Origin of the sequence: Nocardioides sp. NPDC023903, assembly GCF_040639295.1 — a bacterium.
Taxonomy (GTDB): Bacteria; Actinomycetota; Actinomycetes; order Propionibacteriales; family Nocardioidaceae; genus Nocardioides.
Genome location: NZ_JBEZZS010000004.1, coordinates 167068 through 224271 on the forward strand (window position 1 = coordinate 167068; position 57204 = coordinate 224271).

The following is a 57204-nucleotide window of genomic DNA, read 5'->3' on the forward strand; positions in this document are numbered from 1 at the left end:
TAGGCGACCATCGGTGGGTCTCACCTTCATTGGGATCGGCCGGACCACCGTCGTGGGGTGTCGTCCGGGGGGAATCGTGTCCAGGTACATAGGGGAGGCGGGGCTCTGGCGAGCCCCGCCTCCAAGGTCGGGACGGCTCAGAGAGCCGTCCCGACGGTGTTGCGGAGCTGAAGGATCAGTCCTCGACGTCGATGGGCGCCAGGTCCGGGTAGGACGAGGAGGCATCGGTCGTGATGAAGTCCTTCACCTTGGAGCCGTAGACCCAGTTGAAGGTCGCGATCTCCAGCGGGATGTAGGCGACGTCCTCACCCATGACCGCGTCTGCCTCCTGGAGGAACTTGTTCTGCTCCTCGATGGTGGCGGAGTTGGCGGCCTGGTCGAACAGCTTGTCGACCGCAGGGTTCTTGTAGTTGCCGTAGTTCTGACCGTTGGTGGACTTCTCGATCTGACGGCTGTCGAACAGCGCGGCGGTGACGGTCATCGCGGAGCCCCAGTCGGCACCCCAACCGCCCCACATCACGTCGGCCTTGTTGGAAGGCTTCTGGATGTTGGAGTAGTAGACGTCGCCCAGCGGGTCCAGGGTGACCTTGAAGCCGGCGGCCTCCCAGCCCTCGACCAGCGCGGCGGCCTGCTTGTCAGCGGTGTCGCTCTGCGGGTACGAGAAGGTGATCGGGTACGGCGTCTTGACACCGGCGTCGGCCAGGGTCTTCTTCGCCGCGGCCGGGTCGCCCTTGAGGTTGCGGTCCTTGTAGGCCGGGTTGGCGACGTAGCCCGGAACGGCCGGGTTCACGATCGAGTCGGCCGGGGTGTAGGCCTTCTCGCCACCGCCAGCGGCGATCCAGGACTCGACGTCGGTCGCCTGGGCCAGCGCCTTGCGGACGTTCGGGTCCTTCATCTGGTTCTGGTTCGGCACCAGGTAGTCGACGTACGGCGACTGGACCTGGACGTAGCGGTCCTTGACGCCGGCCTCGGTGAGACGCGGGAAGAACTCCGGCGGGACGCGCGAGCCGCTGACGATGGTCGCCTGCGAGTCGGGGCTGTCGGAGAAGAGCTTCTCGTAGATGGTCGACGCCTTCTCACCGAACTTGAAGACGATCTTGTCCGGCTTCGCCTCACGGAGCGACTTGTCGTCGGTCTCCGGGTCGTACTCGTCGTTGCGCACCAGGGTGCCGCCCTTCTGGGCGTTCCAGGTGTCGACCTTGTACGGGCCGTTGGAGAAGATGACGTCGTCGTTCTTGGCGCCCTTGTCCTCGGACTCCTTGTACGGGTCCATCATGTGCAGCGACGAGATCGCCAGCGGGAAGTCCGGCCACGGGGTCTTGAACTTGTAGGTGATGGTCTTGCCATCGCAAGTCACGGCCTGGTCGAAGTCAGCCTGCTGCTCCGGGGTCGCGGCGTAGGGACCGGGGTACTCGCCCTTGAGCGCGAGCTTCGCGGTCAGGTAGAAGCCCGGGCCACCGGTGAGCTCGTCGGCGGCGAAGTTGCGCGAGGCGCCGTAGGCGAAGTCCTCACACGTGATGTCGGAGCCGTCCTGCCACTTCACGCCGTCCTTGATGGTGAACGACCAGGTCTTGGCGCCATCGGCCGAGGTGCCCTCGTCGGTTGCCAGGTCGGGGATCGGCTGCTGCGAGACCTTGGGGTCGGTCGACGCCGGGTTCGAGAGCAGCTTGCGGTAGACCAGACGCGTGGTGTGCGAGATGGTCTCACCGACGTAGATACGCTGCGGGTCCAGGTGGTCGATCGGGTCCTCAGCGACGATGGTCAACGTGTTTGCCGAGCTCGAGCCACCGCCGTCCCCGCCGCCACAGGCAGCCAGGCCCAGCGAAAGACCGAGCACGCCAGCGGCACTGACCGCTACGTACTTAGCTCGCTTCTTGAGCATTCGTTTCTCCTTGGTGTGGTCGCCGTCAGCCTCTGACAACTGACGCCGTATCGGTTTCCCGGGCGGGTCACCTGTGTGTGTTCGGAGCCCCGAGGCTCACCTGTCACCCTTGGGGTCAAGGGCGTCTCGCAACCCATCCCCGAGAAGGTTGAACGAGATCACGATGGTCGCGATCAGGATCGCGGGCATGAAGAAGTAGAACGGGTCGACCTGCGCGTACTTCAAAGAGTCCGCGAGGACGTTTCCGAGCGTGGGCGTCGGCGGCTTGACGCTGACCTGGAGGTAGCTCAACGCTGCCTCGGCCGAGATGTAGGCCGGCATCATCAAGGTGACCAGGACCAGCAGCGGAGCCCACAGGTTCGGGAGGATCTCCTTGAAGTAGATCCGCGGCTTGGAGGCACCCAGGACGATCGCGGCCTCCACGAACTCCCGTTGCTTGATCGAGAGCACCTGTCCCCTGACCACGCGGGCCGTGCTGGTCCAGCCGAAGATGGCCAGCACCACTGTGCAGTAGATCCCCTGCGCGAGTGGCCCGTTGGGCAGCCCGGTCAGCTGTTGCACGAGCTCGAGGCCGAGGGCCGAGAGCGCCAGCAGCATCAGCGTCGAAGGGAAGGAGAGCGTCAGGTCGGTGAAACGGCTCAGGCCCGCGTCCACCCAGCCACCGCTGAAGCCGGCGACGATCCCGACGATCGCACCGATGACCACCGAGAGGATCGCGGCGGTGAGAGCGATGATCAGCGAGAACGTGATGCCGTACCAGAACCGGGACATCGCGTCGCGGCCGGTGCCGGGCTCTACGCCGAGCGGGTGTGCGGCGCTCGCGCCGCTGAACCGGCCCTCGGGGATGGTGTTGGCGTCGAGCAGCTCCTGGTTGTAGCCGAACGGGTCCAGCACGCCCATCTTGACGAGAAGGGGGGCCAGGACGGCAGCCAGCACCACCAGGATGACCACGGTCAGCGACACCATCGTCAGCTTGTCCTTGCGAAGCCGCATCCATGCCAGCTTCATCGGTGACTTGCCGGCGAACTTCTTCGCCTCCTCAGGCGAAGACGAAGGTGTCGATCCACCCGAGAGTTCTTCACCTTCGAACACGGTGGCCGATTCGCTCATGGTTCCTCTGTCTAGTCGTAATTGTGGGTGCCGCCGTCGCACGGCAGCGTCCGACCCACGAGGTCGACGGATGGAACTCTATGTGATCCTTTTGCCGGATTCGCCCCGGACCGGTAACGATCCGATTTCAACCAGTGATACGGCAGATCGGGAGGGATTCTTGCCATTCACCGCTGAACGACGAGAGTCTCCGGGACCGGCGGACCGGTCCCGGAGACTCTGTTGGCTTTGCCAGAAGCGGGCTCAGTTCGCCGATTCGCCCTCGGCGGCCGCCTTGGAAGCCGGCCGTGCGTCGACTCCCGCCTCCTTGCGCTGCTCGGGGGTGATCGGCGCCGGGGCGGCGGTGAGCGGGTCGTAACCGGCACCCGTCTTCGGGAAGGCGATCACGTCGCGGATGGAGTCGGTGCCGGCCAGGAGGGCGACCACGCGGTCCCAGCCGAAGGCGATGCCGCCGTGCGGCGGGGCACCGAACTTGAACGCGTCGAGCAGGAAGCCGAACTTCTCCTCGGCCGCCTCCTCGCCGATCCCCATCAGGTCGAAGACCCGCTTCTGGATGTCCTCGCGGTGGATACGGATCGACCCGCCGCCGATCTCGTTGCCGTTGCAGACGATGTCGTAGGCCCAGGCGAGCGCGTTGCCGGGGTCCTTGTCGAAGCCCTCGACGTCCTGCGGGCTGGTGAAGGCGTGGTGGACCGCGGTCCACTCCCCCGCACCGACCGCGACGTCACCGGACTCGACGGCCTCGGAGGCCGGCTCGAGCAGCGGCGCGTCGACGACCCACAGGAAGCTCCAGTCGCCGTCCTTGCGGAGGTCGAGACGGTTGCCGATCTCCAGGCGGGCGGCACCGAGCAGGGAGCGGCTCGACTTGGGCGCGCCGGCGGCGAAGAAGATGCAGTCGCCGGGGTTGGCGCCGACGTGAGCGGCCAGTCCGGCCGCCTCGGTCTCGGAGAGGTTCTTGGCGACCGGACCGGTCAGCGAGCCGTCCTCCTGGACCAGGACGTACGCAAGGCCCTTGGCGCCACGCTGCTTGGCCCAGTCCTGCCAGCCGTCGAGCTGACGCCGCGGCTGGCTCGCGCCGCCCGGCATCACCACGGCGCCGACGTAGGGCGCCTGGAAGACGCGGAACGTCGTCTCGGAGAAGTAGTCGGTGCACTCGGTGATCTCGATGCCGAAGCGCAGGTCGGGCTTGTCCGAGCCGTACTTGGCCATCGCGTCGGCGTAGGTCATCCTCGGCAGCGGGAGCGGCACGTCGTAGCCGATCAGCTTCCACAGCGCCGCGACGATCTCCTCGCCGAGGGCGATCACGTCGTCCTGCTCGACGAAGCTCATCTCGATGTCGAGCTGGGTGAACTCCGGCTGCCGGTCGGCGCGGAAGTCCTCGTCACGGTAGGCGCGCGCGAGCTGGTAGTAGCGCTCCATGCCGCCGACCATGAGCAGCTGCTTGAACAGCTGCGGGGACTGCGGCAGCGCGTACCAGGAACCCGGCTGCAGGCGGGCCGGGACCAGGAAGTCACGGGCGCCCTCGGGGGTGCTGCGGGTCAGCGTGGGGGTCTCGATCTCGACGAAGTCGTGACCGGCGAGCACGTCGCGGGCGGCCTTGTTGGCCTTCGAGCGCAGCCGGATGGCGTTGCCGGGCGCGGTGCGGCGCAGGTCGAGGTAACGGTGCTTGAAACGTACGTCCTCGCCGACCTCCACGTGGTCGTCGATCGGGAACGGGAGGGCCGCGGCCGCACTGAGGACCTCGAGGTCCTTGGCGACGACCTCGATCTCGCCGGTGGCGAGGTTGGGGTTGCGGTTCTCGTCGGTGCGGGCGACGACCTCGCCGGTGACCTTGATGCAGTATTCGTTGCGGAGCGCGTGGGCGATCTCCTCGTCGCGGACGACGACCTGGACCACACCGCTGGCCTCACGCAGATCGAGGAACGCGACCCCGCCGTGATCGCGTCGGCGGCCTACCCAGCCGGCGAGGGTCACGGTCTGGCCGACGTGCTCGGCACGCAGGGTGCCGGCGTCGTGGGTGCGGATCACTTCTTCTCCTCGTTGTTCGCGACGACCTGGGGCTTCAGGTCGCTCTCGTTCTGCGGCGTCCAGGTGGCCGGATCGGCCGGGACCTGGTCGCCGGTGCGGATGTCCTTGATCTCGTAGCCGCCTTCGGTGGCGAAGAGGACGTACGGGATGCCGCGGCGCTCCGCGAAGCGGATCTGCTTGCCGAACTTGGCGGCGTTGGGCGAGACCTCGCAGGCAACATTGTGGCCGCGCAGCGCCTGGGCCGCCGCATCGGCGTCGGCACGGCTCTCCTCGTCGTTGACCGCGACCAGGACCGTGCTCGGGACCTTGCGGTCGCCGTCGAGCACGCCCTTCTGCACGAGAGGCACCAGGACGCGGCTCACGCCGAGCGAGATGCCGACGCCGGGGTAGGTGGTCTTCCCGTCGCTGGCGAGAGCGTCGTAGCGGCCCCCGGAGCAGATGCTGCCCAGGGACTCGTAGCCGTCGAGGCGGGTTTCGAAGACGGTGCCGGTGTAGTAGTCCAGGCCCCTGGCGATGCTCAGGTCGGCCACGACGCGTACGGAATCGGTGTAGAGGGGCGCGGTGGCGGTGATCAGCGTGGCCAGCTCGGTCAGGCCCTCCTCGAGCAGCTCGCTCTCGACGCCCATGGCGCGGACCTTCTCGACGAAGGAGTCGTCGGTGGCGGTGATCGTGGCGAGCTCGAGGCACTTGGCGGCCTGCTCGTCGGTCAGCCCCGCCTCGGAGACCAGCAGCTTGCCGACCTCCTCTGCAGGCATCTTGTCGAGCTTGTCGATGAGCCGCATGGTCTCCTCGACGTCGGGGGCGCCGAGACCCGCGTAGAAGCCCTGGATCAGCTTGCGGTTGTTGACCTGGAGCGTGAACCCGGGCAGGAAGGTCAGCTTGCCGAGCGCCTCGAGCATGACCCGGGCGACCTCGACGTCGTGGTGGAACGGGAGCGTGTCGCGCCCGACGATGTCGATGTCGGCCTGCGCGAACTCGCGGAAGCGGCCCTCCTGCGGGCGCTCACCACGCCAGACCTTCTGGATCTGGTAGCGACGGAAGGGGAACTCCAGCTTGCCGGCGTTCTCGAGCACGTAGCGGGCGAAGGGGACGGTGAGGTCGAAGTGGAGCCCCATCCCCTTGTCGCGGCTGCTGTCGTCCTCCTGGAGGCGCCGCAGGACGTAGACCTCCTTGGAGGTGTCGCCCTTGCGCAGCAGCTGGTCCATCGGCTCGACGGCGCGGGTCTCGATGTTGCCGAAGCCGTGCAGCTCGAAGGTGCGGCTCAGGGTCGCGATGACCTCGCGCTCGACGGTGCGCTGGCTCGGCAGGAACTCCGGGAAACCGGAGAGCGGTGTTGGCTTGTTCATGGTGTGGTGATCAGGTCCTGAAGAAATGGGTTCGTCGCGCGCTCGCGACCGATGGAGGTCTGTTCGCCGTGTCCGGGGAGCACCACAATGTCGTCGGCGAGGGGCAGCACCTTGGTGGTCAGGGACTGCAGCATCGTGGCGTGGTCACCGCCGGGGAGGTCCGTACGCCCGATGCTGCCCGCGAATAGCAGGTCGCCGGAGAACATCACGTCACTGACCTCGGCGTGGTCGGGGTAGGGGGTCCGGAAGGTGACCGACCCCTCGGTATGCCCGGGCGTATGGTCGATCAGGAAGCTCATCCCGGCCAGGTCGATGGCCTGCCCGTCGGTGAGCTCTCGGACGTCGTCGGGCTCCACGAAGTCGTAGGTGCCCTGCGGCATGCCGAGAAGCATCTGCGCGGACTCCGGCGAGATGCCCTGGAGCGGATCGGCCAGGAGGTGACGGTCGTTGGGGTGGATCCAGGCAGTGGAGTCGTACGTCTTGCTCACCGGCGTCACGGACCACATGTGGTCGACGTGGCCGTGGGTGAGGAGCACGGCGACCGGCTTGAGGCGCTGCTCCCGGACGATCTCCTCGATGCCCTTGGCGGCGTCCTTACCGGGGTCGATCACGACACACTCGGTGCCCGGGCCGGTGGCGGCGACGTAGCAGTTGGTGCCCCACGGACCGGCGGGAAAGCCTGCGATCAACACGAGAAACACCCTATCCAGCGGTACAGTGCAGCGCCGCATCGTGGCGTCTGACTACGATGGGCATCCCGAGGTGTGCCGGGACACCACGGGGACCTGCAAGTTGAGCCGACCGGGACTGTGACGAGCACGGTGTCCGGCGGGGGAGATTTCATAAGAGGTTAGCGCCTCATGCGAAGAGTAGGGACATTGTGACCAGCGAGCAGTGGGGTCGGGTCGAGGAAGACGGAACGGTCTACGTGAAGACCGCAGAGGGCGAACGTTCCGTGGGGCAATACCCGGAAGGCACGCCGGAGGAGGCGCTTGCCTTCTTCACCAACCGGTTCGACCAGCTCGCCTTCGAGGTCGAGCAGCTCGAGCGGCGCGTGCATGCGGGTAAGACGTCGCCCGACGAGGCGACCGCGGCGGTCAAGACCGTCGTCGAGAAGGTGACCGATGCCAACGCGGTCGGTGACCTGGCCTCGCTGGTGGCGCGGCTGGACGCTCTGGCGCCGGTCATCGCCACCCAGCGCGAGGCCCGCAAGGCCGAGCGGGCCGCCAAGGCGGCCGAGGCGAAGGTCGCCAAGGAGGCTCTCGTCGACGAGGCCGAGAAGCTGGCCCAGAGCAACGACTGGCGCAACGGTGCCAACCGGCTACGTGAGCTGCTCGACCAGTGGAAGGCGCTCCCCCGCATCGACCGCGGTTCCGACGACGCGCTGTGGCGACGCTTCTCGACCGCACGCACGGCCTACACGCGTCGCCGCAAGGCCCACTTCGCCGAGCTCAACGCCCGGCGCGAGGACGCCAAGGTGATCAAGGAGCGGATCATCGTCGAGGCCGAGCAGCTCTCGACCTCCACCGACTGGGGCCCCACCGCCGGGCGCTACCGCGACCTGATGCGCGACTGGAAGGCCGCCGGGCCGGCGCCCAAGGACGTCGACGACAAGCTCTGGAAGCAGTTCCGGGCCGCCCAGGACGTCTTCTTCGGTGCCCGTGACGCCGCCAACGCGGCCCTCGACGCCGAGTTCGCGCAGAACGCCGTGGTCAAGGAAGGTCTGCTCGCCGAGGCGCAGGAGCTTCTCCCGCTGCTGGAGAAGGGCGACGACCTCGACGCCGTCAAGCGTTCCTTCCGCGATATCGCCGACCGCTGGGACGAGGCCGGCAAGGTCCCGCGCGACCGCATCAAGGACCTCGAGGGCGCGATGCGCAAGGTCGAGCAGGCCATCAAGTCCGCCGAGGACGACCAGTGGCGCAAGTCCGACCCGGAGAAGTCCGCTCGTGCCGACGACATGATCGCCAAGCTCGAGGAGGCCATCGCCCAGGTCGAGAGCGACCTCGCGAAGGCCCAGGCTTCGGGTGACGCCCGCAAGATCAAGAGCCTCGAGGAGAACCTCGAGTCGCGTCGTCAGTTCCTGGAGATGGCCAAGCGGGCCTCTGCAGACTTCTCCTGACCCGCACCCCGACTCGGCGCATCTGTCTCGAGCAGAGGCGCCGAGTCGGCGCATCTTGACCCGAAATCTGGCCGAGTCGGCTTGTCATGACGAGCCGACTCGGCGTGCTGTTTCGTCAGCTTGCGCCGACTCGGCGGGGTCACATGCCGGCGCCGCCGTAGTAGTCGCCCCTGGCCGCGTTGTCGCGCTTGATGTTGCGTACGTCCTCGGAGTCGACGCCCTTGGGCGCCATGCCGATGGTGGTCCAGGCCAGGCCCAGGAAGAGAAGTACGCCGCCGATGATGAGGATCCAGGTGAACATGCTGTGCTCCCTCTCTCACGCGCCCGAGTCGGCGCATCTGTTTCACAGATAACGAACGAGTCGGGCTTGATGTCCCATGATTGGGACATCAAGTGGGCGAATGGCTCAGAAGCCGAGGCCGCCAGTGCCGCCGTCGGAGCTGCCATGGTGCTTTGTTCCGTGGTATTCGGCGTTGCCCAGGGCTTGACCTCTGTTCCGGTTCGCCACAGCCTCGTCGACGCCTCGAGATGACTTCCTCACCGCCTGCCACACGACGGCGCCGACGATCACGACGCCTACAGCAATCAAAAACCAGGTGAACGGGTCCATCAGTTACTCACTCTCATTGCGTGACACGGTAGGCGTCGAAGACGCCGGGGACGGTGCGTACCTGCTTCAAGACCGTGTCGAGGTGCTTGGAGTCGGCCATCTCGAAGGAGAAACGGGACTTCGCGACGCGGTCGCGAGTGGTGGTCAGCTGGGCCGAGAGGATGTTCACGTGGGCGTCTGAGAGCGCCATGGTGATGTCGGACAGGAGCCGGGCACGGTCGAGCGCCTCGACCTGGATGTTGACCAGGAAGACCGAGTTGGACGTTGAGCCCCACTCGACCTCGAGCAGGCGCTCGGGATGGGATCGGAGCTCGGTGGCGTTGGTGCAGTCGGTGCGGTGGACGGAGACTCCCCCGCCCTTGGTGACGAAGCCGAGGATGTCGTCGCCGGGCACCGGCGTGCAGCACTTGGCGAGCTTGACCCAGACGTCCGGGGAGCCCTTGACGACCACGCCGGCGTCGGAGTTGGCGGTGGAGACCTTGCCGTGGCGCCTGCGGCCGACGTTGATGGCCTCGGCGAGGTCCTCGGCGGCACCGTCGTCGCCGCCGTGGTCCTCGATGACGCGGCGTACGACCGCCTGCGCGGAGAGGTGGCTCTCGCCGACCGCGGCGTAGAGAGCATCGACGTCGGCGAGGTCGAAGTGGTCGGCGGCGAGCATGAGCGACTCGCGCGACATCAGCCGCTTGAGGGGCAGGCCCTCCTTGCGCATGAGCCGGGCGATCGCGTCCTGGCCCTTCTCGATGGCCTCGTCGCGGCGCTCGCGGGTGTGCCACTGCCGGATCTTCGCCTTGGCCCGGTTGGACTTGACGAACGAGCCCCAGTCCCTCGACGGGCCGGCGTTGGGTGACTTGGAGGTGAAGACCTCGACGACGTCGCCGCTCTCCAGGGTCGACTCCAACGGCACCAGACGGCCGTTGACCCGGGCGCCGATGGTCTTGTTGCCGACCTCGGTGTGGACGGCGTACGCGAAGTCGACCGGGGTCGCGTCGGCAGGTAGCGCGATCACGTCACCCTTGGGCGTGAAGACGTAGACCTCGGTGCGCTTCATCTCGAAGCGCAGCGACTCCAGGAACTCGCCGGGGTCGTTGACCTCCGACTGCCAGTCCATGAGCTGTTTGACCCAGCTCATGTCGTTGTCCATCGGCCGGTCGGTGTCGACACCGGCGCGGCCGTCCTCCTTGTATTTCCAGTGCGCGGCCACACCGAACTCGGCACGGCGGTGCATCGCGAAGGTGCGGATCTGCAGCTCGACCGGCTTGCCCTGCGGGCCGATGACGGTCGTGTGCAGCGACTGGTACATGTTGAACTTCGGCATCGCGATGTAGTCCTTGAAGCGCCCCAGGACGGGGTTCCATCGCGAGTGCAGGATGCCGAGGACGGAGTAGCAGTCGCGCTCGTCCTCGACCAGGATCCGGATGCCGACCAGGTCGTTGATGTCGGAGAAGTCCTTACCGCCGACGATCATCTTCTGGTAGATCGAGTAGTAGTGCTTCGGTCGGCCGGTGACCGTCGCCTTGATCCGGGCCTCGTGCAGGTCGCGCTCGACCTGATCGATGACCTGGGCCAGGAACTTCTCACGCGACGGGTTGCGGTCGGCGACGAGGCGGACGAGCTCGTCGTACATCTTCGGGTAGAGGGTCGCGAAGGCGAGGTCCTCGAGCTCGAACTTGATGGTGTTCATGCCGAGCCGGTGGGCCAGCGGCGCGTAGATGTCGAGGGTCTCGCGGGCGCTGCGCTCCTGGCTCTTCTGCGGGACGTAGCGGAGCGTACGCATGTTGTGCAGGCGGTCGGCGAGCTTGATCACAAGCACCCGGATGTCGCGGGACATCGCCACGACCATCTTGCGGATCGTCTCGGCCTGCGCGGAGTCGCCGTAGGTGACCTTGTCGAGCTTGGTGACGCCGTCTACGAGGTGGGCGACCTCCTCACCGAAGTCGCGGGTGAGCTCCTTGAGCGTGTAGGGCGTGTCCTCGACGGTGTCGTGCAGCAGCGCCGCCACCAGGGTCGGCTCGGTCATACCGAGTTCGGCGAGGATCGTGGTCACCGCGAGCGGGTGGGTGATGTAGGGGTCGCCGCTCTTGCGCATCTGCGTGCCGTGGAGGCGCTCAGCAGTGACGTACGCCCGCTCCAGCAGCGTCAGATCGGCCTTCGGGTGGTTGGACCTCACCGCCCGGAACAGCGGCTCCAGCACAGGATTGCCCGGCGTGCCGCGTCCGCCGATCCGGGCCAGGCGCGCACGGACACTGCGGCCCGACGGGGCCGGGCCACTGCTCTCCCGCGCCTCGATGTTGTGCGCACGAGGCTGCGCGACGATGCGATCCTCTGCCATAGCCAGAGTCTACCGGCCCGACCCGGAGCGTTGGCTAGGACGACACTTGCGGGTTGGACACTAGCGGCTCACCAGCTAGCTGGTGAGCAGTGCGTGCACCGGCGTGTCCGGCAGCTTGCTGCGCGGGTCGAGGAAGCCGAGCTCGAGCAGCACCGAGACGCCCGCGACGACACCGCCGCAGCGCTCGACGAGCTCGATCGTGGCCGCCGCGGTGCCACCGGTCGCGAGGACGTCGTCGATGACCAGTACCCGCTCCCCCGGTGCGACCGCGTCGGTGTGGATCTCCAGAGTGGCCTCGCCGTACTCCAGCGAGTAGGAGACCGCGTGGGTCTCACGGGGCAGCTTGCCGGCCTTGCGTACGGGCACGAAGCCGACGCCGAGGTGCAGGGCCGCAGGGGCGCCGAGGATGAAGCCTCGCGACTCCATGCCGAGCACCTTGGTGACGGTCACGTTGCCGTCCGCGTCGCGCGCCGGAGCGGCGAGCGCCTCGACCACCTGCATGAAGCCCGCGTGGTCGGCCAGCAGCGGGGTGATGTCCTTGAACCCGACGCCCGGCTCCGGGAAGTCGGGAACGTCGGCGACCAGCCGCTCGAGGGTTTCCTCGAGCGACCGGCCACCAGCGGCCGTCTCGGAGACAGTCACTTGCGCTTCGACCTCGACTCGCGCTTCGGCTGCGGCCGCCCGGCGGCGCCGCTGTCGGAGACCTCACGGTGCTGGTCGGGTACGTTGCGGCCCCGGCCGGTCGCGGAGCGGTTGGGGCTGGTGCCCCGGCTCACGCCGGCCTCGTGAAGGTCCTCGGAGGCGCCGTCGCGGAGCTCGTCCGGCTCGTCGTCCTCGGCGACCGGCATGCGCTCGTCGAAGACCGGCACCGCGGCGTACTTGTCGGCTTCCTTCATCCGCGCGGCGGCGCGCTTGTCGGCGTCGACGACGTCCTTCTCCTTCGACTTCAGGTGCACCAGCAGCGGGGTGGCGATGAAGATCGAGGAGTAGGTGCCGACGGCCATACCGACGAAGAGGACCAGGGAGATGTCCTTCAGCGAGGAGGTGCCGAGCTGGACCGCGCTGACGTAGAGGATCGCGACGACCGGCAGCAGACCGATGATCGAGGTGTTCACCGAACGGACCAGGGTCTGGTTGATCGCCAGGTTGGCCGCGGCGGCGTAGGTCTGCTTCTTCTGCGACAGGTTGCGGGTGTTCTCCTTGACCTTGTCGAAGACCACTACGGTGTCGTAGAGCGAGTAGCCGAGAATCGTCAGGAAGCCGGTAACCGTTGCCGGGGTCACCTCGAACCCGATGATCGCGTAGACGCCGACCGTGATGACCACGTCGTGGGCCAGGGCGACGACGGCCGCGACCGACATCTTCCATTCCCTGAAGTAGATCCAGATGAACAGGACCACGCCGACGAGGAAGATGCCCAGCGCGAGGGCCGCCTTCGAGGCGACCCGCTGGCCCCAGCTGGGGCCGATGCCGGTGCGGCTGACGTCGTCCTCGGCCACGTCGGCGGTCTTCGTGATCGCCTCCATGATCGAGTCGTCGGCCTCGGAGTTGTCGGCGATCGCCTTGGTCTCGATGACGACCGACTTGGGGCCGGCGGTGCGCACCGTGGCGCCGTCGGCGGCCTCGACGGCCGTGTCACCGACCGCAGTACGCAGGTCATCGGCGAGCTTCTGGTCGGCCTGGGCGACAGTCACGGTGTAGCGCGTGCCGCCGGTGAAGTCGATGCCGAGGTTGATGCCCTGGAGCGAGACGCCGAGGACGACGGCGACGAGCACGACCGCGGAGACTGCGTACCAGAGCATCCGGCGACCGACGAAGTCGAAGGACTTCTCGCCGGTGTAGAGCTCCTTGCCGAGCCGCGAGATGGAGAACTTGCTCATCAGGCCTTGCCTCCGACCAGAGTGGTGCCCTTGGGGGCGTCGACGGTGCCGATTGCGCGCTGATCCATGCCGGAGAGCACGTGGCCCTTGTTGAAGAAGCCCCAGCCGGCCATCAGCTTGGTCATCGGGTGGGTGAACCAGAAGAACACCAGGACGTCGATGATGGTGGTCAGGCCTAGCATGAACGCGAAGCCCTTGACCTCGTTGGTCGCGAAGACGTAGAGCACGAACGCGGCCAGGAACGAGACGCCGTCGGAGGCCAGACAGGTGTTGCGGGCCCGGACCCAGGCGGTGTCGACGGCCACCCGCATCGAGCGGCCCTCACGCATGTCGTCACGCATCCTCTCGTAGAGGATGATGAAGGAGTCGGCGGTGATGCCGATACCGACGATCAGACCGGCCACGCCCGGAAGGTCCAGGGTGACGCCGGCGGTCTCGCTGAGCAGCAGGATCATCCCGTACGTCAGAGCACCAGCCACGAGCAGCGACCCGATCACCACGATGCTCATCGCGCGGTAGTAGAGGATCGAGAAGATCACCACGAGGATCAGGCCGACCAGGCCGGCCCAGAGTCCGGCGGTGAGCTGGTTGCCGGCCAGCGTCGGGCCGATGACCCGGGTCTGGATGCCGTCCTCGGGGAAGTCGAGCGGCAGCGAGCCGTACTTCAAGTTGTTGGCCAGCGCGGCGGCGGACTCCTGAGTGAAGTCGCCGCTGATCTGGGCGCCTCCGCTGATCCGCGAGTCGGCGGTCGGGGCCGAGATCACCTTGCCGTCCAGGACGATCGCGAACTGCTCGTTGGTGCCGGCAATGGCGCCGGTGGTGTCGGCGAAGACCTTGTTGCCCTCGGACTTGAAGTCCAGGGTCACCACGTAGTTGGCCTGCTGCTGCGGGATGCCGTAGGAGGCCTCGCTGATCTCGGTGCCCTCGATGACCGCCGGGGTCAGCAGGTAGGGGACGCCGTCCTCGTCACAGGTCAGCAGCGGCTTGCCGGGGATGTCCTCGGCCGGCTCGGCGCCTGGTGCGGGGCAGCTGAAGGAGTTGTAGGCGGTGGCCCACTCCTGCGGCGGCTTGCGCATGAACTCGACCGCGTCATCGACCTTGACGACCGCGTTCTCGTTCTGCTTCTCGGGCTTCGCACCGGCCGAGGGGCTGGCGCTCGGGTCGGCGCTCTCGGACGCCTTCTCGGATGCCTTGTCCGAGGCGCTCGCGGTCTCGGAGGCGCTGGCGGTCTCGCCACCGAACGCCGCGCGCGGCGAGGTGCCCGGCACGGTGCCGGTCGAGGGGTCCTGGACCATCGAGCCACTGGGGTCGGCGGCGCCACACGTCTTCTGCGGGCTGCAGGCGACCAGGCGGAAGCGGAGCTTCGCGGTCTGGCGTACGCGCTCGGCGGTCTCCTGCTGCACCTTGCCGGTGCCGGGGATGGAGACCTTGATGACGTCGTTGCCCTCGGTGGTCACTCGGCCGCCGGTGATGCCGGAGCCGTTGACGCGCTGGTCGATGATCGACTTGGCCTCGTCGAGGCTCTCCTTGGGGACCGAGCCGCCTTCGGAGTTCTCCGCGGTCATCGAGATCTCGGTGCCGCCGCGCAGGTCGAGGCCCAGCTCGGGCTTCCAGGTGCCGGCGAACGCGATGCCGCCGAACATGATCGCAATGGCCAAGAAGAGCAGTGCGAGTGTCCGGCCGGGGCGCGCTGTCTTGCGTGCCATGTGTTGGTCAGTCCTTCTTGTCGAGGTCCACGATGACGTTCTCGGCGTCGGCGGAGGTCTTGTCGGCCGCAGCCTCGACCTCGCGCTCCTCGCCGGTCTCGTCGTCGCCGGTCTCCTCTTCGATCTCCTCAGCAGGCGCCTCGGTGACCTTCTGGGCCACGGCCTGGCGCACGACCTGGATGACGACGCCGTCGGCGATCTCGACCTTGATGTTCGTCGTGGTCTCCTCGACCTCCGCCACGGTGCCGTAGAGCCCGGCGGTCAGCATCACCCGGTCACCCGGCTGGAGGTTGAGCTGGAGCTCACGAGCCTGCTTCGCACGCTTCTGCTGCGGCCTGATCAACAGGAAGTAGAACAGGACGATGATGACGATAAAGGGAAGGAATTCCACGGGGGTTCGGCTCCGACAGTCTGAGTGGTCACCGGCAGGCGCACGGCGACGTGCAAGTCTAACCAGGCACCTGGTTGAGACTGTGAATCAGGCCTCATCCCAGAGCGTGTCCACGGACCAAGATGCCGCCTCAGTGTTGGCCGGGACCGGCAGTCCGAGGTGTTGCCAGGCGGCTGGGGTGGCAACACGGCCCCGCGGCGTACGGGCCAGGAAGCCGGAACGCACCAGGAACGGCTCGGCCACCTCCTCGACCGTCTCGCGCTCCTCCCCCACCGCGACGGCGAGGGTGGAGATGCCCACCGGGCCGCCGCCGAACCTGCGGCACAGGGCGTCGAGGACGGCCAGGTCGAGCCGGTCCAGGCCGAGCGGGTCGACCTCGTAGAGGTCGAGCGCCTTCTCGGCGATCTGCTGGGTGACCGTGCCGTCGGCCTTGACCTGGGCATAGTCGCGTACGCGGCGCAGCAGCCGGTTGGCGATCCGTGGCGTGCCTCGGGAGCGGCCGGCGATCTCGGCGGCGCCGTCGTCCTTGAGCGTCACCTCGAGCAGCCCCGCGGAGCGGCGCACGATCAGCTCGAGGTCGGCCGGGTCGTAGAGCTCGAGGTGGCCGGTGAAGCCGAACCTGTCCCGGAGCGGACCCGGGAGGAGCCCGGCGCGCGTGGTCGCGCCGACCAGCGTGAACGGCGGCAGGTCGATCGGGATCGCGGTCGCGCCCGGGCCCTTGCCGATGACCACGTCGACCCGGAAGTCCTCCATCGCCAGGTAGAGCATCTCCTCGGCGGGTCGGCTCATCCGGTGGATCTCGTCGACGAAGAGCACCTCGCCCTCGTTGAGCCCGCTCAGGATCGCGGCCAGGTCGCCAGCGTGGGTGATCGCCGGGCCGCTCGTGATCCGAAGCGGCGCCGACATCTCGGCGGCGATGATCATCGCGAGGGTCGTCTTGCCGAGGCCCGGCGGCCCGGAGAGGAGTACGTGGTCGGGGGCCCGCTCACGCCGCCGCGCCGCCTCGAGGACGAGGCCGAGCTGCTCGCGGACGCGTTGCTGGCCGATCAGCTCGTCGAGGGTCTTCGGGCGCAGCGCGGCCTCGACGGCGCGGTCGTCGCCGTCGGCCTCGGCGATGGTGAGCGAGGAGAAGTAATCCTCCTCGGCCTGGTCCAGGTCGTCCTCGTGCATGGGTCCTTATGCCTTCGAAAGGGTGCGCAGGGCCGCCCGAAGAAGCAGCGAGATGTTGGCCTGGTCGCCGGCCTCGGGCTCGATCGCGGTCACCGCCTTGTCGGCGTCCCGGGCGTTGTAGCCCAGGCCGACGAGGGCCTCGGTGACCTGGTCGCGCCACGGCGCCGCTGTGGTGGCGCGCGCAGGGGCGGAGGCGGTGCCGGTCGGGGCGCCGATCCTGTCCTTGAGCTCCAGGATGATCCGCTGGGCACCCTTCTGCCCGATGCCGGGGACCTTGGTGAGGGTCTTGGCGTCCTCGCCCGCGATGGCCAGCCGGATGCCGTCGGGCGAGAGGACGGCGAGCATGGCCTGGGCGAGCTTCGGGCCGACACCGGAGGCGGTCTGGAGAAGCTCGAAGAGCGTGCGCTCGTCTGTGTCGGTGAAGCCGAAGAGGGTCAGCGAGTCCTCGCGCACGACCAGGCTGGTCGGCAGGTGCGCCTCCTCGCCGGTGCGGAGCGTGGCCAGCGTGTTGGGCGTGCAGAGCAGCTCGATGCCGATCCCGCCGACCTCGACGACGGCGGTGGAGAGACTGACGGCGGCGACCTTGCCGCGTACGGACGCGATCACTTCTTTGTCCTTCCGGCCGCGGCGAGCGCGGCTTCGATGCGGTTCTGGGCGCCTCCGCGCCACTGGTGGGTGATGGCCAGCGCCAGCGCGTCGGCGGCATCGGCGGGCTTGGGCGGGGTCGAGAGCCGCAGGATGCGGGTCACCATGGCGGTCACCTGGGCCTTGTCGGCGCGGCCGTTGCCCGAGACGGCGGCCTTGACCTCCGAGGGCGTGTGCAGGGCGACCGGGAGACCGCGCCGCGCGGCGCAGACCATCGCCAGGCCGCTGGCCTGGGCCGTACCCATGATCGTGGAGACGTTGGACCGCGCGAAGATCCGCTCGATCGCGACCGCGTCGGGCCGGTGCTCCTCGATCCAGGCGTCGATCCCCTTCTCGATGGTCACCAGCCGCTCCCAGACGGGGAGATCGGAGGACGTACGGATCACTCCGACGTCCACCATCGACAGCGGCCTGCCGAGCGAGCCGTCGACCACGCCCATCCCGCACCGGGTCAGGCCGGGGTCGATCCCAAGCACGCGCACTGAAGCACCTCTTCCACAACGACCGGGCCGGCCGGGTGTCGAACGTCTGTTCGTAGACTACCTGCCGGCCGCTGCCTCCGGCGCTACGACACCCTCATTCAGGATGACGCAACGCGCCTCGGAGGTCACCAGTCGCTGTAGAGGCCTCCTGCGCTCACAGGCTGTCGGTCCGCCGCTCCTCGACGGTCTCCGTACCGTCCGCATGCCTCCGCCTCGCGACCGTGCGTGAGCGACCGCCGGTGTTCAGCGTCACAGCGGTCAGGATCAGCACCAACGCTCCGACGGCGGCCAGGATCCAGCCGATCATCGTCAGATCGACCCCGCTGACCGAGACGTGCACAGCCAGCGCCAGGACCAGCCCGACCACGAGCAGAATCGCTCCTACGCCGTATCCCATCGTGTCCTCCTTCCAGCGGGAACGCGCCCTGGTGGCGGTTCGCGACCTTCCGGGTACCCGGCATCCACCCCGGGCATGAGCCGGTTCACAAGGGGACGACAGCGCGCTCGGCGCCGCAGGTCAGGCGTCGACGGTCTCCATGACCTCATCGGGAACGTCGGCGTTGGAGAAGACGTTCTGGACGTCGTCGAGGTCGTCGACGGCGTCGATGAGCTTGAAGACCTTCTCGGCCGCGGAGGCATCGGCGACGGGGATGTCCATGGAGGCCACGAACTGGACCTCGGCGGAGTCGTAGTCGATGCCGGCGTCCTGCAGCGCGGTGCGTACCGCGACGACGTCGGAGGGGTCGGAGACGATCTCGAAGGACTCACCGAGGTCGTTGACGTCCTCGGCACCGGCGTCGAGGGTGGCCTCGAGGAGGTCGTCCTCGGAGATCTCCTTGCCCTCCTGGGCCTTGGCCACGACGACGACGCCCTTGCGGTCGAAGAGCCGCGAGACCGAGCCCGGGTCGGCCATGGTGCCGCCGTTGCGGGTGACCGCGGTGCGCACCTCCATGGCCGCCCGGTTGCGGTTGTCGGTCAGACACTCGATGAGGAGCGCGACGCCCTGGGGGCCGTAGACCTCGTACATGATCGTGTCGTAGCTGACCCCGCCGCCGTCGAGCCCACCGCCGCGCTTGACCGCGCGGTCGATGTTGTCGTTGGGGACCGACTGCTTCTTGGCCTTCTGGATCGCATCGAAGAGGGTCGGGTTGCCCGTCGGGTCAGGACCGCCGGTCTTGGCCGCGATCTCGATCGTCTTGATGAGCTTGGCGAAGAGCTTGCCGCGCTTGGCGTCGATCGCCGCCTTCTTGTGCTTCGTCGTTGCCCACTTGGAGTGGCCGCTCATCTGGAAACCGTCCTTTGCCCCGCGTCGTCGCTGATGCTTGTCGTGCCGCCTCCGCTCTACCCATTTTCGGGGCGCCACATGGCAGCAGACACCCAGTTTAACTACGTGCGGTGCGTCACCGTCAGCAGCAGGTGTCGACGAAGAGCTGATGCAGCCGGTCGTCGGCGTTGACCTCCGGATGGAACGAGGTCGCCATGAGCTGGTTCTGGCGTACGGCGACGGGGTGCTCCCCCACGCTCGCCAGCACCTCCACGCCCGGACCGATCTGCTCGACCCAGGGCGCCCGGATGAAGACGCCGTGGACCGTGTCGTCCAGCCCGGTGACCTCCAGGTCGGTCTCGAACGACTCCGTCTGCCGCCCGAAGGCGTTGCGCCGGACGGTGATGTCGAGCCCGCCGATCGTCTCCTGGCCCTGGGCCGCGTCGAGCAGCCGGTCGGCCAGGAGCACCATGCCGGCGCAGGTGCCGAGCGCCGGCATCCCGCCGCGGACCCTCTCGCGGAGCGGGTCGAGCAGGTCGAACGTACGCGCCAGGCGCCACATCGCCGTCGACTCCCCGCCGGGGATGACGAGAGCGTCGCACGCGTCGAGCTCCTCCCGACGGCGTACGGACGTCGCCTTCACCCCCAGGCGGTCGAGGGCGGCGAGGTGCTCGCGGACGTCGCCCTGGAGGGCGAGTACGCCGACAGTGGTCACCAGCCGCGCTCCGCGAACTGGATCGACCTAGCCGGCTCGTCGACGTTGATGCCGACCATCGCCTCGCCGAGGCCGCGGGAGACCTTGGCGACGACGTCGGGGTCGTCGTGGAAGGTGGTCGCCTTGACGATCGCCTCGGCGCGCTGGGCAGGGTTGCCGGACTTGAAGATGCCGGAGCCGACGAACACGCCCTCGGCGCCGAGCTGCATCATCATCGCGGCGTCGGCCGGGGTCGCGATGCCGCCGGCGGTGAACAGGACGACCGGGAGCTTGCCGTTCTCGGCGACCTCCTTGACCAGCTCGTAGGGAGCCTGGAGCTCCTTGGCGGCCACGTAGAGCTCGTCCTCGGCAAGGGCGCCGAGACGGCGGATCTCGCGGCGGATCGTACGCATGTGGGTCACGGCGTTGGACACGTCGCCGGTGCCGGCCTCGCCCTTGGAGCGGATCATCGCCGCGCCCTCGGTGATGCGGCGCAGGGCCTCGCCGAGGTTGGTCGCGCCGCACACGAACGGCACGGTGAAGGCCCACTTGTCGATGTGGTTCTCGTAGTCGGCCGGGGTCAGCACCTCGGACTCGTCGATGTAGTCGACGCCCAGGGACTGCAGCACCTGGGCCTCGGCGAAGTGGCCGATCCGGGCCTTGGCCATGACCGGGATGGAGACGGCCTCGATGATGCCGTCGATCATGTCAGGGTCGGACATGCGGCTCACGCCGCCCTGGGCACGGATGTCGGCGGGGACGCGCTCGAGCGCCATCACCGCCACCGCCCCGGCGTCCTCGGCGATCTTCGCCTGCTCGGCGGTGACCACGTCCATGATCACGCCGCCCTTGAGCATCTCCGCCATTCCTCGCTTGACCCGCGAGGTTCCCGTCTCATTCATGCTTGTAGCCATGAGGCGATCGTAGGTCGGGACGAGGCGTACGCCCTCCTCGGAAAGCCCTGCTCAGGCCACTGTTCCCAAAGTGGACTGCTCCAAGTGGACTGCTACCCGGCCAACGCCGCGGCGGCCTCGGCCACCGCGGTGGGGGCGCCGGCCAGGGACCAGGTGACACCACCGGCTTCCACCTGGGTCGTGGCTCCGCCGGCCCCCAGGACGAGGGCGGCGCCGGGGAGGCGGTCCCAGTCGGGGACGGAGTGCTGACAGAAGAGGTGGAGCTTTCCCTGTGCGATCGCGGTGAGGTCCATCGAGCCGGAGCCGAGGATCCGGATCGAGGCGGCGTCGCTGGCGACGCGGACGTAGGCCTCGCCGACCGGATGCTTCAGCTTCGAGGGGTGGAGGTAGGTGGTGAGGCAGGCGAGGGCGAGCGGCGTGTCGGGCATCGCGTCGAGCCGGACGCCGTTGCGGGTGGTGGGCAGCTCGGGGCCGCCGACGTAGACCGCGTCCTCCGCCGGTGAGTAGATCGCACCCAGGACGATGCCGTCGCCGTCGGTCAGCGCCAGCGCGGAGCACCACCAGTCGAGGCCACGTACGAAGTTGTAGGTGCCGTCGACCGGGTCGATGGTCCACACCCGGCCGGTGGCCGACTCACGGGCCGAGCCCTCCTCGCCGAGGATGCCGTCGCCGGGGTGCTCGTCCGTCAGGCGTTCGACGATCGCCTTCTCGGCGGCCTTGTCGGCGGCGGTGACCAGGTCGGAGACCGAGGTCTTCGTCTCGATCGAGTCGCCGATGCCCTCGGTGCGCATCTTCGCGGCGAGCGAGCCGGCGCCGCGGACGAGCTCCGCGGCCAGGCGTACGTCTGCCTCCGTCGGCGCGGTCACGAGGCCGCCTCCTCGGCGAGGGCCTGCTTGCGGACGGTCCAGATGCGCTGGCCGACGGTGACGGTCGAGGCGACGGCGAGGATCCACAGCGCGATGTAGATGAGCAGGTCGAGGGAGAAGATGCCGGCGAAGCCGGTCATCACCAGGACCAGGACCAGACGGTCGGCGCGCTCGGCGATGCCGACGTTGGCGGTGAATCCCAGCGACTCGGCGCGGGCGCGGGCGTAGGAGGTGACCGCACCTATGACGAGGCACCACAGGGACAGTGCGAGATAGAGGTCGGAGTCACCCGGGCCGGCGAAGTAGAGCGCCAGGCCACCGAAGACCGCGCCGTCGCCGAACCGGTCGAGGGTGGAGTCCCAGAAGGCACCGAACTTCGACGTACGCCCGACGGCACGCGCCATCGCCCCGTCGATCAGGTCGCTGAACACGAAGCAGGTGATGAAGATCGTGCCGGCCAGCAGCTCGCCGCGCGGGTAGAACGCCAGCGCTCCGACCGCTACTCCGATGGTGCCGACGAGCGTCACGAGGTCCGGGCTGATCTTCAGCGCCACGAACAGCCGGACGATGGGCGCGAGGACGACTCCCTGAACGAAGCCTTTGATGTGATCCAACATGGCGCGGCCACGCTATCGGATCCCACCGACAACTCGATCGACCGAACTGCAAACTCGATCGGTACAACTGACGTCTCGGCCGACGCAAGCGCCGTCTCGGCTAGGTTCCTTCGGTCAGATCGCGGACCTCGGCGTAGCGGGAGCGGACGGCGGGGTCGGGGTCGGCCTCGTACGTCTCGGTGCCGGCGAGCTCCCAGGTCGGGGGCTCCGCGCCGCCGGCGAGGAGCCAGGCGGCCTGGCGGGCGGCGCCGTCGGCGACGTACTCCCCCGGTTCGGGGACGAGTACGGGGTGGCCGAGGACGACGGGGGCGAGACGGCGTACGGCCTCGGATCGGGCGCCACCGCCGACGAGGAGTACGCGGTTGACCGCGACGCCCTGGGACTTCAGCGCGTCGATGCCGTCAGCGAGGCCGCAGAGCAGTCCCTCGACGGCCGCGCGCGCCAGGTAGGCAGGTGCAGCGGTGGCGAGGGTCAGACCGTGGATCACGCCACGAGCCGACGGCCGGTCGGGGGTGCGCTCGCCCTCGAGATAGGGGACGAGGACCAGCCCACCGGAGCCCGAGGGGGCCTCCAGCGCCAGCCGGGAGAGCTCCTCGTGGCTCACCCCGAGCAGCCGGGTGGTGGCGTCGAGTACCCGCGCGGCGTTGAGGGTCGCGACCAGCGGCAGGTAGCGGCCGGTGGCGTCGGCGAAGCCCGCCACGGTGCCGGACGCGTCCGAGGTGGGCGTCTCCGAGACCGCGCAGGCGACGCCGGATGTGCCGATCGAGACGACCACGTCGCCGGGCCGGGCGCCGACACCCAGAGCCGCGCCGGCGTTGTCGCCGCAGCCGGGGCCGAGCAGTGCGCCGGCCGGCGTACGTCCTGCCGAGGCCGCCGGCGCGAGCACCTCCGGCAGCACGACGTCGTCACGCCCGAGGGCGCGTTTGAGCAGGTCGCGACGGTATTCGCCGGTCACCGCCGAGTAGTAGCCGGTGCCGCTGGCATCACTGCGATCCGTACGCAGCGCCTCCAGCCCCGGCGCACCCGCGAGCTTCCAGGTCAGCCAGTCGTGGGGCAGGCACACCGCCGCGACCCGGGCCGCGGCTTCAGGCTCGTGCTCGGCCAGCCAGCGCAGCTTGGTGGCCGTGAAGCTGGCCACCTGCACCGAGCCGACGGCCTCGGCCCAGGCCGCGGCACCCAGCTCAGTGTTGAGCGCGGCGGCCGCGCCGGCCGAGCGGGTGTCGTTCCACAGCAGCGCGGGACGTACGACCTCTCCGGCCTCGTCCAGGCACACCATCCCGTGCTGCTGTCCACCGACGGAGACGGCGGCGACGTCATCGAGCCCGCCGGCCGCCTCGGCGGCCGACTCGAGCGCGGTCAACCACGCCGCCGGGTCCACCTCCGTCCCCTCGGGGTGCGGCGCGGAGCCGGAGCGCACCAGCGCCCCGGTCTCCGCGTCACGGACGACGATCTTGCAGGACTGGGTCGAGGAGTCGACCCCGGCGACGAGCGGCATGCCCTGCAACCTAACGAAGCCCGAGGAGGTGGTCCATGGCCAGCTGGTCGAGGTGCTCGAACGCGTAGCCGTGGTCCAGCTTCTCGATGTCGTAGGTCGCCTTGCGGATGTCCTCGAGCGTCTCGCCCTCGGCCAGGGTAGGCACGGAGAGCTCCTCGACCTGCGAGGCCTCGAGCGCAGCCTTGACCTCCGGGTCCGCCCGGAACGCCTTGGCCCGCTCACGCAGCACGAGGTAGTTGCGCATGCAGCCCGCGGCCGACGCCCACACGCCGTCCTCGTCCTCGGTGCGCGGCGGCTTGAAGTCGAAGTGGCGCGGGCCCTCGTAGCCCTTGGACTCCAGCAGGTCGACCAGGTTGAACGCACCGCGCAGGTTGCCGGCGCCGAAGCGGAGGTCCTGGTCGAAGCGCGGGCCGTGCTGACCGTTGAGGTCGATGTGGAAGAGCTTGCCGTGCCACAGCGCCTGCGCGACACCGGAGGCGAAGTTGAGTCCGGCCATCTCCTCGTGACCGACCTCCGGGTTGAGGCCGACCAGCTCGGGACGGTCGAGGGTGTTGATGAAGGCGAGCGCGTGGCCGATGGTCGGCAGCAGGATGTCGCCGCGGGGCTCGTTGGGCTTCGGCTCGATGGCGAACCGGATGTCGTACCCCTGCTCGGTCACGTAGTCGCCGAGCAGGTTGACCGCCTCGCGGTAGCGGTCCAGCGCGGCCGCGATGTCCTTGGAGGCGTGGGACTCGGCGCCCTCACGGCCACCCCACATGACGTACGTCGTCGCACCGAGCTCCGCGGCGAGGTCGATGTTGCGCGCCACCTTGGCGATCGAGTAGCGGCGCACCTCGCGGTCGTTCGAGGTGAAGCCACCGTCACGGAAGACGGGGTGACCGAAGAGGTTGGTGGTGGCCATCGGCACCTTGAGGCCGGTCTCATCCAGCGCGGCCTTGAGCTTGTCGATCTCCGCCTGGCGCTCGGCGTCGCTCGCGTCGATCGCGAAGACGTCGTTGTCGTGGAAGGTGATGCCGTAGGCGCCGAGCTCGGCCAGCTTGTGCACCGAGTGGGCGACGTCGAGGTGAGGCCGGCTCGCCGATCCGAACACGTCCTGTCCGTTCCAGCCCACGGTCCACAGCCCGAAGGTGAACTTGTCCTCGGCGGTGGGGGTGTAATCCGTCATAGCCTTGCTTCCTCACATTAGTTCATGACTCGGACTATATGACCATCATGAAACGCGACGGCCGTCACATTGTCAACCCTTCTGGCACCCATGAGCGGGTCGCTTGACCCAAAGTTCATAACTTGGTCTAATCCCGTGCATGACCGTCAGAACCGAGCCTGCCCAGCATGCCGGGATGCGGGCGAGCAACCTCGCGCTCGTGCTCGGCGAGGTAGCGCGCACCAGCCCGGTCTCCCGGGCGCAGGTCGCTGCGCGCACCGGCCTGACGAAGTCGTCGGTATCCGGGCTGGTGTCCGATCTCATCTCCGCCGGCCTGATCCAGGAGAGTGCCCCTGCCGCGACCGAGCGTGGTCGGCCCGCCACGGCGCTCAGCCTCGCTCCCGGAGGCATAGCCGGCCTCGGCCTGGAGGTCAACGTCGACTACCTCGCCGCCACGGTGACCGACCTGACCGGCATGCCCCGCTACCACCACGTCGTACGCCGCGACAACCGCGGCCGCGAGGTCGACGAGGTGGTCGCCGACCTCATCGAGGTGGCCCGCACCGCCGCCCGCAGCGCCGCCTCCCAGGGTCTGCCGCTGTCAGGTGCCTGTGTGGCGGTTCCCGGTCTGACCGTCGACGGTGCCGTCGTACGCACGCCCAACCTGGGCTGGGACCGGGTCGATCTCGCCGACGCCGTCCGCGAGGGCACCGGGCTCGAGGTCGACCTGGAGAACGAGGCCAATCTGGCGGCTCTCGGCGAGATGTGGTTCGGCGGTCACGAGCACGACGGCGCTCCCCTGCGCGACTTCGTGCACGTCTCCGGTGAGATCGGCATCGGTGGCGGCATCGTGATCGGAGGCGAGGTCTTCCGCGGCGCGCATGCGGGTGCCGGCGAGCTCGGCCATGTCGTGGTGGCCCCCGGCGGCCCGCGGTGCGGCTGCGGCGGTCACGGCTGCCTGGAGCGGATGGCCGGGCAGCAGGAGATCCTCGCCCGCGCGCAGGTGGCGACGATGGCCGACCTCACCCGGGCCTGCGAGGCGGGAGATCAGGCCGCGCTGGACGCCGTCGCCGGCGCCGGGCGACACCTCGGCGTCGCGCTCGCCTCGGTCATCACCCTCCTCGACCCCACCGCGATCGTGCTCGGTGGCGCCTTCGCCACGCTCGCGCCCTGGCTCTCCGCGGCGACCGCGGCCTCGATCAGCCACCACACCGGTGCCGTCGAACCGCCCCGGCTGCTGGTCTCAGGGCTCGGCAGCGACGCCGCGGTGCGGGGAGCGGCCGGGACCGTCGTACGTCGCGTCATCGCCGATCCCGCTGCCCATCTCGCCCGGCAAGCCGCCCAACCCAGCTAGCGCGAGACCGTCGCCGTCGTGATCCGCCGGTCAGCGGTGCTGACCCGGTGGACGTCACCGGTGACGGTGACCAGCGCCTTGTCGATGCCCGACTCGCCGACGGCAGAGGGCGTCTCGACGTCGGAGATCTCGGCGATGCCCTCCGCGACGGCGGTGGCGACCTTCTCGCCAGCCGAGGCGGCGACCCAGACCTCGACGTCACCGGGCTCGACGACACGGGCGAGGCTCCGGTCCGTGAAGGCAAGCCGGGTCGTGGGCACCTCGAAGCGCACCGTCGCCGACTCGCCCGGCTGTAGCGCGACCCGCTGGTAGCCGAGCAGCTGCGCGATCGGTCGGACCACAGAGGCCTGCAGATCGCGACCGTAGAGCTGGACCACGTCCACACCGGCGACATCACCGAGGTTGGTGACGGTCACCTCCACCTCGAACGTGCCACCGGCCTCGACCGAGCGGTCGGCCGAGAGCCCGATGTGGCCGAAGGTGGTGTAGGAGAGTCCGAAACCGAACGGCCGCACCGGGGTCGAGTCGGCGGAGGTCACCCCGGAGGGCCCACCAAGGATGGGGTGCAGGTAGGTGTAGGGCTGGGCTCCGGCCGAGCGCGGCAGGGTCACCGGCATTCGCCCCGACGGGTTGACGGCACCGGTGAGGACGCGGGCGATCGCGGGTCCGCCCTCCTCGCCCGGGAAGAACGCCTGCAGCACCGCCGCGGGACGGTTGGGGCCATTCTGATCGCCTCGGGCTCCGCTTCGGCCGTCCAGCGCCCAGCCGATGGCGTACGGCCGGCCGGTGACCAGCACCAGGACCGTCGGGGTCCCGGTGGCGACCACGGCCTCGATCAGCTCACGCTGGACGCCGGGCAGATCGAGGGACTCGGTGTCGTTGCCCTCCCCCACGGTGCCCTTGCCGAACAGGCCCGCCTGGTCGCCGGCGACGACCACGGCGACCTCAGCCCTGCTGGCCGCCTCGACGGCAGCCGCGATCCCGGTGGTGTCGGTGCCCTCGATCTCGCAGCCCCGGACGACCTCGATATCGGCGGAACCCAGCTCGGCCCGCAGCGCCTCCGCGATCGTCGGCACCTCGATGCCGAGCGCGACGTCGGGATGGTGGGCGAGGACGTGGTTGGGGAAGGAGTAGCACCCCATCAGCGCCTCGGCACGGTCGGCGTTGGGACCGATCACCGCGAGCCTGGTGGCGGTCCGGGCGAGCGGGAGGGTGCCGTCGTTGGACAGCAGGACCACCGACTCCTCGGCCAGGCGGCGGGCCACGTCCCGGTGGGCCGGGGTGTCCAGGTCGATGTCGGTCGGCGGCTCGGCGGCGAACTCCTCGTCGAGCAGCCCGAGCTCCTCCTTCGCGGCCAGCGCTCGCAGGACGGCACGGTCGATGACCGCCTCGTCCACCTCGCCGGCCCGGACCAGCGCGGCCAGGGGCTCCAGGAACGTGTCGCCGCTGGGCAGCTCGACGTCGATCCCGGCCTCCAGAGCCATCGCGGCGGCATGGCCACGGTCGCCCGCGACCCCGTGCATGAGGGCAAGGAAGGCGACCGAGAAGTAGTCGGACACCACCGTCCCGTCGAAGCCCCACTCCTCGCGCAGCAGCCCGGTGAGCAGCTCGGTGTTAGCGGCCAGCGGAATGCCGTCGACGTCGTTGTAGGCGTTCATCACCGACCGCGCGCCGCCGTCGAGAACGGCCATCTCGAAGGGCGGCAGGAAGACGTCCGCCAGCTCACGCGGTCCCGCGGCGACCGGGGCGTGGTTGCGGCCGGCCCGCGAGCCGGAGTAGCCCACGAAGTGCTTCAAGGTCGCCTGGATGCCGGCGGACTGCAGCCCCCGGACGTACGCGGTGCCGACCGTCCCCACCACGTAGGGGTCCTCGGAGATGGCCTCCTCGGAGCGTCCCCAGCGCGGGTCGCGGATCACGTCGAGCACGGGTGCGAGGCCCTGGTGCACCCCCAACGTACGCATCGAGGAGCCCATCAGCGACGCCATCTCCTCGACGAGATCAGGGTCGAAGGCGGCACCCCAGGCCAGTGGCGTCGGGAAGCAGGCGGCCTTCCAGGCGGCCAGCCCGGTGAGGCACTCCTCGTGGACCAGCGCCGGGATGCCCAGCCTGGTCTCGCGCAGCAGCCGGCGCTGCTCCTCCCACAACCACTGCGCCCGCTCGGCCGGTTCGACCGGACGGGTGCCGTAGACACGGGTGAAGTGGCCGATCCCGTGCTCGGTGACCTCGGCGAGCCGCTCCGGCGCGCCGGCCGTCATCTCGTCGGCCAGCGGCGCGACGACCTCATCACCGTGGTCGATCCAGAAGCCGACGAGCTGCGCCAGCTTCTCCTCGAGCCTCATCCGCGCGTGCAGCTCGTGTACCCGCGTGGATACCTGCGGCCATGCACGGGTCTGGGCTGGTTTCTGAATGTCGGTCATCCCTTCACCGCTCCTTGCAGTCCGGAGACGATCCGGCGCTGCAGTGCCAGGAACAGCACCAGCGCGGGGATCATCGCAATCGTCGTGAACGCCAGGACACCGGCGGTGTCGGCGGAGTGCTCGGTGGAGAAGTCGGCCACCCCGAGCGGCAGCGTGCGCATGTCGTCCTGCAGCAGCAGGAGCGGCAGGATGTACGCGTTCCAGGAGGTCACGAAGGCGAGCACCGCCACCGTGATCACCCCCGGCATCGACAGCGGCAGCATGATCCGCCAGAAGACGCCGATCCGCGAGGCGCCGTCGATCAGCGCCGCCTCCTCCAGCTCGCGCGGCAGCGCCATCAGGAACGGCCGCAGGATCACCACCGTCAGTGGCAGCGCGAAAGCCGCCTGCGGCAGCGCCACTCCCCACCAGGTGTTGCCCATCCCCAGGTCGCGGGTGACCAGGATGAACAGCGGGATCACGGCCACCGCCGCCGGGAAGAGCAGACCCAGCACGAAGACCATGAACAGTGCCTCGCGACCCTTGAACTTGTAGCGCGCCAGCGGGTAGGCAGCCATCACCCCGAAGACCACCGCGACCAGCGTGGTGATGACCGCGATGACGGTCGAGTTGATCGCGTACGTCCAGAACGACCCGCCGCTCAGCACGCTGGAGTAGTTCGATGTGACCCATGGGTCGGGCAGCCCGGTCGGCTTCTCGGCCAGCTGGGCGTTGGTTCGGAAGCCGCCCATCGCGCCGTAGAGCACCGGCCCGACGGTGATCGCCACGACGATCAGCGAGACCAGATAGACGAGCACGTTGTTGCCGCCGCGCTTGCCGCGCGGCGCCAGGTTGGTTGTGACGCTCATGCCGCCGCCTCCTTGGTGTCACGGCGCAGCACGACCAGCTGGTAGACCAGCGCCATCACGAACGCGATCGCGAACAGGACGACCGAGGCCGCCCCGGCGATGCCGTAGTTGTGCCGGTTGGTGCCCTCGTCGATCAGGTACGTCGCCATCGTGGTCGTCGCGTCGGCGGGCCCGCCTCCGGTGAGGACCCAGATCATGTCGAAGCACTGGATCGAGCCGATCATCGACAGGAAGCACCAGGTGCGGATCGTCGGGCCGAGCAGCGGGATGCTGATCCGCCACTGCGTCTGCCACCAGCTGGCACCGTCGAGCTGTGCCGCCTCGTAGAGCTCCTCGGAGACACCTTGCAGGCCCGCGAGGAACAGCAGCACCGCCAGGCCGAGATACTTCCAGGTCAGCACCGCGAGCACGACCCACAGGGCGACTTCGGGAGTGCCGAGCCAGCCCTCCTCGGGCGGGCTGAGGCCGATCCCGTTCATGAGGGCGTCGACCAGGCCGTACTCCGGTTGCAGCAGCTGGAACCAGATGACGCCGGCGATGACCTCGGCCAGGACGTACGGGACGAAGATCAGCGTCCGCAGCACCCCCTGCCCCGCCATCTTGCGGTTGAGCAGCAGCGCGATGGCCACGCCCAGGGGCAGCTGCACGATGATCGAGCCGACCACGATGATCATGTTGTGGGCGACCGCATCCCGGAAGACGCTGTCGGCGAGCACCTCGGCGTAGTTCTCGAGCCCGACGAAGTCGTCGAGCGGGCCGAGGCCCTTCCAGTCGTAGAGGGAGAACCGCGCCGCGGTGATGATCGGCCAGGCGACGAACAGGGCCATCAGCGCCAGGGCCGGGGTCACGAAGAACGCGATCTCCGCCCACTTGCGCCAGCCGTCTCGAGACCGGTGCGGCCGCCCCGAGGCGACCGCACCAATAGTTGCTTCAGAGCTCACGAGGCGACCGTGCCTCCCGAGGGCGTCCTTCGGTCAGCCATGCTCACTTCTCCTTGTCCGCGGCTTCCTGGGTCGCCTTGACGACGTCCTCAGGAGTGGCCTTGCCGGCGAACTGCAGCGCGATCTCGTCGTTCATCGCACCGCCGATCGACTCACCGAAAGCGGTGTCGAAGTAGAGCTGCACGAACGGTGAGTCGTCGCGCACCTTCAGCAGCTCGGCCAGTGCCGGGTCCTTGACCGAGGAGCCGGCCGCCGGGATGGTCGGCAAGCCCATGTCGTTCTCGGCGAAGCCCTTCTGGACCTCGTCGGAGAGCAGGTAGTTCACGAGGTCGACGGCCTTGTCGGGCGCTCCCTCGGAGACCGCCCAGGCGTCACCGCCGCCGAGCTGCGCGGTCGGGTCACCCTCGCCGCCCTCGACGGCCGGGAACGGGAACCAGCCGGTCTTGTCGCCGAGCCCCTTCTTGTCCTCGGTGAGGCCCTGCATCACGCCGGGCTCCCAGTGGCCGGCCAGCTCCATGGCGACCTTTCCGGTGGCCAGCAGGCCGCTGGCGGAGGTCGGCCCGGTCTGCGACGGAGTGGAGAGGAAGCCCTTGTTGAACGGCTTCTGGGCGACGATCTCGTCGACGGTCTCACCCGCCTCGACGAAGCACGGGTCGGAGAAGTCCAGGTCGGCGACCGCGCTCTCGAGCACGTCCTGGGAGCAGGCGCGCAGCGCGGTGTAGTACCAGTAGTGCGCGGCCGGCCAGCCGTCGCCGGCGCCAAGCGAGACCGGGGTGATGCCGGCCTTGTCGAGCTTGTCGAACGCGGCGTACAGCTCTTCCATGGTCGCCGGGGGCGCGGTGACCCCAGCCTTCTCGAAGAGCTCGGTGTTGTACCAGAACCCGACCACTCCCATGGAGAACGGCAGGGCGTACGTCTTCCCGTCGACCTGCCAGCCGGCGGCGCTGCCGCCGATCTGGTCGATGATGTCCTTGGAGTCCTCGGAGAGGTCGCGGGTGAGCCCGGCCTCGACGTGGTCGGCGAGCTCGCCGCCGCCACGCTCCATGTAGACGTCCGGGACGTCGCCGCTCTGGAAGGCGGCGTCGAGCTTGGTCAGCATGTCCTCGTGGGCGAAGGCCTGGACCTTGACGTCGACGCCGGGGTTGGCCTTCTCGAAGTCCTTCGCAACCTGCTCGTAGTACCCCTTGCCGGGGTCGTTGTTGGAGTTATGCCACCAGGTGATGGTCTTGTCGTCGCCACCGGAGTCGCCCGAGCCGCCACAACCGGTGGCGGCAATCATCAATCCGGCGCACAGCGCGGCGAGCGCTTGTGTCTTCCTCGACATCTTGGGACCTCTTCGTCACAGCTATGGATGTATGGGTATGTGACTGCCGCCACATCGTCGGGGTCGAGCATGGCGCTTGCCAGGTGCTCGTGTCAATCGTTGTCGATAACGTTTTCGTAGATGGTTATCGAACTTGGCCCGAGTGGGCTACTGTCAGGCCATGAGCACGCTCGATCAGCCACGCCCCCGCCGGGTGACCATCACCGACGTGGCCCGGGAGGCCGGCGTCTCGGTGGCAACGGTCTCCAAGGTGATCAACGAGCGCTACGGCGTCAGCGAGGCGACCGCCGAGAAGGTGCTCGCGGTCATCGACGAGCTCGGCTATCAGTCGTCCCTGATCGCCTCGAGCCTGCGCCGCAAGTCCACCGGCGTGATCGGCGTGCTCGTTGCCGAGTTCGAGCCCTACTCCGCCGAGCTCCTCAAGGGCATCTCGGCGGCCTTGGACGGCACCGGCTACGAGCTGTTGGCCCACGCCGGCCGCACCGGCGCCCACAACCACACCGGCTGGGAGCGCCGCTCGCTCTCCCGCCTCGGCCACACCCTGATCGACGGCGCGATCGTGGTCACGCCGTCGATGATCATCACCGACGAGACCACCATCCCGGTCGTCGCGATCGACCCCCACACCGGTCCGGACGGTCCGATGACCGTCGACGCCGACAACATCACCGGCGCCCGGCTCGCCGTCGACCATCTGGTCGGGCTCGGCCACCGGCGCATCGGGTTCCTCGGCGGTCGTCCCGACCTCCGCTCCGCAGGCCTGCGCGAGCAGGGCTACCGCGAGGCTCTCCACGACGCCGGCCTGAGCGTCTCCCCCGATCTGATCCGGGTGGGCGGCTACCACCCCGAGCTCGCCGAGGCACCGGCCCGCGAGCTGCTCTCGCTCCCGGCCGGCGAGCGGCCCACCGCCATCTTCGCCGCCAACGACATCTCCGCGATCAAGGTCATCGAGGTCGCCGGCTCGCTCGGCCTGCGCGTGCCCGAGGACCTCTCGGTGATCGGCTTCGACAACGTACCCGAGGCCCGCGACGCCACTCCCCCGCTCACCACCGTCGCCCAGCCGCTCCACGAGATGGGCCGGGCCGCCCTCGAGCTCCTGCTCGAGCTGCTCGAGGGCAAGCAGACCGAGCGCCACCTGCGGCTGCCAGCCGAGCTGGTCGAGCGCAGCAGCACCGCTCCGCCTGCCTGAGCCTTCATCACGGTATGCAGCGAAAGGCGCACATCCCGTGCGGAGCTCCGCTGGGGATGTGCGCCTTCGCCTGCATACCCTTCGACAAGCTCAGGACATCGCCTTGACGGAGGAACGCGCCCGCTACACGTGCCCTGTCGCCGATGCTCTCCGCCGGGAGAGCGCGTCGACGCTGGCCGCGACCAGGAGGACCAGGCCGGTGACCATCCAGACGGTGCCCTGGGGCTGGTCGAGCAGACCCATCCCGTTGTCGATGACGGCCACGACGGTGCCGCCGATGACGGCGTCGATGACCCGGCCCTTGCCGCCGAAGAGCGAGGTGCCGCCGATGACGGCGGCGCCAACGGCGTACAGCAGGGTCGTCTCGCCGCCCGTGTTCGGGTTCACCGAGTTGGTCCGGCTGGCGATCATGATGCCGGCCACCGCTGCCATGGTGGAGCAGAGGACGAAGCACGACAGGCGCACCCGGAACACGTTGATCCCGGCCCTGCGTGCCGCCTCGGCGTTGCCGCCGACCGCGTAGACGTGCCGGCCCCAGGCGGTGCGGGTCAGCGTGAAGGTGAGCAGGATCAGCAGACCGACGATCACCACCAGCGAGACCGGCACCCCCTTGAGCGAGGTCAGCGCCGGGTTGCGGCTGCGCTCGACCGAGAGGTAGCCGACCACGGCGAGCACCACGACCGTCAGCAGCCCGGACTTCAGCGCCCACAGCAGGATGGGTTGCACGGTGAGGTTCTTGGCACGGCGGCGCGCATCGGTGATGTACGTCAAGGCCGCATAGCCCACGATGCAGACGATGCCGAGCACCCAGCCGAGCCAGACCGGCAGGTTGGCGTTGTTGAGGCCGTTGATGAAGTCGTTGCGGATGGGGATCGTCCCACCCTCACCGATCATCGTCAGGAGTACGCCTTGCAGCCCGAGGAACGCGGCCAGCGTGACCACGAACGACGGGATCCCGAGCCTGGCCACCAGCAGCCCGATGGTCAGCCCGATCAGCGCTCCGGTGAGCAGCGCCGCCAGCAGCGCCGGGATCAGCGGCCACTCCTGCCGGGTCAGGAACACGCCGAGCACCCCGGCGCACGTGCCGCCCGCGAACCCCGCCGACAGGTCGATCTCGCCCAGCAGCAGCACGAAGACCAGGCCCATCGCGAGCACGGTCACACCCGCCGACTGGCCGATCAGGTTGGCGAAGTTGAACGAGTTGGTGAACTGCTCGGGACGCAGCGCCGAGAAGACCACGACCAGCGCGATCAGACCCAGCACCGCCGGCAGCGAGCCGACCTCACCACCCCTGAGCTTGGCCAGGTAGGCCCGGAAGATCCCGCCCAGCGAGTTGTCGGGCTCCGGGTCCGGCGCAGCGGCGATGGTCGGATCATCGGTGTCGATACTCATGCCGCACCTCCCTCAGGAACGACGCCGGTGGTGATCGCCTGCACGACCCGCTCACGCGTCGTGGAGGCGGCCTCGATCTGACCGACCATGCCGCCCAGATACAGGACCGCGATGTCGTCGGCGACCTCGAAGACGTCGTTGAGGTTGTGGCTGATCAGCAGAACGCCAAGGCCCCGGTCGGCCAGGCGCCGGACCAGCCGGAGCACCTGCTCGGTCTGCGCCACGCCGAGAGCCGCGGTCGGCTCGTCGAGGATGACGAGCTTGGAGTTCCACAGCACGGCGCGGGCGATCGCCACGGTCTGGCGCTGGCCACCGGAGAGGGAGGCCACCGGCGTACGCACCGATTTCAGCGTACGCACCGAGAGACCGTCAAGCGTCTCGCGAGCGCGCTGCTCCATGGTGTCCTCGTCGACCAGCCGCAGCCGCTTCATCTCTCGGCCGAGGAACATGTTGTGGACGACGTCGAGGTTGTCGCACAGCGCGAGGTCCTGGTAGACGACCTCGATGCCGAGCGCGGCGGCGTCCTTGGGATTGGTCACCTTCACCGGCTCACCCTCGAAGAGGTAGTCACCGGCGTCGAAGAGATGGATCCCGGCCATCCCCTTGACCAGGGTGCTCTTGCCGGCACCGTTGTCGCCGACGAGCGCGGTGACCCGGCCCGCCTGGACCGAGAGGTCCACTCCGCGCAGGACCTGCACGGCGCCGAAGGACTTCTCGACGCCGTGCAGCTCCAGCAGCGGACTCACTGAGGCACGCCGTTCTCGGTGCACAGGTCGGCGATCGCCCCGGCGCACACCTCGGCGGCGTCGGCCTGACCGTCCTCGATGACCGTACCGACGGTCTCCTTGGTGACCCAGACGGGCTCAGCGAGCACCGACGGCACGTCCTTGCCCGCCTCGGTGTCCTCGACGCTGCCGGTGGCCAGCGCCTCGGCAGCGTCCTCGTCACCCTCGATCAGAGCGATCGCCAGGTCCGCGGCGGCCTTGGCCTCGAGCGCGGTGTTCTTGTAGACCGTGCCGCACTGGAAGCCCTGCAGGATGTTCTGCAGACCCTCGACCGAGGCGTCCTGGCCGGTCACCGGGATCTTGCCCTGCGCGTTGTTGGCCTTCAGCCGGGCGATGATGCCGCCGGCCATGGTGTCGTTGGCCGAGACCACGCCGTCGATCTTTCCGTTGTTGGCGGTGTACATCTGGTCGAAGACCTTCCCGGCCTTGGTGGCGTCCCACTCCCCCGACTGGTCGCCGACGAGCTTGTAGGTGCCGTCGGCGATCTTCGCCTCGAGCGCCTTCTCGTAGCCCGACTTGAACAGGGCCGCGTTGTTGTCGGTGGCCGCGCCGTTGACATAGACGATGTTGCCGCCCTTCTTGCCCGCGGCGGTGATGCACTCGTCGAGGCCGGCGCCCATCAGCTCGCCCACCTTCACGTTGTCGAAGGAGACGTAGTAGGAGGCGCCGCCGTTGAGCGTCAGCCGGTCGTAGTCGATGCTCGTCACGCCCGCGTCGGCGGCCTTCTTCAGGCAGGACGCGCCCGACTCGGAGTCGAGGTTGGTGATGATGATGACCTTGACGTTCTCGTTGATCATGCTGTCGCACAGCTGACCGAACTTGGCGGTGTCGCCCTGCGCGTTCTGGATCGTGGCCTCGAGGCCGGCGTCGGCGAACGCCTTCTCCAGGTTGGGCCGGTCCTGGGACTCCCATCGGGGAGACGTGGTCGCGTCGGGCAGGATCACTCCGACGTCCGTGCCGCCCGAGTCCCCCGAGTCGCCACCGTCATCCGAGCCTCCACATGCCACGAGCGATGCGGTCGACAGGGTCGCCACCGCTGCGACCGCCATCAGGCGGCCGATCTTGTGCGTGTTCATCGTCGAACTCCTCAGTCCTGGGTGTGATCTAAGTCACGTCGGGGTGCAACCTATCTCCTTCAGCGGCGATGTGAAGCGGTTCTGAGGAGATCTCGACAGCGGATTGATAACGGCCGTATGCCTTCAGGTCACCAATGCTCGTTACGGTGCGACGGCTCCCACCCGTCCACGTCCACTAGAACAGCGATCACGTGACCGCCATCTCGGATTTCCGCACGCCCACGACCAGCCGGGCCGACAGCGATCCCAACAGCCCCAAATCTGGGCAAAGCCCCGCCCGACCGAGTTCGGGACACATCAGCGAGATCCACGGCCTGCGCGGCATCGCCCTGGCGCTCGTCGTCGCCTTCCATCTCTTCGGCAACGGCCGGGTCTCGGGCGGGATCGACGTCTTCCTGGTGATCTCCGGCTTCCTCGCCACCCGATCACTGGTGGGCAGGGCCGAGCGCGGCCGCGTGAAGCTGGGCGAGCACTACGGACGTACGTTCGCGCGGCTCGCCGCTCCGGCCCTGATCGTGCTGGCCGCGACGGCCGCGCTGATGGTGGTCTTCATCCCGCAGACGCTGTGGACGCAGACGACCCGCGAGCTCATCGCGGCTGCGACGTACACCCTCAACTGGGAGCTCATCGCCAGCCAGCTCTCCTACGGCGCCGCGGGGCCGTCGTCGACGCCGGTGCAGCACTTCTGGTCGCTTGCGGTGCAGGGGCAGTTCTTCCTGCTGTGGCCCTTGGTCGTCGTCGGGCTCGCCCTCGTGCTTCGCGTGGTGGCCCGCGGCCGGCTGCGGGGGCGGCTCAGCCTCGCCCGGGTGCTGTTCGTACTGACGGCGGCCGCGTTCGCGGTCTCCTTCGCCTATGCGATCAAGGTCTCCGGGTCCGACCAGGCGGCTGCGTACTTCAACTCCATCACCCGCTTCTGGGAGATCGCCGCCGGCGCGCTTGCCGCGCTCGCCCTACGCCGCCTGAGCCTTCCCGAGAAGATCAAGCCGTACGCCGCATGGACCGGCCTCGCCCTGGTCGTGACCTGCGGTTTCGTGATGGACGGCGCTGATCACTTCCCCGGCCCGCTGGCCCTGTGGCCGGTCGCCGGGGCGCTGCTGGTGATGGTCGGCTCGACCCCGTCGTCACGCGGGCCGCGCCGCCTGCTGGAGACCCGTCCGCTGCGGTTCGTCGCCGACATCTCCTACGAGCTCTACCTGTGGCACTGGCCGCTGCTGATCGCCTGGCTCTACTACACCGGCGGCGAGCGGCTCACCGTCGCCTCGGCCGCGGGCGTGCTGGTCGTCTCGACGCTGCTCGCCTGGGCGACCAACAGGTTGGTGACCCGGCAGGTCCAGACGTACGTCATCAGGCCCGGCGGCCCGCGAGCCCTGGTCGCCACCCTGGCTGCTCTCGTGGTCGCGGTCGGCGCCGGTTGGAGCGGCCTGGCGGCGATCGACTACTCCGAGGACAGGGCGATCGCGGCGGCGGCACGGCTCGCCACCGCCGACCCCTTCACGACCGAGTGCCTCGGCGCGGCCTCGCTGGCGGTGCGCTCCGCGGGAGGCTCGTGCCGCAACCCCGACCTGCGGGGCGAGCTGATCCCGGCGGTGGCCGCGATCGGCGCGGACGACGACAACCGGGGCCAGTGCTGGTCCTTCGAGGAGCGTCCGGTGCGCTTCAACGCGTGCCCCAACGGGTCCGTCGAGGGCTACCAGAAGCGGCTGCTGATGGTCGGTGACTCCCATGCCGTCGCCCCGGTCGGCGCCCTCGACCTGATCGGCAAGCAGCGCAACTGGCGCATCGATGTCGCCGCCCGTGCCGCCTGCCACTGGAACACCCGGCCGCTCGGCCAGAACATCGCCGACAACCGGCCGGCCTGCGCGGATTGGAACCGGCAGCTCGAGGCGTATCTGCGCGCTCCCGAGCAGCAGGATCTCGACGCGATCATCGTCACCCACTCGGCCCGCAAGACGACCCAGCCGCTGGGCGGCGAGACGCCGTACGAGTCCACGGTCAACGGTCTGGTCGAGGCCTGGAGCCACCGGCCCTCGAAGGAGGTGCCGGTGATCGCGCTCGTCGACAACCCGATGTTCGAGCCCGACAACGCCGCCTATCTCCGCACCACGCTGGGCTGCATCCAGCGGCACTCCCCCGAGACGGCCGGTCAGGCGTGCGCGCGTCCGCGCACGGACGTACTCGTCAAGGACCCGCACCGCGACGCGGTCGCCCGCGACCCCAACGCACACCTGGTCGACCTGACCCACCTGTTCTGCGGGGACGAGGTCTGCCCGGCGGTGATCGGCAACGTCATCGTCTACCGCGACGGCAACCACATCACCTCGCGCTACGCCCGCACCCTGGCGCCGTACCTCAGCCGGGAGCTCGCCCGGGTGATCGGCTAGCTCAGCGGGCGACTGCGAGCGCGTCGATCTCGACGAGCATCTCCTCGCGCGGCAGGCCGGTCATCACGGTGGTGCGGCTCGGGAGGATGCCGCCCTCGGCGACCCGCGAGCCGATGAACTCGCCGTAGGCCTCGTTCATCGCGGCGAAGTCGTCTCGGGTGGTCAGGTAGACCCGGAGCATCAGCACGTCCTCGAAGCCCGCGCCGGCAGCGGCCAGGATCGCCTCCACGTTCTGCAGGGTGCGTACGGTCTGGGCCTTCACGTCGCCGGGGAACAGGTATTCGTTCGTGGCGGGGTCGACAGGGCCCTGGCCGGAGACCTGGATCAGGCCGCCGCGGACCACGCCCTGGGAGAAGGTGTGCGCGGGGGCCGGGGCCTGGTCGGTGGAGATGCGGATGTCGGACATGGGATGGGTTTCCTCTCGGGGTGTTCTCATGAGCTCCGGCCGGCCCAGTCGGCGGAGATCGCTTCGGTGGCCGCGAGGAGCTGCGGCACCAGGGCACGCACCCCCTCGCGGGGCAGGATGACGTCGGGCACGGAGACGGAGACCGCGGCGACGACGCGCCCGGCCTCGTCGCGTACGGGCGCCCCGACGCAGTTGATGAAGTCCTCGTGCTCGGCGGCGTCCTCGGCCCAGCCCTGCTCGAGCGTCCGGGCGAGCACCTCGTGATAGCTGGCCGCATCCGGGATGGTGCGGCTGGTGAACGGTCGGAAGTCGATGCCCGCGACCACGGCCTGCTGCTCGCCCGGGGGCAGGCCCGCGACCAGCACCTTGCCGACGGCGGTCGCGTGCAGCGCGGCGGGCAGACCCACCCGGGAGTACATCCGCACCGAGTGGGTGCTCTCCACCTTGGCGAGGTAGACGGCCGTGCCGTTCTCGTACGCAGCGAGGTGGACGGCCTGGCCGCCCGTCTCGGCCGCGAGGCGGGTCAGGTGGGGTTGGGCCACGTCGCGGATCGCGTGCTGGGAGAGGGCTGCCGCGCCGAGGGCGAACAGCCGGGAGCCGAGATGGTAGCGCTGGCGGTCGTCGCGGCGTACGAAGCGGTCCGCCTCCAAGGTGTGCAGCAGCCGCATCGCGGTGGTCTTGTGGACCTCGAGGCTGGCGGCCACCTGATCGAGCGAACGCTCGCCCTCACCGAGCTCGATGAGGATCTGCAGCGCGCGGGAAAGACTCTGACTCATCGGGCCGCCTCACGGGTCGCCGGGGAGTCGATGCCGAAGGCACTCACCCGGGTCGCGGCCCAGTCGTCCTCGGAGCACTCGAGCAGACGGGTGCGAACGTCGGCGGCCGGCGGTCGTGCGTGGTCGCCGGTCGCGGCCAGCACGCCCGCCGCGACCAGATGGCCCTGGCGCAGCCGGCCGACCGGGCCGATGCCGTCGACGAGCGCGGCGAGGTAGCCCGCCGCGAAACCGTCGCCCGCACCCACCGGTTCCACGACGTCGACCCGGAGCGCCGGGACCTGCGTGGCGCCTCCGTCCGCGTCGTACTCACCGGCCGCGTGGGAGTCGGCCTTGATCACCAGCCGAGGACGCTCGCCCAGGAGCTCCCGGAGCTCCTGCGGAGTGTGCGCGCCGAGCGCCGCCCGTGCCTCGTCGGCGCCGAGCAGAACGATGTCGGCCGCGCGGAGCAGGTCGAGCAGCGGCGCGATGCTGCGTCCGGCCCACAGGGCCGGTCGCCAGTTGAGGTCGACGCTGAGCCGGAAGCCGAGCTCATCTCGCAATGCCAGCAGGCGGGTGACCAGCGTCGATCCCTCCTCGAGGATGCCGACGGTGATGCCGGAGGTGTGCACGACCTCGGCCGAGGCCAGCGCCTCCGTGACCCCGGGCAGGTCCAGCAGGCCCGCGTCCATCGCGGCGGCCGCGGAGCCGGCGCGGTAGTAGTGCATACGGCTGCCGCCGGGGGCGGGCTCCTTCAGATAGAGCCCCGTCGGCCGCGCGGGGTCGCGCTCGGCCTCGACGTCCACCCCGCGGGCGATCAGATCCTCGGTCACGACGTCGCCGAACGGGTCCTGGCCGAGCCGGGACACCCAGGCGGTCCGCACCCCGAGGGCGGCGAGAGCTCCGGCCACGTTGGCCTCCGCGCCGCCGACCGAACGCCGCAGGGTCGTCGCCCCGGCCAGCGACTGGTCGCCCTCCGGACGCAGGACGACCATCGCCTCCCCGAGACAGATCGCTCGCACGTCTCCGCTACTGCCCACGAATGGAGCTCCTCCCCTGTTGGTTCTCCGCCGAACCGTTGACGCCCGGCGTGGCCGATGTTACAACTAACGAATCGAATTATGCAATCTCTGTTGCATAATGTGCAACGAAGGAAGGACGGGCCATGGATCACCCGGCAGCCCACATCGACACAGCGGCCATCGCGGCACTGCGCGAGGAGCGCGTCGACTGGCGCCACAAGGCGATCCCGCCGGGACTGTGGGGACGCACGGTCGCCGAGGTGCTCGACGCGGCGCCCCGGCTCTCGCAGCTGCCCACGCCCATGCTCTCCCTCTCCCGCATCGCGATGAGCCACAACCGTGACGTGCTGGCAGCCTGGTGCGCCGAGCGCGGCATCGCCCTGGCACCGCACGGAAAGACCACGATGGCTCCGCAGCTGTGGGCCGAGCAGCTCGCCGCCGGCGCCTGGGCGATCACGGTGGCGAACCTCCCCCAGCTCGCCGTCGCCCGCGCCTTCGGCGTCTCCCGGGTGATCGTGGCCAACGCGATCGTCTCCCCGCTCACCCTGCGCTGGATCTCCGACCAGATCACCGAGGAGCCGGGGCTCGAGGTGCTGGTGTGGGCCGACTCGCCACAGACGGTCTCCCTGATGCACGACGCGCTCGCGGCCCATGCCGCCGAGGCCGGGCCGCGACGCCCGCTCGGCGTCCTCGTCGAGCGCGGCGCCACAGGCGGCCGCACCGGTGCCCGGGACGAGGCGACCGCGGTCGCCGTCGCCGAGGCCATCGCTGCCTCACCCCACCTGGAGCTCGCCGGGGTCACCGGCTACGAGGGCGCCCTGGCGCACACCACCGATGAGGCCGCGCTCGGCGTCGTCCATGCGTACGTCGACAGCCTGGTCTCTCTGCACCGGCGGATCTCCGGCCTGCTGCCCGCCGGCCGGACACCGGTGGTGAGCGCCGGCGGCAGCGCCTACTTCGAGCAGGTGGCCGATGCGCTCGCACCGCTGGTGGCCGACGACGAGGCCCGCGTGGTGCTCCGCAGCGGCGCCTACATCACCCATGACGACGGCTTCTACCGCGGCATCTCGCCGCTCGGCAGCGCCCCGCGCACCACCGGGCCCGGCCTGCGCAGCGCCCTCCACGGCTGGGTGCGGATCTCCTCCCAGCCGGAGCCGGGGCTCGCGCTCTTCGACGCGGGCAAGCGCGACCTGCCCTTCGACGAGGGCCTGCCCGAGGCCCAGCTGCTGCGGGCGCGGACGACCGGCTCCCCCGCGACCCCGATCACCGGCGTCGCCGTGACCGCACTCAACGACCAGCATGGCTTCCTCCGCTGGGACCCCGCCACCGAGGCACCCGTCGTGATCGGCGACGAGCTCCGTCTCGGGCTCTCGCACCCGTGCACCGCCTTCGACAAGTGGGGCCTCATCCCGGTCCTCGACGACGCCGACGCCGACGACCCGGTCGTCGTCGACCTCGTGCGCACCTGGTTCTGAGAGGAGCCACCATGACCGACCTGCTCATCCGCGACGCGACCGTCATCGACGGCAGCGGCGCCCCGGCATTCCACGCCCACGTCAGCATCGACGCGGGGCGGATCACGGGCATCCACACCGATGCCCCGGCACCGGCCGCGCGGCGCACCATCGACGCCGCCGGGCGGGCGCTGACCCCGGGGTTCATCGACATGCACGCCCACTCGGACCTGCAGATCCTGGTCAACCCCGACCACACCGCCAAGGTGAGCCAGGGTGTCACGCTCGAGGTCGTCGGGCAGGACGGCCTCTCGTTCGCGCCCGCCGACCCGACCGCGCGCGCCCACCTGCGCCGCCAGATCGCGGGCTGGAACGGCGAGCCCGACGACTTCGACTTCGACTGGGACACCGTCGCCGGCTACCTGGACCGGCTCGACCGCGGGATCGCGTGCAACGCGGCGTACCTCGTCCCGCAGGGGACCCTGCGGCTGATGGTCGTCGGTCCTGACAACCGGCCTGCCACCCGCGCCGAGATCGCCGAGATGGCCCGGCTGCTCCGGGTCGGCCTCGAGGAGGGCGCGGTGGGGATGAGCAGCGGCCTGACCTACCCGCCGAGCATGTTCGCCGACGACGACGAGCTGGCCACGCTGTGCCGGGTCGTCGCCGAGGCGGGCGGCTACTACAGCCCGCACCACCGCTCCTACGGGGCCGGTGCGCTGGACGCGTACGCCGAGATGATCGCCGTCGCCCGGACCTCCGGGTGCGCCCTCCACCTCACCCACGCGACCATGAACTTCGAGCCCAACCGCGGGCGGGCCGGCGAGCTCATCGACCTCATCGAGGCCGGCCTGGACGACGGCGTCGACATCACGCTCGACACCTACCCCTACCTCCCCGGCGCCACGACGCTCAGCGCGGTGCTGCCCAGCTGGTCGACCTCCGGCGGCCCGGACGCCCTGCTCGCGCGGATCGACGACCCCAGCGACCGTGCCCGAATCGCGCACGAGCTCGACCACGTCGGCACCGACGGCTGTCACGGCTGCGTGACCGACTGGCGCACGATCCAGATCAGCGGCGTACGCAACCCCGAACTGTCGCCTCACGTCGGCCGCACCGTCGCCGAGATCGCCGAGGAGAGCGGCCAGGTGGCCACGGACGTCTTCTTCGACCTGCTCGTCCGCGACCGGCTGGCCACGACGATCCTCCAGCACGTCGGCCACGAGGAGAACGTGCAGACGATCATGCGGCACCGCACCCACTGCGGCGGCAGCGACGCGATCCTCGTCGGCGAGCGCCCGCACCCGCGCGCGTGGGGCACCTTCCCCCGCTACCTCGCCCGCTACGTACGCGAGCTCGGGGTGCTCGACCTGGTCGACTGCGTCCACCACCTCACCGGCCGGCCCGCGGCGAGGCTCCGGCTCCAGGAGCGCGGCCTCGTCCGGGAGGGGTACGCCGCCGACCTGGTGCTCCTCGACCCCGACACCGTCCAGGACACCGCCACGTTCGAGCAGCCACGACAGCAGGCGCGCGGCATCGACTGGGTGTTGGTCAACGGCACCGCCGTCATCGAGGACGGCCATCGCACCGACGCACTGCCCGGACGGGCGCTGCGCCGCACCGACGAAGGAACCCGAACGCGATGAGCAACCCCGTGATCGAGACACTCCGGGCCGACCAGGCGCTGGTGGTCGTACGCGCCTCCCGGCTCGACGATCCCGTCGCCCTCTGCCACGCACTGGCTGCCGGTGGCATCCGGACAGTCGAGCTGACCTACACGACGCCAGGCCTCACCGACCTGATCTCGCAGGTCAGCGCCCGGGCAGAAGACATCGTCATCGGCGCCGGGACAGTCGTGAACGCCGACCAGGCGCGCGCCGCGCTCGCGGCCGGCGCCCGGTTCCTGGTGACGCCCGGCCTGCCACCGGAGGCGGCGGAGATCGTCGCCGAGGGCCACGCCGCGGGCGCGGCCGTCGTCCTCGGCGCCCTGACCCCGACCGAGGTCCTCACCGCGACCGCGCTCGGCGCCGACGCGGTCAAGATCTTCCCGGCCCGGTCCGTCGGCCCGCGCTACTTCTCCGACCTGCGGGGTCCGTTCCCCGAGGTCGCCCTGATCCCTTCCGGCGGAGTCGACGAAGACAACGCCGCGGAGTTCCTGCGGGCCGGCGCCGTCGCCGTGACCGCAGGGACGTCGGTGGTCCAGCCCGCCGACGTCGACGAGGCCCGGTGGGAGCAGATCACCACCAACGCCGCCCGGTTCCGTGCAGCTCTGCGCTGAGTCCATCCCCCACCCATCCCCCACACTGACCCGACGGGAGAACCAACCATGCATTGGCTCCAGACAAGTACCACCGGCCTGCTGCTGCTCTGCGCCGCAGCGATCGCCGTGCTCCTCTTCTTGATCATCAAGGTGAAGCTCGAACCCTTCATCGCCCTCTTCATCAGCGGCATCGGCCTCGCCGTCGCAGCCGGCCTCTCCGTCGAGCAGATGGTCGGCACCGCACTCTCCGCGAAGGAGTCGCTCATCGAGACCGGCTTCGGCGGCGTACTGGGCCACATCGCGCTCATCATCGGTCTCGGCACCGTCCTCGGGTCGCTGCTCGAGCGGTCCGGCGGCGCCGACGTCCTCGCCGCGAGGCTGATCGGCATCTTCGGCGAGCGCGGCACCCCGGTCGCGATGGGCCTGGTCGGCCTGATCTTCGGGATCCCGGTCTTCTTCGACATCGGCATCTTCGTGCTCGCGCCGCTGGTCTACGTCGCCGCTCACCGCGGCGGCAAGTCGCTCGTCCTCTACGCCCTCCCTGTCCTCGCGGGCCTGTCGATGACGCACGCCTTCCTGCCGCCGCACCCGGGACCCACGGCCCTGGGCGGTCTCCTCGGGGTCGACCTCGGCTGGCTGATCATCATGGGCCTGCTGTGCGGCCTCCCCGCGTTCGCCGCGGCCGGGATCCTCTTCCCGATGTGGATCGCCCCGCGCGTCCAGGTCTCGGTGCCCGAGGAGTTCCTGGTCGCGGAGACCGAGGCGGAGCAGGACAAGACGCCCACCACCCCGGTCGCGCTCTCCCTCGTCCTCGGGGTCATCGCGGTGCCGCTGATCCTGATCCTCGGCGCGACCTTCGGCACGATGCTGCTCGACCCGGGCCGGCTGCTCAGCCTGCTCACCTTCTTCGGCAACCCGGCGATCGCACTCACCATCGCCGTGCTCCTCGCCTTCTGGCTGCTCGGCATCCGGCGCGGGATGAGCCTCGAGGAGATCTCCGAGTTCACCGGCGCCTCGCTGCGGCCGGTCGGCATGATCCTGCTCGTCGTCGGCGCCGGCGCCTTCTTCGGCGCGGTGATCACCGCGACCGGCGTGGGCACCGCGCTCGCCGAGGTGCTATCCGACGCCGGCCTGCCGATCCTGCTGCTGGCGTACGTCATCTCCTGCGCCCTCCGGATCGCCCAGGGCTCCGCGACCGTGGCGATCGTGACCACCGGCGGCATCATCGCGCCGACCCTCGGCACCGGCTACTCACAGCCCGAGCTCGCCGTGATCGCCGTCGCGATCGCCGCCGGCTCGATCATCCTCAGCCACGTCAACGACGGCGGCTTCTGGATCGTCTCGCGCTACTTCAACCTCACCGTGAAGCAGACCCTGGCGACCTGGACGGTGCTGGAGACGGTGCTCTCGATCGTCGGGTTCGCGGCCGCCGCCGTGGCCTGGGCGATCGTCTGAGTCCTAGGCCCAGCCCTAAAAGCTCCTAGACCGACGCCCACGCCTGCGCGAGCAGGTCGCGGGTGTCGGTCAGGAGCTGGGGCAGGGTCTTGGTGCGGCCGATGATCGGCATGAAGTTCTGGTCGCCGACCCAGCGGGGCACGATGTGCTGGTGCAGGTGGGCGGCGATGCCGGCGCCGCCCGCGGTGCCCTGGTTCATCCCGATGTTGAAACCCTCGGCCTGCGAGACGCCGGCGAGGGTGCGTACGGCCTGCTTGGTCAGCACCGCCATCTCGGCGGCCTCTTCGTCGGTGGTCTCGACGTAGCCGGCGATGTGGCGGTAGGGGCACACCATCATGTGGCCCGGGGCGTACGGGTAGAGGTTGAGCACGACGAAGCAGGTCTCGCCGCGGTGGACGACCAAGCCCTCGGCGTCATCGAGCGTCGGCACCCGGCAGAACGGGCACTTCGTCTCCGAGGGGTCGGTGGGCTTGTTCTCCCCACGGATGTAGGCCATCCGGTAGGGCGTCCACAGCCGCTCCAGGCCGTCGCCCTCGCCGATGCCGTCCTGGGTGAGTACGCCGTCCATCTCTGTCACGCGGCAAACACTACTTAACCCCTCACAGGCCCATTCAGGACAGGCTCATTCGGGCGCTTCCCCGCCCCTCAGCGCGTACGCCCCCGCGACAGCGGCGGCGAGCAGCACGACCAGGCAGGCGGCCGTGATCCCGGACAGGGCCTGCCAGGGGAACGTCAGCGGAGCGCCGGGCACGTCGCGTACGACCGCCTGCCGCATCAGCCAGCCGGTGAACCCGGTGACCGCGCCTCCGACCAGCAGAGCACCAGTGCCGGTGAACACCGTCTCCCAGAGCGCGGTCCGGCGGACCTGTGCCGGGGTGGCGCCGACGAGCCGGGCGGTGGCGGTCTGGCGGCGGCGCTGGCTCGCCCCGATCAGGACCGCGTTGACGGCCGCGATCGCGGCGTAGACCCCGGCCGGGCCGAGCATCACCCACAGCACGACCGTGTTCATCTCCCTCGCCTCGGCCGAGACCGCACCGATCCACTCCTCACCGGTGCTCACCTCGGCGCCGGTCTCCCGGATCGACCGTGCGGTTCCGGCGACGTCCGCGCCGGCGTCGGTGCGTAGGAAGACCGTGCCGGTGTCGCGGGCGACCCGGTCGATGCGTGGCAGGTCGTCGGGCACGATGATGTCGCTCCACAGGTTCGGAGCGTCGGGGACGACCGCGACCAGACGCACCTTGACGAGCCGGCCGTCGATGCGCATCCGGCGGGTCTGGCCGACCCGGCCGCCGAGGTCGGTGACGTAGGAGGCGGTGACCGCCATCGCCCGGCCGTGCAGGTCGTCGAGGCTGCCCTGGGTCGCCTGCAGGCTCCGCGTGGCGGCCGCGCTCGAGACGTCGACGACCTCGACGTCCTCGGGGCCGCCCCCGAAACCGACCTGCGCCGTGCGGCGTACGTCGCTCACGCCCACCCCGGGCACGTCCTGGATCCGCTCCGGCCGCTCTGCCTGCTCGACGACCAGCTCCGACCTGAGCGCGGCCCGGTCGGCGCCCTCGCTCCAGTCGGCGGTCGCACCGACCGCGAGCACCATCGAGCCCGCCACCGCCATGATGGCCACCACGGGCGCCGCCACCGCGGCGGTCATCCGGCTGCTGGTGCGGGCGAGATCGCGGGCCAGGTGCGCCGCCGGGTCCCGTCCCGCCACCGTGGCACCAGCGAGAGCCGCGAGCTCGGTGTAGAGCAGGCCGCCCACCGCGTTGGCCCCGATCACGGCGACGATCGGCAGGAACATGCCCACGAGCAGGGCGAACAGCAGCGGCATCCCGGAGGCGAACACGGCGGTCGCGACCAGCGCGCCGGCCGCGGTGAGGGCGACCAGCGCCTGGATCACTGTGGGCCGTCGTCGCTCGAGGACCGCGTCGCGGAGCGCCTCGACCGGCTGCGTACGTCCCGCGCGGGCGCCCGCGCGCCAGGCGCCGACCAGGGCGACCCCGACACCGCAGGAGGCGGCGATCGCCCACCCGGTGCCCTGGCCCGGCATCGCGAGCAGGACCGGAGTGACCCCGGCCTGGTGCAGGACGTGCAGCACCGGCACCGTGACGGCGGTGCCGAGCAGGCAGCCGGCGACCGTGCCGACGGCCGCGACCGCGAGCGCCTCTCCGAGCAGCAGGGTCCGCACCTGGCGCGGGGTGGCGCCGAGCAGGCGGAGCAGGCCGAGCTCTCGGCGCCGGGTGGCCACCACGAAGCCGAAGGTCGAGGAGACCACGAAGAGCGCCAGGAAGAGCGAGATGCCGGCCATGATGCCGAACAGCGACCCGAGGTCGTCGATCTGCGTCCGCGTCTGCGGGTCCAGCCCCTCGGTGGCCGTTCCGAGCGCTCCCAGCATGTTGGTCGCGAGAGTGATCAGGGCGATGCCGCCGGCGAGGGCGACGGCGGCCCCGGCGTACGGAGGCCACGACTGGCGCAGTGTCTTCAGACTGTGCGCGGCCAGCGAGACGATGCTCATCCCACCGGCTCCAGCTCGGCCATCCGGGCGGCGATCCGGGCCGCGTCGCTGCGCTCCATCTGCCCGACGACCTGGCCGTCGGCGAGGAACAGCACGCTGTCGGCGTACGAGGCGGCGAGCGGGTCGTGGGTGACCATCACGACCGTCTGCGCCGGCCCGTGAGTCACTGGCGCGTCGACGAGGTTCCGGAGCAGCTCGAGCACGTCGCGTCCGGCGTGACGGTCCAGCGCACCGGTGGGCTCGTCGGCGAAGAGCACCGCGGGCCGGGCGTGCAGCGCACGCGCGATGGCGACGCGCTGCTGCTGGCCGCCGGAGAGCTCCGGCGGCCGCCTCCGGGCGAGCCCGTGCAGACCGACCTGCTCGAGAGCCCCGATCACCTCGGCCCGGTTCGGGCGCCGACCGGCGAGACGGGCGGGAAGGGCGACGTTGTCGTACGCGGTGAGGGCGTCGAGCAGGTTGTACTGCTGGAAGACGAAGCCCATCAGCTCTCGGCGCAGCTTCGTCAGGGTCGTCCGGTTCAGGCCGGCCAGGCCGGTGCCGGCGACCCGGACGCTGCCCCGGGTCGGTCGGTCCAGGCCGGCGGCGATCTGCATCAGGGTGGACTTGCCCGATCCCGACGGACCCATGATCGCGGTGAACGTCCCGGAGGCGAAGGCATGGCTCACGCCCCGCAGGGCGTGGACCGTGCCGGAGCGGGACCGATAGGTGCGGGTGACGTCGTCGAGAACGACGGCGGGCGGGCCGGGCCGCCGCGGCGGATGGACGGCGGCCGGGAAGGTGGCGGTCATGGTTTCCAGCAAACGCCTCGTACGCGGCGCGCACCCGGGCGCAGACGCCACAGCGAGGTAGCGCGTGCGCTACCCCATCGTGGGGTGTCGAGTGCCTAGGCTCGAGACTCATGAGACCACCACCCGACGTCTGGGCCGCGCTGCGCTCCTCGCCCTGGCGCCTGCTCGCCTCCAGCTGGCCCTGGCGCGCGCTGGCCTATCTGGCCTCCGGTGCTCTGGTCGGTCTCGTCGTCGCCGTCGCGCTGTTCGTGCTGGTCGGCGTCGGGCTGCTCACCCTGGTCGTCCTGGTCGGCGTGCTGGTCCTCGCCGGGATCCCGCTGCTGGCCGCGCTCGTCGCCGACGTGGAGCGGGTACGCCTCCGGCTGATCCTCCCCGAGGCCCGTCCCGGGTCGCCCGAGCCGCCGGCCCCGATCGCGTGGAGCGACCGGCTCCGGGCACTGCGCCGGCTGCGGATCTCCGGGCCCGAGGTCGGCTACACCGTGCTGGTCGCCACGGTGCTGTGGGTGGTCGACGCCGTCGCGCTCAACCTGATCATCACCATTCCGGGTGTGCTCGTGCTCGCCCCGGTCCTGGTGCGGCTCGACGGTCCCGTCGCGTTCGGACCCTGGCAGCTCACCACGCCCACGGAGGCCTGGATCGCCGTGCTCCCGGGGCTGGTGCTGCTGATCGCCGGCCTGTACGCCGCCACCCTCCTCGCCGCCGCCCAGGCCAGCCTTGCGCGGCTCCTGCTCGAACCGGCCCAGACCCGGCTGGCCGCGGCCGTCGCCGACCTGCGCCGCTCCCGCGTCGATCTCGTGGACGCCTTCGAGACCGAGCGCAGCCGGATCGAGCGCGACCTCCACGACGGCGCGCAGCAGCGGCTGGTCGCGCTGACCATGACGCTCGGCCTGGCCGAGCTGGAGGTGCCCGAGGGCGCCGGGCTCGACCTCGTCCGGCAGGCGCACACCCAGGCCGAGACGGCGCTGGCCGAGCTGCGCGCCACCGTCCGCGGGATCCACCCTCGGGTGCTCGTCGACCACGGGCTCACCGCTGCCGTCCGCGAGCTCGCCGGCACCGCCGGGCTGCCGGTCTCGGTCGACCTGCGTGTGGACGGTCGACTGCCGGCACCGGTCGAGGCCGCGGCGTACTTCGTGGTCGCCGAGGCGCTCACCAACGCGGTCCGCCATGCCGGTGCCCACTCCGCCCGCGTCCAGGGGCAGGTCACCGGCGACCGGCTCGAGGTCGGCGTACGCGATGATGGGGACGGCGGCGCTGCCGTACGTCCCGGCGGCGGGCTCGCCGGTCTGGCCACCCGTCTGGCCGCTCTGGACGGCACCCTGGAAGTCACCAGCCCACCGGGCGGACCGACGGAAGTGAGGATGACGTGCCCGACCGCGCTCCCCTGAGGATCGTCCTCGCCGAGGACGCCGCGCTGCTGCGCGAGGGGCTCCTCGCCATCCTCGAGCGAGCCGGCCACGAGGTCATCGCCGCGGTCGGCGACGCGGACGCCCTGCTCGCCTTCACCGACCACACCCGCCCCGACGTGGTCATCACCGACATCCGGATGCCGCCGACCCACACCGACGAGGGGCTGCGTGCCGCCGCCGAGCTCCGCCGGCGGCACCGCGACCTGGCCGTCCTGGTGCTCTCGGCGTACGTCGCCGACGCCTACCTCGCCGAGCTCCTCGACACCACCGGTGGCGGCGGCATCGGCTACCTCCTCAAGGACCGGGTCGGCCACGTCCGGGACTTCCTCGACAGCCTGGACCGGGTGGCCGGCGGCGAGACGGTCGTCGACCCCCAGGTCGTACGCGGTCTCCTCAACCGGCACCAGCCCGACGGTCCGCTCGACGTGCTCTCCGAGCGCGAGCGAGAGGTCCTGGCCCTGATGGCCGAGGGGCGCACCAACGGCAGCATCGCCACCGCGCTCTTCGTCTCCGAGGCCGCCGTGCGCAAGCACGTCGGCAACATCTTCGCCAAGCTCCGGCTCGACCCCACCACCGACCGCCGCGTCTCCGCCGTCCTCGCCTACCTGCGCGAGGCCTAGACGACCGCCCTCGGCACTCGCTTGGGTGACGGTCATAGAGTGGAAACGCCCCACGACGTAGCGCGCAAGCGGCTCAATCCAGCGTGCCGAAGTGACCACTCCCGTCAGCGACCGCACCTCTGCGTCGGCGCCCGCGAGGCCCGGCGGCAGTAGCGCACGCCTCACGGCCAGAAGCTGGGCAGACACCGCGATCGTGCTGGTGGCCGCTCTGGTGGCGATGGCCGCGTGGCTGCACTTCCTCCACCGACCGCTGACCGCGGACGAGAGTGGCTTTCTGATGCTCGCCCAGCAGTGGGAGCCGGGCGATTCGCTGTACGGAGACTACTGGGTCGACAGGCCGCCACTGCTGCTCTGGCTGTTCAACATCGCTGGCCACCTCGGGCCTGTGGACGCGACGGCCTCAGGGCTCGTCGCTCCCGGGCTCAAGCTGCTCGGCGCCGTGGCCAGTGGGATGTCGGTGGTCCTGGCCGGCGTCCTGGCCAGCCAGGTGTCCCCGGGCAATCGCTCAGCGCGGCTCACGACCGTCGTGCTGGCGGCCGCACTGCTGTCGAGCCCGCTGCTCGGGATGTCAGTGGTCAACGGTGAGCTGCTCGCGGTGCCATTCGTCCTGCTCGGTCTGGTGTGCGCGGTGACGGCGATGCGCAGACCATGGGGATGGCGTACGGCCGTGCTCGCCGCCGGGGCGGGGGCATCCGGCATGGCTGCCGCGCTGGTCAAGCAGAACTTCATCGACGTCTTCGTGTTCACAGCCGTCCTCCTCGCGGTCTCGCCCGGGCGGGTTCCCCGGTTGTGGGAACGGGCCGCCGCGTTCACAGGCGGCGCCGCGGTGCTGCTCGGCGCGGCCCTCCTCGGAGCCTGGGCGCGGGGAACCTCCGTGCCGGAACTGTGGAGCGCTGTTGTGGTGTTCCGCATCGAGGCCATGGAGATGATCGACGGCTCGGCAACCTCCGCGACCGTCGCACGGGGCATGCAGCTTGCGGCGGCGTCGCTGGGCAGCGGTGTCGCCGTGGTGCTTGTCATCGCGGTCGCCGCGGTCCTCACTCGCGGGGGGCCGCTGGCCAGGCCAGTGCTCGCCATGACCGCCTGGGAGCTGTTCGGGGTCGCCGCGGGCGGCAGCTACTGGTTGCACTACCTGACCGGCATCGTTCCCGGCCTCGTGCTGCTGGTCGCCATCGCCCGACCCGGTCCGCGGTCGGGTCTGGCACTGAGGTGCGCCGTGGCCTACTCGGTTGCCGCCGCCATCGCGGTCTGGGCGTTATGGGTTCTCGCTCCGCCCGAGGTCACGCCGGAGGGCCGGGTCTCGTCCTACCTGCGCGAGCACGCGCGCCCCACCGACGGTGTCGTCGTCGGCTTCGGGCACCCCGAGATCATCGCCGCGAGCGGACTGGACAGCCCGTACGAGAATCTGTGGAGCCTCCCGGCGCGTGTCCGCGATCCGCACCTGGCCCAGCTACACGACGTGATGGCCGGAGCCTCGGCACCGCAGTGGGTCGTGGTCCACGGCGACAGTCTCGATACGTGGGGGCTCGACGGTGACGACGCGCAGCAGTATCTCCTGCGGCACTACGTCAAACGGGCGAGCTACGACGACTGGCACGTCTGGCAGCGCCACCGGGGATGATCAGAAGGTGATCCCCCGGGCGGCGAACCGGTCGCGGACCAGGTCGGCAGCCGCCTGGCCGTCGCGAGCAGCAGCCGCGGCGTACGTCTCGGCGGCCGCGGCCTGGAAGCTGGTGTCCGGGGCGTAGGAGAACTGGGAGTAGATCAGCGTGGTGTCCCAGTCGCGGGTGGAGAGACCGAGCGCCTCGTAGCCCTCGCGGATCTCCCACAGCGCCTGGCTCCAGATCTGGCCGTCGTAGTGCACCTGGTTGCGGCGGTCCTCGAGGGTCAGGTCGAGGTGGAAGCTGCGGATGCAGTGCGGGGCGTCGGTGTAGGAGACGGAGTCCCAGTCCATCGGGCAGGAGGGGTCGGCGGCGACCGGCCAGCCATACTCCGAGGCGGCGTCGAGCCCGACGGTCACGGCAAGGTAGTCACCGAACGACTCCCCGATCGCGCCGGCGTCCAGGCTGCTGCCGTAGCCCGGCACCTGGCTGGCGTGGACGGCGTGGCCGTACTCGTGGACGATCACCTCGGCGTCCTCGGCGTCGTCGACACCACCCTTGCCCAGCCGGATCCGGAAGGGCTTGTCGGTCTGGTAGGAGTTGTCGCCGCCGTACTGGTTGATCTTGACCGAGAACGGCTCGTTCAGCACGCCCGGGAGCGTCTCGCCGAAGCCGAGGGTGTGCAGGTAGGTCTGCGCTCGAGTGACCCAGAAGTAGCCCATGACCTGCTCGAACTGGTCCTGCTGGCGATTGTAGGAGTAGCTGTTGGTCGTGGAGTACGCCGGCGTGCCGGTGCTCGACTCGACGACGGCGTAGTCGCCGCGGAGGTAGCCCGAGCCGTCCAGGTGGGTGAGCGGCACCTGGGCATAGGCGCTGTCCGGCACGGCGCTCGCGGCGTCCTTCTGGTCGGTCAGGTCCTGGTCGTTGCTGGACTGGACCGGGTTGACCATGAAGACGCGGGCAGTGCCCTCGGAGGAGCCGCTGCCCGGGGCCGAGGTGGCCGGGCTCAGCGGGACGGCGAACCCGGCGGTGGCCGCCAGACCGGCGGTGACGGCGATCGAGAGTCTGCGCATGTGGGGCATGGTCTTCTCCTGGAATGAACGGCCGAGCGGCCGGGTGATACCGGGAGGTTATACCGCGAGGATGTCCTTGGACAGGAGTTCTTCCAGAGGAAGTTCGGGGTCAAGCTCGATCCCGAAACCGCGGGCGTGGCCGTCGATGACGAACCAGATGGACTGGGCGGTGAGCCTCTCCAGCGTCTCGGCGGGCAGACGCTCGCCGGTGCGGGTCAGCCAGCGGCGTACGGCCCCGAAGACGGCGCCGACCAAGCCGTAGATCAGCGGGTCGAGAGCCTCGGCCTCCTCCTCGGTGGGTTGGCCCCCGAGAGCGAGGACGGCGGTGCCGACGATCGCCGCGATCCGGCCGGCGAGCTGCTCCATCCCCTGCTGGAACGGACCGTCGCCGCCACCGTCGATGTCGTGGTCGGCGGCGAGGTGGAGCGCCGGATGGGCGCGGGCCCAGCGGACGTAGGTGCCGACGATCCGCTCGATGATCTCCGGCACGGTGCCGTCGAGCGTGATCCCGGGCATCAGGTCGGACCAGAGCCCGTCGAGGATCGCCTGCTGTACGGCCCGGTCGAGGTCGGCGCGGTCCTCGAAGTGGCGGTAGATCACCGTGCGCGACAGCCCGGCGCGAACCGCGATCTGCTGCACCTGCACATCGGCGCCGGGTTCACCGGCCTCGATCACCGCGATGGCGGCATCGATGATCTGCTGGCGGCGCTGCTCGTTGTGCTTGCTCCACCGGTCCTGCCGACCATCGCGCTTCTCCCCGGCCACCCGCTTCTCCCCTGCTCCCGTGACATTTGTCGAGAGCGTCTCAGCGCTCCTTGCGACGCCCAAGAGAGTATCGGGGTTTCCGCGACTTCGCGGCGATGCCCCTCATCTCCTCGACATCGGTGATCTTCACCCGCGGACGGCCGGACTCGGCGCCACGTCGCTTCTCCTCACGGTCGATCGCCTGCCAGCCGGCCAGGTCGACCATGCCGGGCTGGCGGCTGCGTACGACCGCGGTGATCTCGCCGGCGTCACCGACCGGGGCCGGGATCCGGTCCGTGTCGAGGTCATCGAGCACCTGCTCGACCGTCTCCTCGGCGTCGGACTTGTTGGTGCCGATGAAACCGTTGGGGCCGCGCTTGACCCAGCCCGCGACGTAGACGCCCGGGAGCACCCGGCCGCGCTCGTTGGGGACGGTGCCGGTCGCGCCGTCGTAGGGAAGGTCGGCTACGGGCAGGCCCTTGTAGCCGACCGCACGCAGCAACATCCCGGTCTCGAGGACCTCGGTCTCGCCGGTCGGGACCGCCCGGACGACGCCGTTCTCGTCGCGCTCGAGGCGGTTGCGGCCGACCTCGACCCCGGTGACCCGGTCCTCGCCCAGCACGCGCACCGGCGAGCTGAGGAAGCGAAGCACGATCGTACGCAGCTCCGGACGCACCTCGCGGCCGGAGAGCTCGCGCAGCAGCCGGGTCGTGGTGTCGCCGCCTGCCAGCGCCTCCTCGAGCGGGAGGTCACCGGTGTCTACGACGACGTTGACGCCGTCGTGGCCCATCAGCCCGACCAGCTCGGGGACGGTGAAGGCCGCCTCCCCGGGCCCCCTGCGCCCGAGGACGACGACCTCCTTCACCGCGCTGTCGCGCAGGACCGCCAGCGGTCCCTCGGCGATGTCGGTGCCGGCCAGCCGCTCCGGGTCCTCGGCGAGAATCCGGGCGCAGTCGAGCGCCACGTTGCCGTTGCCGACCAGGACGACCCGCCCCGACGGGATGGACTCCGGGTCGAGGTGGACGGGCAGGTCCTGCTTGTCCGGGTGGCCGTTGTACCAGCCGACGAAGTCGGTCGCGCTCAGCGATCCGGGCAGGTCGTCGCCGTCGATCCCGAGAGCGCGGTCGCTCGCCGCGCCGACGGTGTAGACGACCGCGTGGTAGCGGGCGGTCAGCTCGGCGTGGGAGACGTCCTTGCCGACCTCGACGCCCAGGAAGTAGCGGAACCCCGGCTGCGACTCGATCTGCGCGAAGAGCTTCTCGACCTGCTTGGTGTTCTGGTGGTCGGGCGCGACGCCGGCCCGGACCAGGCCGTACGGCGTCGGCAGACGGTCGAAGACGTCGACGGAGATCTCGGGGTGCTTGAGCAGCTCGTCGGCTGCGTACATCCCCGCCGGCCCGGCGCCGACCACCGCGACCCGGAACGGTCCGGTGCGGGTCAGCCGGCGCTGGGGGTGGACCAGAGCGAGCGGGGTGCGGTCCTTGTGCGGGAAGACCTCGAAGTACTCCGCGTTGATGGCCAGGAACGGCGTCTGCGAGGCCTTCAGGGTCGTGTGCGGGACGATCGCGTCGGCCGGGCAGGCCGTGACGCAGGCGCCGCAGTCGACGCAGCTCTTGGCATCGACGTAGAGCATCTCGGCCTCCCCGAAGCCGGGCTCGCCCGGGGCGGGGTGGATGCAGTTGACCGGGCAGGCGACCACGCACGAGGCGTCCGCACAGCACGACTGGGTGACGACGTGAGGCACTTGTGACTACCGTTCTAGCGCGTCGGGCTCAGGGGATCAGTAGGACGCCGCGCGCGGCTCGGCGCGGAAGCGCGAGGCGCGACCGTCGATGCCGGTCATCCTCCACAGCAGCTTGGCCGGGCCCTTGCGGATGCCGAGGTTGTCGGCCAGCAGGCGTACGTCACCGAAGAGGTCACGCAGCAGCTTCTCGGACTCCTCGGACTTCCACCAGATCTCGCGTGCGACCTCGTCGGGGATGCCCATGTCGTAGCGGGCCTGCTTGCTCGGCACCATGATCACGTCGCAGAGCAGGCGCATGATGATCGGGAAGATGTAGGCCAGCAGGGTCTTCTTCACGCGGCCGAGCTCGGGCACGTGCTGCTCGAGGTACTGGTGGGCGAAGCCGATGTGGCGGGCCTCCTCGGCGATGTGGATCTGCATGATCCGGTTGGCCGCGGGGTGGCTGCCGCCGGAGCGCATCGCGCCCTTCTGCAGGTGGTCGATCGGCTCCTCGCCGGCGAGGATGCCGGTGAAGAACGCCTCCGGGAAGAACGCGCCCGCCGAGGCCATGAGGGGCACCAGGACCTTGAAGTAGGTCGGCGCGCCGGCTACGTCGGGGTTCACCCGGTTGACGAACTCCTGGAACATCTGGGTGTGGTGGGTCTCCTCGGTCACCTCGTGAGTCGCGTAGCGGAACTCCGGGTTGTTGTTCTTCGACCAGACCAGGTGGTTCATGACGCCGCCGATGAGCAGCTGCTCGAACTGCAGGCCGACCTTGGCGACCTGGGCCCAGCGGTACATCCCGATCTCGATCTGGCGCTCCTTGGAGAGCGCCTTGTACCAAGGGTGGGCACCGATCTCATCGGCGTCGTTGAGGATCCAGCGCTCATCGTTGGGCAGCACCGCGAGCTCGTCGGAGTCCCAGTCGATGTCCTTGAACGGGTCGAAGTGCACCTCCACCGAGGCCTCGGACAGCGTACGAAGCGTGTCGAGGTAGG

At 69.9% G+C, this 57204-nt stretch carries 52 protein-coding genes (2 of these 52 cut by a window edge); 11 read left to right on the forward strand and 41 right to left on the reverse strand.

The window, feature by feature from the left end; translation table 11 throughout:
• The 6 genes from AB0F44_RS07295 to AB0F44_RS07320 all read right to left on the reverse strand — a co-directional run.
• A protein-coding gene (locus AB0F44_RS07295) for an ABC transporter permease (RefSeq protein WP_357354033.1) crosses the window boundary here: on the reverse strand, positions 1-11 show its 5' end (the start). It extends 1006 nt beyond the left edge of the window; the window shows 11 of its 1017 coding nt (coding positions 1-11); its start codon is at positions 9-11; its stop codon lies beyond the left edge, outside the window.
• 164 nt (positions 12-175) lie between these two features.
• A complete protein-coding gene (locus AB0F44_RS07300) occupies positions 176-1882 on the reverse strand; it encodes an ABC transporter substrate-binding protein (protein ID WP_357354035.1) in 1707 nt (568 codons plus the stop codon).
• A gap of 96 nt (positions 1883-1978) precedes the next feature.
• Complete coding sequence (locus AB0F44_RS07305) at positions 1979-2992, reverse strand: ABC transporter permease (RefSeq protein WP_357354037.1); 1014 nt, start codon at positions 2990-2992, stop codon at positions 1979-1981.
• A 243-nt stretch (positions 2993-3235) separates the two neighbouring features.
• Positions 3236-5020 carry an aspartate--tRNA ligase gene (aspS, locus tag AB0F44_RS07310; protein WP_357354039.1) on the reverse strand — a complete coding sequence of 595 codons (1785 nt, stop codon included), beginning with the start codon at positions 5018-5020 and terminating at the stop codon, positions 3236-3238.
• On the reverse strand, positions 5017-6366 hold the full coding sequence (gene hisS / locus AB0F44_RS07315) for a histidine--tRNA ligase (protein ID WP_357354041.1): 1350 nt from the start codon (positions 6364-6366) through the stop codon (positions 5017-5019). The genes aspS and hisS overlap by 4 nt, the downstream gene beginning before the upstream one ends.
• The gene (locus AB0F44_RS07320) at positions 6363-7058 is read right to left on the reverse strand and encodes an MBL fold metallo-hydrolase (protein ID WP_357354043.1); all 696 of its coding nucleotides are present in this window, start codon (positions 7056-7058) and stop codon (positions 6363-6365) included. Before AB0F44_RS07320 ends, hisS begins: the two co-directional genes overlap by 4 nt.
• Before the next feature lie 188 nt (positions 7059-7246).
• On the opposite strand from AB0F44_RS07320, the gene AB0F44_RS07325 reads away from it, so the two are divergent.
• Positions 7247-8485 carry a DUF349 domain-containing protein gene (locus tag AB0F44_RS07325; RefSeq protein ID WP_357354045.1) on the forward strand — a complete coding sequence of 413 codons (1239 nt, stop codon included), beginning with the start codon at positions 7247-7249 and terminating at the stop codon, positions 8483-8485.
• Positions 8486-8624: 139 nt separating this feature from the next.
• On the opposite strand, the gene AB0F44_RS07330 is transcribed toward AB0F44_RS07325, so the two are convergent.
• The 18 genes from AB0F44_RS07330 to xylA all read right to left on the reverse strand — a co-directional run bounded on the left by AB0F44_RS07330 (position 8625) and on the right by xylA (position 24713).
• Positions 8625-8786, reverse strand: a complete 162-nt coding sequence (locus AB0F44_RS07330; protein ID WP_357354047.1) for a hypothetical protein — start codon at positions 8784-8786, stop codon at positions 8625-8627.
• A 105-nt stretch (positions 8787-8891) separates the two neighbouring features.
• Positions 8892-9095 carry a hypothetical protein gene (locus AB0F44_RS07335; RefSeq protein ID WP_357354049.1) on the reverse strand — a complete coding sequence of 68 codons (204 nt, stop codon included), beginning with the start codon at positions 9093-9095 and terminating at the stop codon, positions 8892-8894.
• A 13-nt stretch (positions 9096-9108) separates the two neighbouring features.
• Positions 9109-11424, reverse strand: a complete 2316-nt coding sequence (locus tag AB0F44_RS07340) for a bifunctional (p)ppGpp synthetase/guanosine-3',5'-bis(diphosphate) 3'-pyrophosphohydrolase (protein WP_357354050.1) — start codon at positions 11422-11424, stop codon at positions 9109-9111.
• 75 nt (positions 11425-11499) lie between these two features.
• Complete coding sequence (locus AB0F44_RS07345) at positions 11500-12066, reverse strand: adenine phosphoribosyltransferase (RefSeq protein WP_350658843.1); 567 nt, start codon at positions 12064-12066, stop codon at positions 11500-11502.
• Complete coding sequence (gene secF / locus AB0F44_RS07350; protein WP_357354052.1) at positions 12063-13304, reverse strand: protein translocase subunit SecF; 1242 nt, start codon at positions 13302-13304, stop codon at positions 12063-12065. Before secF ends, AB0F44_RS07345 begins: the two co-directional genes overlap by 4 nt.
• Positions 13304-15010, reverse strand: a complete 1707-nt coding sequence (gene secD, locus AB0F44_RS07355; RefSeq protein WP_357354054.1) for a protein translocase subunit SecD — start codon at positions 15008-15010, stop codon at positions 13304-13306. The genes secF and secD overlap by 1 nt, the downstream gene beginning before the upstream one ends.
• 7 nt (positions 15011-15017) lie before the next feature.
• Positions 15018-15401 carry a preprotein translocase subunit YajC gene (gene yajC, locus AB0F44_RS07360; protein ID WP_357354056.1) on the reverse strand — a complete coding sequence of 128 codons (384 nt, stop codon included), beginning with the start codon at positions 15399-15401 and terminating at the stop codon, positions 15018-15020.
• 87 nt (positions 15402-15488) lie between these two features.
• Entirely contained in the window at positions 15489-16571 is a 1083-nt protein-coding gene (gene ruvB, locus AB0F44_RS07365) for a Holliday junction branch migration DNA helicase RuvB (RefSeq protein ID WP_357354058.1), read from the reverse strand.
• 6 nt (positions 16572-16577) lie between these two features.
• Complete coding sequence (ruvA, locus tag AB0F44_RS07370) at positions 16578-17177, reverse strand: Holliday junction branch migration protein RuvA (protein ID WP_350714981.1); 600 nt, start codon at positions 17175-17177, stop codon at positions 16578-16580.
• Complete coding sequence (gene ruvC, locus AB0F44_RS07375) at positions 17174-17698, reverse strand: crossover junction endodeoxyribonuclease RuvC (RefSeq protein WP_160022870.1); 525 nt, start codon at positions 17696-17698, stop codon at positions 17174-17176. Before ruvC ends, ruvA begins: the two co-directional genes overlap by 4 nt.
• A 154-nt stretch (positions 17699-17852) precedes the next feature.
• Positions 17853-18095 carry a DUF6458 family protein gene (locus AB0F44_RS07380; RefSeq protein WP_350842552.1) on the reverse strand — a complete coding sequence of 81 codons (243 nt, stop codon included), beginning with the start codon at positions 18093-18095 and terminating at the stop codon, positions 17853-17855.
• 120 nt (positions 18096-18215) lie between these two features.
• Positions 18216-18983: a YebC/PmpR family DNA-binding transcriptional regulator gene (locus tag AB0F44_RS07385; protein WP_350658852.1), complete on the reverse strand. Its 768-nt coding sequence runs from the start codon at positions 18981-18983 to the stop codon at positions 18216-18218.
• A gap of 121 nt (positions 18984-19104) precedes the next feature.
• Positions 19105-19677 carry a pyridoxal 5'-phosphate synthase glutaminase subunit PdxT gene (gene pdxT, locus AB0F44_RS07390; protein ID WP_357354061.1) on the reverse strand — a complete coding sequence of 191 codons (573 nt, stop codon included), beginning with the start codon at positions 19675-19677 and terminating at the stop codon, positions 19105-19107.
• Positions 19674-20570 carry a pyridoxal 5'-phosphate synthase lyase subunit PdxS gene (gene pdxS / locus AB0F44_RS07395; protein WP_355020160.1) on the reverse strand — a complete coding sequence of 299 codons (897 nt, stop codon included), beginning with the start codon at positions 20568-20570 and terminating at the stop codon, positions 19674-19676. Before pdxS ends, pdxT begins: the two co-directional genes overlap by 4 nt.
• 92 nt (positions 20571-20662) lie before the next feature.
• Entirely contained in the window at positions 20663-21436 is a 774-nt protein-coding gene (locus AB0F44_RS07400; protein WP_357354064.1) for an inositol monophosphatase, read from the reverse strand.
• On the reverse strand, positions 21433-22053 hold the full coding sequence (pgsA, locus tag AB0F44_RS07405) for a phosphatidylinositol phosphate synthase (RefSeq protein ID WP_357354066.1): 621 nt from the start codon (positions 22051-22053) through the stop codon (positions 21433-21435). Before pgsA ends, AB0F44_RS07400 begins: the two co-directional genes overlap by 4 nt.
• A 100-nt stretch (positions 22054-22153) precedes the next feature.
• Positions 22154-23548 (reverse strand): xylulokinase, encoded by a 1395-nt coding sequence (xylB, locus tag AB0F44_RS07410; RefSeq protein WP_357354068.1) that lies wholly within the window; start codon positions 23546-23548, stop codon positions 22154-22156.
• Between the two features lie 10 nt (positions 23549-23558).
• Positions 23559-24713: a xylose isomerase gene (gene xylA / locus AB0F44_RS07415; RefSeq protein ID WP_357354070.1), complete on the reverse strand. Its 1155-nt coding sequence runs from the start codon at positions 24711-24713 to the stop codon at positions 23559-23561.
• A gap of 139 nt (positions 24714-24852) precedes the next feature.
• On the opposite strand from xylA, the gene AB0F44_RS07420 reads away from it, so the two are divergent.
• A complete protein-coding gene (locus AB0F44_RS07420; RefSeq protein WP_357354072.1) occupies positions 24853-26046 on the forward strand; it encodes an ROK family transcriptional regulator in 1194 nt (397 codons plus the stop codon).
• Here the strand turns inward: AB0F44_RS07420 and AB0F44_RS07425 are convergent.
• Genes AB0F44_RS07425 through AB0F44_RS07440 form a run of 4 tightly spaced genes read right to left on the reverse strand, consistent with a single transcriptional unit; the run spans position 26043 to position 31576 of the window.
• Positions 26043-28463: a glycoside hydrolase family 3 N-terminal domain-containing protein gene (locus AB0F44_RS07425; protein ID WP_357354074.1), complete on the reverse strand. Its 2421-nt coding sequence runs from the start codon at positions 28461-28463 to the stop codon at positions 26043-26045. The two genes, AB0F44_RS07420 and AB0F44_RS07425, sit on opposite strands and share 4 nt — an antisense overlap.
• The gene (locus AB0F44_RS07430) at positions 28460-29311 is read right to left on the reverse strand and encodes a carbohydrate ABC transporter permease (RefSeq protein ID WP_357354076.1); all 852 of its coding nucleotides are present in this window, start codon (positions 29309-29311) and stop codon (positions 28460-28462) included. Before AB0F44_RS07430 ends, AB0F44_RS07425 begins: the two co-directional genes overlap by 4 nt.
• A complete protein-coding gene (locus AB0F44_RS07435) occupies positions 29308-30252 on the reverse strand; it encodes a sugar ABC transporter permease (protein WP_357354078.1) in 945 nt (314 codons plus the stop codon). Before AB0F44_RS07435 ends, AB0F44_RS07430 begins: the two co-directional genes overlap by 4 nt.
• A gap of 43 nt (positions 30253-30295) precedes the next feature.
• Positions 30296-31576, reverse strand: coding sequence for an extracellular solute-binding protein (locus AB0F44_RS07440; RefSeq protein ID WP_357354080.1), 1281 nt, complete (start codon positions 31574-31576; stop codon positions 30296-30298).
• A gap of 160 nt (positions 31577-31736) precedes the next feature.
• Here AB0F44_RS07440 and AB0F44_RS07445 point away from each other — a divergent pair, with 160 nt between their 5' ends.
• Positions 31737-32765, forward strand: a complete 1029-nt coding sequence (locus AB0F44_RS07445; protein WP_357354082.1) for a LacI family DNA-binding transcriptional regulator — start codon at positions 31737-31739, stop codon at positions 32763-32765.
• 123 nt (positions 32766-32888) lie between these two features.
• Here AB0F44_RS07445 and AB0F44_RS07450 read toward each other — a convergent pair whose 3' ends face one another.
• The 3 genes from AB0F44_RS07450 to AB0F44_RS07460 are packed head-to-tail and all read right to left on the reverse strand — an operon-like array spanning position 32889 to position 36018.
• A complete protein-coding gene (locus tag AB0F44_RS07450) occupies positions 32889-34157 on the reverse strand; it encodes an ABC transporter permease (RefSeq protein ID WP_357354084.1) in 1269 nt (422 codons plus the stop codon).
• The gene (locus tag AB0F44_RS07455; RefSeq protein ID WP_350658866.1) at positions 34154-34903 is read right to left on the reverse strand and encodes an ATP-binding cassette domain-containing protein; all 750 of its coding nucleotides are present in this window, start codon (positions 34901-34903) and stop codon (positions 34154-34156) included. The genes AB0F44_RS07450 and AB0F44_RS07455 overlap by 4 nt, the downstream gene beginning before the upstream one ends.
• Positions 34900-36018 carry a substrate-binding domain-containing protein gene (locus tag AB0F44_RS07460; RefSeq protein ID WP_357354087.1) on the reverse strand — a complete coding sequence of 373 codons (1119 nt, stop codon included), beginning with the start codon at positions 36016-36018 and terminating at the stop codon, positions 34900-34902. Before AB0F44_RS07460 ends, AB0F44_RS07455 begins: the two co-directional genes overlap by 4 nt.
• A 191-nt stretch (positions 36019-36209) precedes the next feature.
• Between AB0F44_RS07460 and AB0F44_RS07465 the strand changes: the two genes are divergently transcribed.
• On the forward strand, positions 36210-38399 hold the full coding sequence (locus tag AB0F44_RS07465) for an acyltransferase family protein (RefSeq protein WP_357354088.1): 2190 nt from the start codon (positions 36210-36212) through the stop codon (positions 38397-38399).
• Position 38400: 1 nt separating this feature from the next.
• Here the strand turns inward: AB0F44_RS07465 and AB0F44_RS07470 are convergent, their stop codons facing one another.
• The 3 genes from AB0F44_RS07470 to AB0F44_RS07480 are packed head-to-tail and all read right to left on the reverse strand — an operon-like array spanning position 38401 to position 40597.
• Positions 38401-38805, reverse strand: a complete 405-nt coding sequence (locus AB0F44_RS07470; protein WP_357354090.1) for a RidA family protein — start codon at positions 38803-38805, stop codon at positions 38401-38403.
• Positions 38806-38831: 26 nt separating this feature from the next.
• Positions 38832-39581 (reverse strand): IclR family transcriptional regulator, encoded by a 750-nt coding sequence (locus AB0F44_RS07475; protein WP_357354092.1) that lies wholly within the window; start codon positions 39579-39581, stop codon positions 38832-38834.
• Positions 39578-40597, reverse strand: a complete 1020-nt coding sequence (locus tag AB0F44_RS07480; protein WP_357354094.1) for a sugar kinase — start codon at positions 40595-40597, stop codon at positions 39578-39580. Before AB0F44_RS07480 ends, AB0F44_RS07475 begins: the two co-directional genes overlap by 4 nt.
• Before the next feature lie 125 nt (positions 40598-40722).
• On the opposite strand from AB0F44_RS07480, the gene AB0F44_RS07485 reads away from it, so the two are divergent.
• From AB0F44_RS07485 to AB0F44_RS07500, 4 genes are read left to right on the forward strand one after another with little or no spacing between them, the layout of a single operon-like run.
• The gene (locus tag AB0F44_RS07485) at positions 40723-42054 is read left to right on the forward strand and encodes an amino acid deaminase (protein ID WP_357354096.1); all 1332 of its coding nucleotides are present in this window, start codon (positions 40723-40725) and stop codon (positions 42052-42054) included.
• 11 nt (positions 42055-42065) lie between these two features.
• Positions 42066-43676, forward strand: a complete 1611-nt coding sequence (locus AB0F44_RS07490) for a D-aminoacylase (protein ID WP_357354098.1) — start codon at positions 42066-42068, stop codon at positions 43674-43676.
• Entirely contained in the window at positions 43673-44308 is a 636-nt protein-coding gene (locus tag AB0F44_RS07495) for a bifunctional 4-hydroxy-2-oxoglutarate aldolase/2-dehydro-3-deoxy-phosphogluconate aldolase (RefSeq protein ID WP_357354100.1), read from the forward strand. The genes AB0F44_RS07490 and AB0F44_RS07495 overlap by 4 nt, the downstream gene beginning before the upstream one ends.
• Positions 44309-44356: 48 nt before the next feature.
• Positions 44357-45745, forward strand: a complete 1389-nt coding sequence (locus AB0F44_RS07500) for a gluconate:H+ symporter (protein WP_357354102.1) — start codon at positions 44357-44359, stop codon at positions 45743-45745.
• A 25-nt stretch (positions 45746-45770) separates the two neighbouring features.
• Here AB0F44_RS07500 and AB0F44_RS07505 read toward each other — a convergent pair whose 3' ends face one another.
• The 3 genes from AB0F44_RS07505 to AB0F44_RS07515 are packed head-to-tail and all read right to left on the reverse strand — an operon-like array spanning position 45771 to position 49039.
• Complete coding sequence (locus tag AB0F44_RS07505) at positions 45771-46313, reverse strand: HIT domain-containing protein (protein ID WP_357354180.1); 543 nt, start codon at positions 46311-46313, stop codon at positions 45771-45773.
• Positions 46314-46367: 54 nt separating this feature from the next.
• Positions 46368-48251, reverse strand: a complete 1884-nt coding sequence (locus AB0F44_RS07510; protein WP_357354104.1) for an FtsX-like permease family protein — start codon at positions 48249-48251, stop codon at positions 46368-46370.
• On the reverse strand, positions 48248-49039 hold the full coding sequence (locus tag AB0F44_RS07515; RefSeq protein ID WP_357354106.1) for an ABC transporter ATP-binding protein: 792 nt from the start codon (positions 49037-49039) through the stop codon (positions 48248-48250). Before AB0F44_RS07515 ends, AB0F44_RS07510 begins: the two co-directional genes overlap by 4 nt.
• Positions 49040-49149: 110 nt before the next feature.
• On the opposite strand from AB0F44_RS07515, the gene AB0F44_RS07520 reads away from it, so the two are divergent.
• From AB0F44_RS07520 to AB0F44_RS07530, 3 genes are all read left to right on the forward strand, one after another.
• A complete protein-coding gene (locus tag AB0F44_RS07520; protein WP_357354108.1) occupies positions 49150-50424 on the forward strand; it encodes a sensor domain-containing protein in 1275 nt (424 codons plus the stop codon).
• A complete protein-coding gene (locus AB0F44_RS07525; RefSeq protein WP_045552031.1) occupies positions 50403-51065 on the forward strand; it encodes a response regulator transcription factor in 663 nt (220 codons plus the stop codon). The genes AB0F44_RS07520 and AB0F44_RS07525 overlap by 22 nt, the downstream gene beginning before the upstream one ends.
• A gap of 91 nt (positions 51066-51156) precedes the next feature.
• On the forward strand, positions 51157-52686 hold the full coding sequence (locus tag AB0F44_RS07530; protein WP_357354110.1) for a hypothetical protein: 1530 nt from the start codon (positions 51157-51159) through the stop codon (positions 52684-52686).
• Here AB0F44_RS07530 and AB0F44_RS07535 read toward each other — a convergent pair whose 3' ends face one another.
• The 4 genes in view from AB0F44_RS07535 to AB0F44_RS07550 are tightly spaced (at most 57 nt apart) and all read right to left on the reverse strand, a layout consistent with a single transcriptional unit that may run on beyond the window.
• Positions 52687-53739 (reverse strand): M36 family metallopeptidase, encoded by a 1053-nt coding sequence (locus AB0F44_RS07535; RefSeq protein WP_357354112.1) that lies wholly within the window; start codon positions 53737-53739, stop codon positions 52687-52689.
• Between the two features lie 57 nt (positions 53740-53796).
• Positions 53797-54504 (reverse strand): TetR/AcrR family transcriptional regulator, encoded by a 708-nt coding sequence (locus AB0F44_RS07540; RefSeq protein WP_357354114.1) that lies wholly within the window; start codon positions 54502-54504, stop codon positions 53797-53799.
• Between the two features lie 40 nt (positions 54505-54544).
• Entirely contained in the window at positions 54545-56227 is a 1683-nt protein-coding gene (locus tag AB0F44_RS07545; protein WP_357354116.1) for an FAD-dependent oxidoreductase, read from the reverse strand.
• A gap of 36 nt (positions 56228-56263) precedes the next feature.
• Positions 56264-57204, reverse strand: the 3' portion of a protein-coding gene (locus tag AB0F44_RS07550) for a diiron oxygenase (protein ID WP_357354118.1). Its footprint extends 55 nt past the window's final position; 941 of the gene's 996 nt are visible here — the last part of the coding sequence; its start codon lies off the right edge, out of view — the gene reads right to left on this strand; it ends in the stop codon at positions 56264-56266.

Bases quoted from the DNA above. Each gene is read 5' to 3' on its own strand.
- AB0F44_RS07300 (WP_357354035.1), bottom strand. From the start codon at position 1,882: ATGCTCAAGAAGCGAGCTAAGTACGTAGCGGTCAGTGCCGCTGGCGTG.
- AB0F44_RS07305 (WP_357354037.1), bottom strand. From the start codon at position 2,992: ATGAGCGAATCGGCCACCGTGTTCGAAGGTGAAGAACTCTCGGGTGGA.
- hisS (WP_357354041.1), bottom strand. From the start codon at position 6,366: ATGAACAAGCCAACACCGCTCTCCGGTTTCCCGGAGTTCCTGCCGAGC.
- AB0F44_RS07330 (WP_357354047.1), bottom strand. From the start codon at position 8,786: ATGTTCACCTGGATCCTCATCATCGGCGGCGTACTTCTCTTCCTGGGC.
- AB0F44_RS07335 (WP_357354049.1), bottom strand. From the start codon at position 9,095: ATGGACCCGTTCACCTGGTTTTTGATTGCTGTAGGCGTCGTGATCGTC.
- AB0F44_RS07340 (WP_357354050.1), bottom strand. From the start codon at position 11,424: ATGGCAGAGGATCGCATCGTCGCGCAGCCTCGTGCGCACAACATCGAG.
- secF (WP_357354052.1), bottom strand. From the start codon at position 13,304: ATGAGCAAGTTCTCCATCTCGCGGCTCGGCAAGGAGCTCTACACCGGC.
- secD (WP_357354054.1), bottom strand. From the start codon at position 15,010: ATGGCACGCAAGACAGCGCGCCCCGGCCGGACACTCGCACTGCTCTTC.
- ruvB (WP_357354058.1), bottom strand. From the start codon at position 16,571: ATGCACGAGGACGACCTGGACCAGGCCGAGGAGGATTACTTCTCCTCG.
- AB0F44_RS07380 (WP_350842552.1), bottom strand. From the start codon at position 18,095: ATGGGATACGGCGTAGGAGCGATTCTGCTCGTGGTCGGGCTGGTCCTG.
- AB0F44_RS07385 (WP_350658852.1), bottom strand. From the start codon at position 18,983: ATGAGCGGCCACTCCAAGTGGGCAACGACGAAGCACAAGAAGGCGGCG.
- pdxS (WP_355020160.1), bottom strand. From the start codon at position 20,570: ATGGCTACAAGCATGAATGAGACGGGAACCTCGCGGGTCAAGCGAGGA.
- pgsA (WP_357354066.1), bottom strand. From the start codon at position 22,053: ATGTTGGATCACATCAAAGGCTTCGTTCAGGGAGTCGTCCTCGCGCCC.
- xylB (WP_357354068.1), bottom strand. From the start codon at position 23,548: ATGCCGCTCGTCGCCGGGGTCGACTCCTCGACCCAGTCCTGCAAGATC.
- xylA (WP_357354070.1), bottom strand. From the start codon at position 24,713: ATGACGGATTACACCCCCACCGCCGAGGACAAGTTCACCTTCGGGCTG.
- AB0F44_RS07420 (WP_357354072.1), top strand. From the start codon at position 24,853: ATGACCGTCAGAACCGAGCCTGCCCAGCATGCCGGGATGCGGGCGAGC.
- AB0F44_RS07425 (WP_357354074.1), bottom strand. From the start codon at position 28,463: ATGACCGACATTCAGAAACCAGCCCAGACCCGTGCATGGCCGCAGGTA.
- AB0F44_RS07430 (WP_357354076.1), bottom strand. From the start codon at position 29,311: ATGAGCGTCACAACCAACCTGGCGCCGCGCGGCAAGCGCGGCGGCAAC.
- AB0F44_RS07440 (WP_357354080.1), bottom strand. From the start codon at position 31,576: ATGTCGAGGAAGACACAAGCGCTCGCCGCGCTGTGCGCCGGATTGATG.
- AB0F44_RS07445 (WP_357354082.1), top strand. From the start codon at position 31,737: ATGAGCACGCTCGATCAGCCACGCCCCCGCCGGGTGACCATCACCGAC.
- AB0F44_RS07450 (WP_357354084.1), bottom strand. From the start codon at position 34,157: ATGAGTATCGACACCGATGATCCGACCATCGCCGCTGCGCCGGACCCG.
- AB0F44_RS07460 (WP_357354087.1), bottom strand. From the start codon at position 36,018: ATGAACACGCACAAGATCGGCCGCCTGATGGCGGTCGCAGCGGTGGCG.
- AB0F44_RS07470 (WP_357354090.1), bottom strand. From the start codon at position 38,805: ATGTCCGACATCCGCATCTCCACCGACCAGGCCCCGGCCCCCGCGCAC.
- AB0F44_RS07475 (WP_357354092.1), bottom strand. From the start codon at position 39,581: ATGAGTCAGAGTCTTTCCCGCGCGCTGCAGATCCTCATCGAGCTCGGT.
- AB0F44_RS07485 (WP_357354096.1), top strand. From the start codon at position 40,723: ATGGATCACCCGGCAGCCCACATCGACACAGCGGCCATCGCGGCACTG.
- AB0F44_RS07490 (WP_357354098.1), top strand. From the start codon at position 42,066: ATGACCGACCTGCTCATCCGCGACGCGACCGTCATCGACGGCAGCGGC.
- AB0F44_RS07495 (WP_357354100.1), top strand. From the start codon at position 43,673: ATGAGCAACCCCGTGATCGAGACACTCCGGGCCGACCAGGCGCTGGTG.
- AB0F44_RS07500 (WP_357354102.1), top strand. From the start codon at position 44,357: ATGCATTGGCTCCAGACAAGTACCACCGGCCTGCTGCTGCTCTGCGCC.
- AB0F44_RS07505 (WP_357354180.1), bottom strand. From the start codon at position 46,313: ATGGACGGCGTACTCACCCAGGACGGCATCGGCGAGGGCGACGGCCTG.
- AB0F44_RS07510 (WP_357354104.1), bottom strand. From the start codon at position 48,251: ATGAGCATCGTCTCGCTGGCCGCGCACAGTCTGAAGACACTGCGCCAG.
- AB0F44_RS07515 (WP_357354106.1), bottom strand. From the start codon at position 49,039: ATGACCGCCACCTTCCCGGCCGCCGTCCATCCGCCGCGGCGGCCCGGC.
- AB0F44_RS07520 (WP_357354108.1), top strand. From the start codon at position 49,150: ATGAGACCACCACCCGACGTCTGGGCCGCGCTGCGCTCCTCGCCCTGG.
- AB0F44_RS07535 (WP_357354112.1), bottom strand. From the start codon at position 53,739: ATGCGCAGACTCTCGATCGCCGTCACCGCCGGTCTGGCGGCCACCGCC.